50 protein-coding genes and 3 pseudogenes (1 of these 53 only partly in view) are annotated in these 57324 nt (G+C 68.6%); 35 read left to right on the plus strand and 18 right to left on the minus strand.

Features of this window, described 5'->3' with window-relative positions; translation table 11 throughout:
* Together E6J58_19930 and E6J58_19935 are read right to left on the minus strand one after the other, a co-directional pair.
* Positions 1-991 (minus strand): hypothetical protein (locus tag E6J58_19930; protein TMB33703.1); only part of this gene is annotated, 991 nt, incomplete at its 3' end.
* Positions 885-1322: an OsmC family peroxiredoxin gene (locus tag E6J58_19935; GenBank protein ID TMB33704.1), complete on the minus strand. Its 438-nt coding sequence runs from the start codon at positions 1320-1322 to the stop codon at positions 885-887. The genes E6J58_19935 and E6J58_19930, both read right to left, overlap by 107 nt.
* Positions 1323-1427: 105 nt before the next feature.
* On the opposite strand from E6J58_19935, the gene E6J58_19940 reads away from it, so the two are divergent.
* The 5 genes from E6J58_19940 to E6J58_19960 all read left to right on the plus strand — a co-directional run bounded on the left by E6J58_19940 (position 1428) and on the right by E6J58_19960 (position 7683).
* The gene (locus E6J58_19940; protein TMB33754.1) at positions 1428-2447 is read left to right on the plus strand and encodes a PA0069 family radical SAM protein; all 1020 of its coding nucleotides are present in this window, start codon (positions 1428-1430) and stop codon (positions 2445-2447) included.
* Between the two features lie 191 nt (positions 2448-2638).
* A complete protein-coding gene (locus E6J58_19945) occupies positions 2639-3400 on the plus strand; it encodes a hypothetical protein (protein ID TMB33705.1) in 762 nt (253 codons plus the stop codon).
* Positions 3391-4713: a hypothetical protein gene (locus tag E6J58_19950; GenBank protein TMB33706.1), complete on the plus strand. Its 1323-nt coding sequence runs from the start codon at positions 3391-3393 to the stop codon at positions 4711-4713. Before E6J58_19945 ends, E6J58_19950 begins: the two co-directional genes overlap by 10 nt.
* 24 nt (positions 4714-4737) lie before the next feature.
* A complete protein-coding gene (locus E6J58_19955) occupies positions 4738-7206 on the plus strand; it encodes a glycogen/starch/alpha-glucan phosphorylase (GenBank protein TMB33707.1) in 2469 nt (822 codons plus the stop codon).
* Positions 7207-7209: 3 nt separating this feature from the next.
* Entirely contained in the window at positions 7210-7683 is a 474-nt protein-coding gene (locus E6J58_19960) for a hypothetical protein (protein ID TMB33708.1), read from the plus strand.
* A gap of 22 nt (positions 7684-7705) precedes the next feature.
* Here the strand turns inward: E6J58_19960 and E6J58_19965 are convergent, their stop codons facing one another.
* The 3 genes from E6J58_19965 to E6J58_19975 all read right to left on the minus strand — a co-directional run bounded on the left by E6J58_19965 (position 7706) and on the right by E6J58_19975 (position 8942).
* The gene (locus E6J58_19965) at positions 7706-8059 is read right to left on the minus strand and encodes a hypothetical protein (protein TMB33709.1); all 354 of its coding nucleotides are present in this window, start codon (positions 8057-8059) and stop codon (positions 7706-7708) included.
* 90 nt (positions 8060-8149) lie between these two features.
* The gene (cyaY, locus tag E6J58_19970) at positions 8150-8470 is read right to left on the minus strand and encodes an iron donor protein CyaY (GenBank protein TMB33710.1); all 321 of its coding nucleotides are present in this window, start codon (positions 8468-8470) and stop codon (positions 8150-8152) included.
* Positions 8463-8942, minus strand: coding sequence for a GNAT family N-acetyltransferase (locus E6J58_19975; GenBank protein TMB33711.1), 480 nt, complete (start codon positions 8940-8942; stop codon positions 8463-8465). Before E6J58_19975 ends, cyaY begins: the two co-directional genes overlap by 8 nt.
* On the opposite strand from E6J58_19975, the gene E6J58_19980 reads away from it, so the two are divergent.
* From E6J58_19980 to E6J58_19990, 3 genes are all read left to right on the plus strand, one after another.
* On the plus strand, positions 8941-9897 hold the full coding sequence (locus tag E6J58_19980) for an endonuclease (protein ID TMB33712.1): 957 nt from the start codon (positions 8941-8943) through the stop codon (positions 9895-9897). The two genes, E6J58_19975 and E6J58_19980, sit on opposite strands and share 2 nt — an antisense overlap.
* Before the next feature lie 78 nt (positions 9898-9975).
* Positions 9976-11238, plus strand: coding sequence for an MATE family efflux transporter (locus tag E6J58_19985; GenBank protein TMB33755.1), 1263 nt, complete (start codon positions 9976-9978; stop codon positions 11236-11238).
* Positions 11235-12122, plus strand: coding sequence for a hypothetical protein (locus E6J58_19990; protein TMB33713.1), 888 nt, complete (start codon positions 11235-11237; stop codon positions 12120-12122). Before E6J58_19985 ends, E6J58_19990 begins: the two co-directional genes overlap by 4 nt.
* Position 12123: 1 nt before the next feature.
* Here the strand turns inward: E6J58_19990 and argE are convergent.
* Positions 12124-13196 (minus strand): annotated as a pseudogene (argE, locus tag E6J58_19995) (acetylornithine deacetylase).
* The gene (locus tag E6J58_20000; protein TMB33714.1) at positions 13196-14536 is read right to left on the minus strand and encodes a formimidoylglutamate deiminase; all 1341 of its coding nucleotides are present in this window, start codon (positions 14534-14536) and stop codon (positions 13196-13198) included. The pseudogene argE and the gene E6J58_20000 overlap by 1 nt, the downstream one beginning before the upstream one ends.
* 105 nt (positions 14537-14641) lie before the next feature.
* Between E6J58_20000 and E6J58_20005 the strand changes: the two genes are divergently transcribed.
* The 9 genes from E6J58_20005 (at position 14642) to E6J58_20045 (ending at position 26578) form a co-directional block, all read left to right on the plus strand.
* Positions 14642-15736 (plus strand): hypothetical protein, encoded by a 1095-nt coding sequence (locus tag E6J58_20005; protein ID TMB33715.1) that lies wholly within the window; start codon positions 14642-14644, stop codon positions 15734-15736.
* A gap of 6 nt (positions 15737-15742) precedes the next feature.
* Positions 15743-18178, plus strand: a complete 2436-nt coding sequence (locus E6J58_20010) for a hypothetical protein (protein ID TMB33716.1) — start codon at positions 15743-15745, stop codon at positions 18176-18178.
* Positions 18179-18214: 36 nt separating this feature from the next.
* The gene (locus tag E6J58_20015) at positions 18215-18796 is read left to right on the plus strand and encodes a phospholipase (GenBank protein TMB33717.1); all 582 of its coding nucleotides are present in this window, start codon (positions 18215-18217) and stop codon (positions 18794-18796) included.
* Positions 18797-18814: 18 nt separating this feature from the next.
* Positions 18815-20014 (plus strand): DUF763 domain-containing protein, encoded by a 1200-nt coding sequence (locus E6J58_20020; GenBank protein TMB33718.1) that lies wholly within the window; start codon positions 18815-18817, stop codon positions 20012-20014.
* Positions 20011-21171: an alanyl-tRNA editing protein gene (locus E6J58_20025; GenBank protein TMB33719.1), complete on the plus strand. Its 1161-nt coding sequence runs from the start codon at positions 20011-20013 to the stop codon at positions 21169-21171. Before E6J58_20020 ends, E6J58_20025 begins: the two co-directional genes overlap by 4 nt.
* A 78-nt stretch (positions 21172-21249) precedes the next feature.
* Positions 21250-23223, plus strand: a complete 1974-nt coding sequence (locus E6J58_20030; GenBank protein ID TMB33720.1) for a diguanylate cyclase — start codon at positions 21250-21252, stop codon at positions 23221-23223.
* A gap of 12 nt (positions 23224-23235) precedes the next feature.
* The gene (gene bioB, locus E6J58_20035; GenBank protein ID TMB33721.1) at positions 23236-24189 is read left to right on the plus strand and encodes a biotin synthase BioB; all 954 of its coding nucleotides are present in this window, start codon (positions 23236-23238) and stop codon (positions 24187-24189) included.
* 151 nt (positions 24190-24340) lie between these two features.
* Positions 24341-25534 (plus strand): aminotransferase class I/II-fold pyridoxal phosphate-dependent enzyme, encoded by a 1194-nt coding sequence (locus E6J58_20040; protein ID TMB33722.1) that lies wholly within the window; start codon positions 24341-24343, stop codon positions 25532-25534.
* A gap of 9 nt (positions 25535-25543) precedes the next feature.
* Complete coding sequence (locus E6J58_20045) at positions 25544-26578, plus strand: DMT family transporter (protein ID TMB33723.1); 1035 nt, start codon at positions 25544-25546, stop codon at positions 26576-26578.
* On the opposite strand, the gene E6J58_20050 is transcribed toward E6J58_20045, so the two are convergent.
* Positions 26563-27378, minus strand: a complete 816-nt coding sequence (locus tag E6J58_20050; protein TMB33724.1) for a hypothetical protein — start codon at positions 27376-27378, stop codon at positions 26563-26565. The two genes, E6J58_20045 and E6J58_20050, sit on opposite strands and share 16 nt — an antisense overlap.
* Between E6J58_20050 and E6J58_20055 the strand changes: the two genes are divergently transcribed.
* Positions 27138-28115, plus strand: a complete 978-nt coding sequence (locus E6J58_20055) for a carbohydrate kinase (protein TMB33725.1) — start codon at positions 27138-27140, stop codon at positions 28113-28115. The genes E6J58_20050 and E6J58_20055 overlap by 241 nt on opposite strands.
* On the opposite strand, the gene E6J58_20060 is transcribed toward E6J58_20055, so the two are convergent.
* Entirely contained in the window at positions 28112-28654 is a 543-nt protein-coding gene (locus E6J58_20060) for a hypothetical protein (GenBank protein ID TMB33726.1), read from the minus strand. The genes E6J58_20055 and E6J58_20060 overlap by 4 nt on opposite strands.
* 140 nt (positions 28655-28794) lie before the next feature.
* Between E6J58_20060 and E6J58_20065 the strand changes: the two genes are divergently transcribed.
* Positions 28795-29091: a hypothetical protein gene (locus E6J58_20065; protein ID TMB33727.1), complete on the plus strand. Its 297-nt coding sequence runs from the start codon at positions 28795-28797 to the stop codon at positions 29089-29091.
* A gap of 2 nt (positions 29092-29093) precedes the next feature.
* On the opposite strand, the gene E6J58_20070 is transcribed toward E6J58_20065, so the two are convergent.
* Complete coding sequence (locus E6J58_20070; protein ID TMB33728.1) at positions 29094-30548, minus strand: PLP-dependent aminotransferase family protein; 1455 nt, start codon at positions 30546-30548, stop codon at positions 29094-29096.
* A 115-nt stretch (positions 30549-30663) separates the two neighbouring features.
* Here E6J58_20070 and E6J58_20075 point away from each other — a divergent pair, with 115 nt between their 5' ends.
* On the plus strand, positions 30664-31809 hold the full coding sequence (locus E6J58_20075; protein TMB33729.1) for an aminotransferase class I/II-fold pyridoxal phosphate-dependent enzyme: 1146 nt from the start codon (positions 30664-30666) through the stop codon (positions 31807-31809).
* Between the two features lie 4 nt (positions 31810-31813).
* Here E6J58_20075 and E6J58_20080 read toward each other — a convergent pair whose 3' ends face one another.
* Positions 31814-32473 (minus strand): response regulator, encoded by a 660-nt coding sequence (locus E6J58_20080; GenBank protein TMB33730.1) that lies wholly within the window; start codon positions 32471-32473, stop codon positions 31814-31816.
* A 72-nt stretch (positions 32474-32545) separates the two neighbouring features.
* On the opposite strand from E6J58_20080, the gene E6J58_20085 reads away from it, so the two are divergent.
* The 7 genes from E6J58_20085 (at position 32546) to E6J58_20115 (ending at position 40707) form a co-directional block, all read left to right on the plus strand.
* Positions 32546-34297 carry an ATP-binding cassette domain-containing protein gene (locus E6J58_20085; protein TMB33756.1) on the plus strand — a complete coding sequence of 584 codons (1752 nt, stop codon included), beginning with the start codon at positions 32546-32548 and terminating at the stop codon, positions 34295-34297.
* An 11-nt stretch (positions 34298-34308) separates the two neighbouring features.
* The gene (locus E6J58_20090) at positions 34309-35256 is read left to right on the plus strand and encodes an aldo/keto reductase (protein TMB33731.1); all 948 of its coding nucleotides are present in this window, start codon (positions 34309-34311) and stop codon (positions 35254-35256) included.
* A 40-nt stretch (positions 35257-35296) separates the two neighbouring features.
* Entirely contained in the window at positions 35297-35584 is a 288-nt protein-coding gene (locus tag E6J58_20095; GenBank protein TMB33732.1) for a hypothetical protein, read from the plus strand.
* Positions 35574-36386: a lipase gene (locus E6J58_20100; protein TMB33733.1), complete on the plus strand. Its 813-nt coding sequence runs from the start codon at positions 35574-35576 to the stop codon at positions 36384-36386. The genes E6J58_20095 and E6J58_20100 overlap by 11 nt, the downstream gene beginning before the upstream one ends.
* Before the next feature lie 13 nt (positions 36387-36399).
* Entirely contained in the window at positions 36400-36729 is a 330-nt protein-coding gene (locus E6J58_20105) for a hypothetical protein (GenBank protein TMB33734.1), read from the plus strand.
* A 72-nt stretch (positions 36730-36801) separates the two neighbouring features.
* A complete protein-coding gene (locus E6J58_20110) occupies positions 36802-38865 on the plus strand; it encodes an OPT family oligopeptide transporter (protein TMB33735.1) in 2064 nt (687 codons plus the stop codon).
* A 447-nt stretch (positions 38866-39312) separates the two neighbouring features.
* Entirely contained in the window at positions 39313-40707 is a 1395-nt protein-coding gene (locus E6J58_20115) for a hypothetical protein (GenBank protein ID TMB33736.1), read from the plus strand.
* Positions 40708-40713: 6 nt separating this feature from the next.
* On the opposite strand, the gene E6J58_20120 is transcribed toward E6J58_20115, so the two are convergent.
* The gene (locus E6J58_20120) at positions 40714-40914 is read right to left on the minus strand and encodes a hypothetical protein (protein ID TMB33737.1); all 201 of its coding nucleotides are present in this window, start codon (positions 40912-40914) and stop codon (positions 40714-40716) included.
* A gap of 67 nt (positions 40915-40981) precedes the next feature.
* Here E6J58_20120 and gcvP point away from each other — a divergent pair, with 67 nt between their 5' ends.
* From gcvP to E6J58_20155, 7 genes and pseudogenes are all read left to right on the plus strand, one after another.
* Positions 40982-43834: an aminomethyl-transferring glycine dehydrogenase gene (gene gcvP / locus E6J58_20125; protein ID TMB33738.1), complete on the plus strand. Its 2853-nt coding sequence runs from the start codon at positions 40982-40984 to the stop codon at positions 43832-43834.
* A 14-nt stretch (positions 43835-43848) separates the two neighbouring features.
* Positions 43849-44337, plus strand: coding sequence for a Crp/Fnr family transcriptional regulator (locus E6J58_20130; GenBank protein ID TMB33739.1), 489 nt, complete (start codon positions 43849-43851; stop codon positions 44335-44337).
* Between the two features lie 80 nt (positions 44338-44417).
* Positions 44418-46175: a C4-dicarboxylic acid transporter DauA gene (gene dauA / locus E6J58_20135; protein TMB33740.1), complete on the plus strand. Its 1758-nt coding sequence runs from the start codon at positions 44418-44420 to the stop codon at positions 46173-46175.
* Positions 46176-46270: 95 nt separating this feature from the next.
* Positions 46271-47473, plus strand: a complete 1203-nt coding sequence (locus tag E6J58_20140) for a response regulator (protein TMB33741.1) — start codon at positions 46271-46273, stop codon at positions 47471-47473.
* Positions 47470-48945 carry a class I SAM-dependent methyltransferase gene (locus tag E6J58_20145; GenBank protein TMB33742.1) on the plus strand — a complete coding sequence of 492 codons (1476 nt, stop codon included), beginning with the start codon at positions 47470-47472 and terminating at the stop codon, positions 48943-48945. Before E6J58_20140 ends, E6J58_20145 begins: the two co-directional genes overlap by 4 nt.
* A gap of 731 nt (positions 48946-49676) precedes the next feature.
* A pseudogene (locus tag E6J58_20150) lies at positions 49677-50246 on the plus strand (HAMP domain-containing histidine kinase).
* Positions 50247-50342: 96 nt separating this feature from the next.
* Positions 50343-50789, plus strand: a pseudogene (locus E6J58_20155) (response regulator).
* A 284-nt stretch (positions 50790-51073) separates the two neighbouring features.
* Here E6J58_20155 and E6J58_20160 read toward each other — a convergent pair.
* From E6J58_20160 to E6J58_20185, 6 genes are all read right to left on the minus strand, one after another.
* Positions 51074-51436 carry a hypothetical protein gene (locus tag E6J58_20160; protein ID TMB33743.1) on the minus strand — a complete coding sequence of 121 codons (363 nt, stop codon included), beginning with the start codon at positions 51434-51436 and terminating at the stop codon, positions 51074-51076.
* Positions 51437-51614: 178 nt separating this feature from the next.
* Positions 51615-52130, minus strand: a complete 516-nt coding sequence (locus E6J58_20165; protein ID TMB33744.1) for a hypothetical protein — start codon at positions 52128-52130, stop codon at positions 51615-51617.
* Positions 52131-52721 carry a hypothetical protein gene (locus E6J58_20170; GenBank protein TMB33745.1) on the minus strand — a complete coding sequence of 197 codons (591 nt, stop codon included), beginning with the start codon at positions 52719-52721 and terminating at the stop codon, positions 52131-52133.
* A gap of 6 nt (positions 52722-52727) precedes the next feature.
* Positions 52728-53690 (minus strand): glutathione synthase, encoded by a 963-nt coding sequence (gene gshB / locus E6J58_20175; protein TMB33746.1) that lies wholly within the window; start codon positions 53688-53690, stop codon positions 52728-52730.
* A gap of 157 nt (positions 53691-53847) precedes the next feature.
* Complete coding sequence (locus E6J58_20180) at positions 53848-54912, minus strand: hypothetical protein (protein ID TMB33747.1); 1065 nt, start codon at positions 54910-54912, stop codon at positions 53848-53850.
* 161 nt (positions 54913-55073) lie between these two features.
* Positions 55074-55910, minus strand: coding sequence for a rhomboid family intramembrane serine protease (locus tag E6J58_20185; protein TMB33748.1), 837 nt, complete (start codon positions 55908-55910; stop codon positions 55074-55076).
* 45 nt (positions 55911-55955) lie between these two features.
* Between E6J58_20185 and E6J58_20190 the strand changes: the two genes are divergently transcribed.
* Positions 55956-57324, plus strand: partial view of a M20/M25/M40 family metallo-hydrolase gene (locus tag E6J58_20190; protein TMB33749.1) — the 5' portion only. It continues 41 nt past the right edge of the window; 1369 of the gene's 1410 nt are visible here — the first part of the coding sequence; it begins with the start codon at positions 55956-55958; its stop codon lies off the right edge, out of view.

Raw genomic sequence — 57324 nt, forward strand, 5'->3', positions numbered from 1 at the left:
GGCGCCTCACCGGCCGGATGAAGGTGAGGCCGTGCAATGCGCGCAGCCGCACTGGCGCTCCGTCGAGGTAGGCGCGGGCGGAGAGATTGGCCGTGGTCTCGATCCAGCGCATCAAGGTGCCGCCGTAAAGCGTGCCCTGGAAGTTCAGCTTGCTGGCGCGCACCGGCTCGATCTTGTGCACGTACGAGACATGCGGGCGCCGAGGCTCGAGCGTGACGCCGCGGCCGACCGGCAATGGCAACGAGCGCGGGAGCAGCTTGAGCAGCTCGCGTGTAAAGAGAGCCTGCTCGCGGCCGGCGGGGGGAGGCGGCGCGGGCAGCTGCCCGGATCGCAACTTGGTGCGGAACTCGCGCCGCAAGTTGCCTTCCCGGAACCGCGAAACCTCGCCAGGAGTCTGCGGACGCAGCTGCGGGACGACCGCGGGCCTTCCGTGCGGATCCAGCGCGACGAAGGTCATGTATCCCTTGAGTGAGCGCTGCTCGGCGGCGGGTGTCCCGTGCCGCATCGAGACCGACACGCCCAGCGAGCGCGTCGAGGTGTACCCGACGGCGGCGGTCATCGTGACCCGTTCGCCGACCCGGATCGGGTGGAGCAGCTCCATTCCGTCCACCGAAGCGGTCGCGACCGGACGGCGGCAGTGGCGGCTCGCCGCCAGCACGCCGACCACGTCCATCCACTCGAGAATCTTCCCGGCGCGGAGGAAGCCCTGCTCGTCCGCGATGTCGGGAGCGACCCACTCGTCGAGGTGTGCCTCGGGCCCGGGGCGGGCCTCCTCCGGCTGCGCTCCCGCCCCGCTGCGTGCGTTCGTATCCTCGGCTGGCATGGGCAATGACGCTAAGCGCCATGACCCCGCCGTGCACGGACAATCTCGTAACTCTCCGCGGTCAGCCGAGCTGGGCCTTGACCGACAGCTTGACGTTGTTCTTGAGCGCCTGCGAGATGGGGCAACCGTCCTTCGCCGCCTCGGCCGCCTTCTGGAAAGCGGCCGCATCCACGCCCTGGACCGAACCGCGCACTTCGAGCGCACTTTCCTCGACCGAGAAACCGCCGCCCTGTTTGGGGCCGAAGGTGACGGTCGCGGTCACATCCAGCTTCTGCGGCGGCTTCCCGGACTGCGCGAGTCCGTGCGACAGCGCCATCGCGAAGCAGCTCGCGTGCGCCGCGGCCAGCAGCTCCTCGGGCGTGGTGTTCGCGCCCGCCGACTCCGTGCGCGATTTCCAGGACAGCCCGGCGTCGCGGAGCACGCCGCTCGTCCGCGAGCTGACCCGCCCCTTCCCGGACATCAGTTCGCCTTCCCAGACCGCTTGCGCTCTGCTCTGCATGGCTCGCCTCCAGTGGGGGCGCTACGAATGAATCGCTGCGCACGACATTGCAAGCGCGAAGCCGTTTGACCTGAACGCCTGTTCCGTGCAGTAGATCCGGCCGTGCTGAAGCCGATCTCGAACCCTCCCAACCCGTGGTCCACCACCGAGGTCGAGTACCTCGAGCAGGCCCCGCCCGCGCGCCTCGAGGTCTACGAAGATCACACGCGCGAGATCCTCGCGCACAACGACAGTCCCGATGTCGGCTTCAGCTGGAGCGTCAACCCGTACCGGGGGTGCTTCCACGCCTGTGCTTATTGCTACGCCAGGCCGACGCACGAGTATCTCGGGCTCGGTGCTGGCACCGACTTCGAGCGGAAGATCACGGTCAAACCGGACGCGCCGCGCCTGTTGCGCGAGGCGTTCGACCGACGATCGTGGCAGGGAGAGCTGGTCGTCTTCTCCGGCGTCACAGATTGCTACCAACCGCTCGAGGCGAGCTATCGCCTCACCCGCGGCTGCCTGGAAGTCTGCGCCGAGTATCGCAATCCGGTGGGCATCATCACCAAGTCGCCGCTGATCGAGCGCGACCTCGACGTGCTGCAGGAGCTCCACCGGAACGCGCGCGTCTCGGTGAGCGTGAGCGTCCCGATCTGGGATCGCGAGCACGCCCATGCTATCGAGCCGTACGTCGCGACGCCGCGGCGGCGGATGAAGACCATCGAGCGTCTCGCGGCGGCGGGACTGAAGGTCGGCGTGAACGTCGCACCGGTGATCCCGGGACTCTCCGATGCGGACATCCCCCGGATCCTCGAAGCGGCGCACGCCGCGGGAGCGCGACGGGCCGGATTCGTCTTCCTTCGGCTGCCAGGATCGGTGAAGCAGGTGTTCGAGCTGAGGCTGCGGGAATCGCTCCCGTTGCGCGCCGATCGCGTGCTCAACCGTGTGCGCGATGCGCGCGGCGGCAAGCTGTACGACTCGCGCTGGGGCGTCCGGGGCCGAGGAGAAGGAACGTATGCCGAGGCGGCGCGCGCGCTGTTCGACGCGACAGTGAAGCGGCTCGGGATGAACGAAGGCTTTCACTGCGACGAAGACGCGCCGACGTTCCGCCGGCCGGGGCGCGGAAATCAGCTGCCGCTTCTGTAAGGCAAACGCACACCCGGGTCTCCAAACGAAATTTGCATAGTTGCCAGCGCGCTTCGTACAGTCTCGCGATGCGGCGCGCCGTGGCGCTCCTGGCTGTCTTTCTGGCCGTCCCGGCGTGCAGGCGGGACCGGTCTGGCTCGGGCGTGGCAGCATCGTCTGCTGGCGGAACCGCAGGGGAAAATGCCGAGGCGGTGGTCACGGGGAAAACCGGCAAGGTGCAGGTACTCCGCGCCGTCGACGGCTCGGTAGAAGAAGCGAAGGTCGGCGATCGGCTTTCCGTGCGCGACGCCTTGCGCACCGAAGTGGGCGAGGCGGACGTTGCCGTCGACGGCGTCCGGGTCCGGCTGCACGAGGGAAGCCGGCTGGAGCTGAAGCAGGTGGGCAAGCAGAACCTGCGCGCGCGGGTGCGCGGCAGCGTCGAGTCGGAGGTCGTGCAGAAGGGCAAGCTCGACGTCGAGATCGAGAACAGCGACGCGATCGCGCACAGCGAAGGCGGCCACTTCTTCGTCACCGCCGACGGCCGCGGCGTGGTCGCCGTCGCCTCGGTGACCGGCACCGTCAACGTGTCGGGGGGCGGCAAGTCGATCGAGGTGAACAAGGGACAGGTGACCCGTCTGACCAAGACCGATCCTCATCCCACCGTTCCGGTGGAAGCGCTGCGCCGGGTCCTGCTCAACGTGCAGTGGCCGAACCAGAGAGAAACCAACAAGGCCACCCTGCCGATCGCCGGCCGCGTCGAACCGGGAAGCCGGGTCTTCGTCCAGGGCGAGCCCGTTGCCGTCGGCGAAGGCGGAATGTTCCGAACGGAAGTGCCGCTGCGGCAGGGCAGGCAGAAGATCGCCGTGGTCACCGTGGACGCGCTGGGGCGGCGCAAGCAGGTGGAGAGCATCGTCCTGCGCGACGACTCCCTCCCCGACGTGAAGGTGAAAAAGAGGCTCTGGCAATGGCGCTAGTGGTGCTGATTGCTGCATCCCTGACGGCGCAACCTTCCCAACTCGTGCTCGGCAAGGACGCGGGAGCGGATCTGGAAGTGCGTGCCTCCTCCGGCGCGAAAGTGACGTTCTCCACCACCGTCGGCACTGTCAGCGGCGCCCAGCGACAGGGCAGCGTCGTGCGCGCGCGCTTCAATGCGCCGCCGCTCCGCGTGCCGTCGGTCGCGCTGGTGCTGGCGCAGATCGACGATGGCGACGATCGCGAGCTGCAGTGGCTGTCGATCCCGCTCTCCGGCTCGGACTCGATGGTGATCCAGACGAAACCGGGCTCGAAGGTGGAGGCGAACGTCGCCGGGCGCATGGTCGGTCCGATCACCGCCGGCGACGATGGCAACGTGCGGTTGCCGATGGTGGTTCCGCCGGGCGTCCGCGAGACGACGCTTCGGATCACGGACAAGCTCGGCAACACCAGCGAAAAGCCGCTCGACCTCGAACCGCCGCCCTACTCGCGCCTGCGGCTCGCTGCGCGCGCCGACGCCGCGAGCCCTTCGTCGCCGCTCGAGGTGGAGATCTTCGTGGTGAAGCCGGACGGCACTCCGGATGACGAGGCGAAGGTGGCGCTGAGCGCCAGCGAAGGTGAGACGAGGATGCACCGCCGCATTGGGCCCGGCATCTACCTGGCCGAGTTCACGCCTTCGGAAGGCCAGAGCGGCTCGACGAAATTGGAGGCGAAGGCGAACGCCCAGCTGTCGACCTTGGACGTTACAGTGCGACCCGAGGCGCCCGGCACGCGGCGCTCGTTCTGGCGAATGTCGGGGTCGCAGGGACCCTGGAGCGTCTCGACCGGACTTCTCGGCGCCATCGGACGCAGCTTCGACGGCGCCACCGCCGGCGGTTTCCTGGCCGAGGTCGCGGTCCGCCTGCCGTTGCCGCTGGAAGCGCTGCTCGACGCAGGCGGCGACTTCCTGTCGGAGCTCGGCCAGTACACGGCAGTGCCGGCGCTCGCGGAGAGGGCGAGGACGCACGCGTGGCTCGCGCAGATCGGTGTCCGGGGCAGCCTCCAGGTCCTGCGCAAGTTGGACGTCCACGCCACCCTGGCGGCAGGACTTCAGTCGCAGACCGTCCGCGTCATCTTTCCTCTGAACCTCGGCAGGAACACCGATTCGTCCATCACATCCCGGCTCGCGCCGGCGGTCGGCGCCACCTGGCAGATTGGACCCGGACGGGCTTTGGGACAGGTCCAGTTCGCCTGGTCGCCGTCGCACGTCGCGCAGTACGCGGGCAGCACCAGCAGCGTCGAGTTCATGCTCGGCTATCTGCTCAACCTTCGCTAGCGGCCGGCAGTGTACACTCGCGCCATGAATCGCCCGGTCCGCGCCACCGCTCCGAACGAAGCGGCGGCCCTGCTGCACTCGTTCACCAACCACCTGCTCTACTCGCTGGCGAAGGATCAGTACTCGGCGACGGAGCTGGATCGATACATGTCGCTGGCGCTGACCATCCGCGACCGCCTGATCGAGCGCTGGATCAGCACGCAGCAGCGCTACTACCGCAAGGACGCAAAGCGCATTTACTACCTCTCGGCCGAGTTCCTGATGGGCCGGGCGCTCGCGAACAACCTGATCAACCTCGGGCTCTACGACACCACGCGCGACGCGATGAAGATGCTGAACCTCGACCTCGGCGACGTGCTCGAGCAGGAGGTCGACGCGGGGCTCGGCAACGGCGGCCTGGGACGGCTCGCTGCATGCTTCCTCGACTCGATGGCCACCCTCGACATTCCCGGGTACGGATACGGCATCCGCTACGAGTTCGGGATGTTCGACCAGGAGATCAAGGACGGCTGGCAGGTGGAGAAGCCGGACGAGTGGCTCCGGCTCGGCAACCCCTGGGAGATCGCGCGACCGGAGTACGGCGTCCCGGTGCGCTTCGGTGGGCACACCGAGGAGCACGCCGAGGACCACGGGCGGCTCCGGGTGCACTGGACCGGGGGCGAGCAGGTGGTGGGGATGCCGTACGACACGCCCATCGCGGGTTACGGGTGCAATACCGTCAATACGATGCGGCTGTGGCGCGCGCGCGCCAGCTCGGATTTCGATCTCCGCTACTTCAACGAGGGCGACTACGAGAAGGCGGTACTGGACAAGAACCGCTCCGAGACCATCTCCAAGGTCCTCTATCCCAGCGACGTGAAGGTGTTCGGCAAGGAGCTGCGCCTCAAGCAGCAGTACTTCTTCGTCGCCTGCTCGCTGCACGACATCGTCCGCCGTCACCTCGTCGCCTTTCCCACCCTGGAGAACTTCCCCGAGAAGGTGGCAATCCAGCTCAACGATACGCACCCCGCCATCGCCATCCCCGAGCTGATGCGCATCCTGGTGGACGAGCACTCCATCGCCTGGGAGAAGGCGTGGGAAATGACGCAGGCGAGCATCGGGTACACCAACCACACCCTGCTCACCGAGGCGTTGGAGACGTGGCCGGTGGAGCTCTTCCAACGGCTTCTGCCGCGGCACCTCGCCATCATCTACGAGATCAACCGTCGCTTCCTGCGACAGGTGATGAGCCGGTACCCGTACGACGAAGCCCGGCTTGCGCGGATGTCGGTGGTCGACGACGGCAACGGCACGCTGGAGAGCAAGCGCATCCGGATGGCGTATCTGGCGGTGGTCGGCTCGCACAGCGTGAACGGCGTGGCGGCGCTGCATACGGAGCTCTTGAAGGCGAACCTGCTGCACGACTTCCACGAGATGTGGCCGGAGCGCTTCCACAACGTCACCAACGGCGTGACGCCGCGCCGCTGGCTGCTCGCCGCCAATCCGCTCCTGGCCGACGCGATCACCACGCGGATCGGCGACGGCTGGATCACGCAGCTCGACCAGCTCGGCAAGCTGGCCGAGCATGCCGACGACCCGGCGTTTCGCAGCGAAGTGCGGGGGATCAAGCAGCGGAACAAGGAGCATCTCGCGCGTTACATCGAGGCCGAGTACCGGGTGTCGATCGATCGCGCTTCGATGTTCGACGTCCAGGTGAAGCGGCTGCACGAGTACAAGCGGCAGCTCCTCAACCTGCTGCACGTCGTCGCGCTCTATCTGCGGTTGAAGAAGAATCCGGATCTGCAGATGGTGCCCCGGACCTTCATCTTCGGCGGCAAGTCGGCGCCCGCGTATGCAACGGCGAAGCTGATCATCAAGCTGATCAACTCCGTCGCTTCGGTGGTGAACGCGGATCCGCAGATGAACGGAAAACTGCGCGTGGTTTTCCTCGCCAACTACCGGGTCTCGCTGGCGGAGCGCATCTTCCCCGCATCCGACCTCTCGGAGCAGATCTCCACCGCCGGCAAGGAGGCCAGCGGCACCGGCAACATGAAGTTCGCCCTGAACGGAGCGCTCACCATCGGGACGCTGGACGGGGCGAACATCGAGATCCGCGACGAGGTCGGCGCGGACAACTTCTTCCTCTTCGGGTTGACCGCGCAGCAGGTGTCCGACCTGCAGCGGCGCGGCTACCGGCCGCGCGAGTACTACGACAAGAACGCGGAGCTGAAGGCCGTGCTCGACCTGATCGCCTCCGGCTTCTTCGAGCCCGAGCATCCCGACGTGTTCAAGCCCCTCGTGCAGTCCTTGCTCGAGCAGGATACGTACATGCTGCTGGCGGACTTCCAGTCCTATGCGGACTGCCAGGAGCGCGTCGACAAGGCGTTCCTCGATCCGGACCAGTGGACGCGCATGGCGATCCTCAACATCGCCAAGATGGGGAAGTTCTCCTCGGACCGGAGCATCAGCGAGTACGCGGAGAACATCTGGAAGATCCGGGGCGTGCCGGGGTAGAGGATGCTCCGCAGGATCCTCCGCGCACTCTTCCGTCCTCGTCCGCCGCCTCCCCCGCCGCGTCCTCCGGATCCGCGGCTGGAAGCAGATCCTTGGCTGGGGCGGCTGTTCGCGCTGCTGCCTGACCGTTACCAGCTCGGCCCTGACGCAGCGGATGGCGCGCAGGTGCTGCGCCGGACCGGGCGGGCGCGATTCAATCCGATGCCCGTGTGGTTGCGCGCGCAGGAGCGGATGGTGCGCGGAGACTATGAGGTGCGCGGTGACTCCGCAGCGGCGAAAGCGTTGCTCGATGCGCGCGTCTCGCAGCGGCTTTCCGCGATCGGAATCGTGCAAGCGTCCGAGTCGGTCGAGGATTGGGGCGGAACGGTGCTGACTCGTCGATATGAGGGGCGCTGCGAGACGTCTGAGCAGGCGGCAGCGGCCATCCGGTTCTTCTGCGAGGAGTCGGAGCAGCAGGTGAACCTGGCCGCGGAGTGACTCCGAGCCGTTCGCATCGTCGCTACTGCGCCTTCGTCGAGGCCGGATCCCGCGATTTCCCGCGCGGAGCATCTGGCGCGGCGCCGGGCCCCTCCAGGAGCTCCGGGTGGGACTGCAGGGGCGTTGCCGGCTGCTCGATCCCCAGCCGCACGCGCACGTCGTGATCGAGGCTGGTCAGCACATCTTCGAGGCGCTGCACCCGGTCCTCGATGGCGAGGTTCTGCTGCTGCGACTTCTGGCGGTGCTCCATCTCGAGCGTCAGCTCGCGCTCCTTCAACTTGAAATACTTGACGGCGATGATTGCGAGAGCAGGAAACCCGAACACCATCAGGACGCTGACGATCAAGGCCACCGCCGCGATCAGGTAAGGGATCATGTCCGACGACATGAGAGCTATACGGAGCAGACCCGCCGGGATTTCGCCGGCCTGGGCCCGATTCGAGAGACCTCACGACATGAGCAGACCTCAGGACCGCAGCGTCACCGCCTGGGCCAACTTCTCGCTGACCAGCTTCCCGAGCTCGCTGAACAGCTCCACCCGCGACCGGGAGTCACGCCAGCACTTCGCCGCATCGTCCCACCCAAAGTGCCAGGCCTGCATGTTCGCCGACATCCAGATCTGCTGCGCCGCCGAGTGCGAGTTCACGACGAACTTCGCCCCGTCCTCGAACTCCAGCGTCAGGATGTCTGCGGCCAGATCCGACTCTACTCCGTCCACGTCCCGCAGCGCGTCGTCGAGCTTTCGCAACGTTTCCGCCGCGCGGCGGCCGAACTCCTTTTCATCCATCGCGCGCCAGCCTTTCCAGGGCGTCGCCGGCCAGCCGGAACGTCTCCCAGTCGGACAGCATCTTCGCACCGAGGCCGCGGTAGAAGTTGATCGCCGGCGTGTTCCAGTCCAGCACTTGCCAGTTCACCCGGCCGCACTTCTCCCGCACCGCGATCCGCGCCAGCTCGACCAGCAACGCCTTCCCGATACCCTTCCCGCGGAGGTGGGGCGTGACGAAGAGATCCTCGAGGTAGATTCCCCAGCGCCCGACCCAGGTCGAGTAGGTGTGGAAATAGAAGGCGAAGCCCGCCGGCGCTCCGTTCCATTCCGCCACCAGGCAGAAGTAACGAGGTTGCTCGCCGAAGCCGTCCCGGAGGAGGTCCTCCTGCGTCGCCACCACCTCCTGTGGTAACCGCTCGTACTTTGCCAGCTCGTGGATGAATGCGAGCATCTGCGGGACGTCGCGAGGCTCAGCCTTCCGGATGACGATCATGGAGCAGGAACATACACTCGCGGGCGTGCCCCTGCGCATCGTGAGCTACAACGTCCGCTACTTCGGACATGCGCTCCGTGGCCTCGCCAGCACGCGAGGAAGCAAGCGCGCCATCGCGGATGCGTTGGCCACGCTCGACCCCGCCGCCGACATCATCTGCCTGCAGGAAGTGGAGACGTTCTCGCTGCGCAGCAGCCTGGTCTTCCGCCGATCACATCGGACGGAGACGCAGCTCGAGTCGTTCATGGCCGAGCTGGAACGCGCTTTCGAGCGACGGCCGCCGCCCTTTCCCTATGACGCATTCTACTTCCGGGCCCACGTGAACCGTATCGGCAACACGCCGCTGCAGAGCATGGGGCTCGCCATCCTCGTGCACCGCTACCGCATCCGGATCGACACCCACAACTGCGAAAGCCCGCACGACATCACCTATCACCACGTGCTCCGCTGGAAGGACCGCAAGCAGACGCGGATCTGCGCCCACATGAAACTGGTCGGACCGCGCGGGAAGCCGTTCCACATCTTCAATACGCACCTGTCGCTGCCCACGCCGTTCTCACGCGAGTTCTGGACGACCTCGCAAAGGATGGGATTCGGCGTGAATCAGCTGCACGAGGCCAAGACGCTGGCCGCTTTCATCCACCGGCACGCCGGAGACGAGCCGTTCATCGTCTGCGGCGACTTCAATTCGCTGCCCGACTCGCCGGTATACCGCTTTCTCACCGACGATTGCGGCCTGGTAGGCGTGCAGAAGCACCTGCGGCAGATTGACCGCGACCCCCGCGATTTCCCCACCGCCGGCTTCATGAGGCTGCGCATGCACCTCGATCATCTCTTCTCGAGCCCCCTCGTGAACTGGCTCGATCTGGAAGGTACGTGCCGTTTCGGCGATCGCTCGAGCCCCTTCTGGGGAAAGAGCGACCACGTGCCGCTGATCGGGCGCTTCGACCTTTGATACGACGGCTCCGTGAACGAGCTGCGAAAGCTGCTGCGCCTGGCGGCGCCCATCGCCTTCACCCAGGCGGGCTACGCCATGATGGGGCTGGTCGACACCGCCGTCGTCGGCCGCCTCGGGGCGGCCCCGCTCGGCGCCGTCGGCCTCGCCAACGGCCTCTTCCTCGCCGTCGCCATCGTGGGGCTCGGAGCGATGTTGGGCCTCGATCCGCTCTTTGCGCAGGCGCTCGGAGCGCGCGACGAGGCGCGGGCCCGCGAGCTGATCTGGCAGGGGCTGTGGCTTTCGGCCGTCGTCACGCTGGCGCTGGCGCTGCCCATCGCTGCGCTGCCGTTCGCGCTCGAGCCCTGGGGCATCCCCGCCGAAGTCGTGGGCGACGCGCGGCTCTTCCTCTGGCTGCGCTTGCCCGGGCTCTGGCCCATGCTCGCGTTCGCGGCATTGCGCTCGTACCTGCAGGCGCGCGAGCAGCTCCGCGCGCTCGTGGTTGCGACGGTGGTGGCAAACGTCGCGAACTTCGCGCTGGACGTGGTCTTCGTCTTCGGGCATCTGGGCATGCCGGCGCTTGGCGCGCCCGGATCGGGGCTCGTGACCAGCATCTGCTCGCTGTTCCAGTTCGCCATTCTCGCCAAGGCGGTGCGACCTGGACGGCGCCAGCCGCCGCGGTCCGCGGACCTGCGCAAGGCTCTCTCGGTGGGAATCCCGGTCGGCTTGCAGATGGGAGCGGAGGTCGGGGTCTTTGCCCTCGTCGGCGTGCTGGCCGGCCGCCTCGGCGCGTCCAGTCTGGCGGCGCACCAGGTAGCAATCTCGCTCGCGAGCTTCACCTTCTGCGCCGCGGTCGGTGTAGGAATGGCCGGGACGGTGCGAGTCGGATGGGCGATCGGCGCGCGCGACACGCCGGCAGCACGACGCGCAGGGCTGACGGCGTTCGCCGGCGGCGCGGGCATCATGTCCATCGCTGCGCTCTGCTTCTGGCTCCTGCCCGGCGCCCTCGCGCGCATGCTCTCCGATCAACCCGACGTCATCGCCGCCTCGCTGCCGCTGCTCGCGGTCTGCGCCGTCTTCCAGCTCTCCGATGGAATCCAGGGCGTCGGCGCCGGTGTGCTCCGCGGGGCCGGCGATACCCGGTTCGCGTTTCTCGCGAACCTCGTCGGCCACTACGCCATCGGGCTGCCGGTGGCCATCGTGCTCGGCCTGCGTCTTGGCCACGGCGTGATCGGGCTGTGGTGGGGCCTGTGCGCCGGCCTCACCGCCGTGGCGATGGCGCTCTTGACGCGTTTTCTGCGCTTGTCGGCGAGAGAGATCGCACCTCTGGAGGCGCACCCCGCCGTGGCGCCGCCCCGATGAAGTTCCTCTACGACGCGCAGATCGAATCGCAGCCGGACGCCGTGGTAGCAGTATTGCGCCGGCCGGCGCCGCGCCTGGATCCGTCGCGTCCGCTGTTGTTCTGCGGCCAGGGGACATCGCTCCACGCGGCGCGCATCGCCGCGGCATGGGCCGGATATCCGGCGCAGGCTCTCGATTCGCACGACGTCGCCCTGCGGAGCGGAATTCCCTCCGGTGCGCAGGTGGTCGCCATCTCGCACTCCGGTCGCGGCTTCACCGCCGCGGTGCTACGCAAGGCGCGCGCTGCCGGAGCGAGCACGTTCGCTGTGTGCGGCGACGCGGCAACCGCCGACGCCGATCACGTGGTCCGCACCTGTGCTCCCGAGCGGGCGCAGACGCACAGCGTTTCGTACGTCACCGCGCTGGCCGCCCTCGGGCAGATGCTCGGCCTCGATCTTTCCAGCGCGCCGCGTCTGCTCCGCGATGCGCTCGCCGAGCCCGCGCCCGTCGACGACGCGCGCCGCCTCGCCGGCAAGGATCCGCTGCTCGTCACGGGGTTCGGGCTCGACGCGATCACGGCCGAGGAGGCCGCGCTGAAGCTGAAGGAAGCGACGTTCCAGTGGGCAGAGGCGCTCAGCGTGGAACAGGCGTTGCACGGACCGCAGGCAGCTCTGCGTCAGGGGATGGGCGCAATCCTCTTCATTCCGGACCACGACGATGGCGGCCGCACCGTCCGGCTCCGCGACCTCTGCGCGCAGCTCGGCGTGGAAGTCGTCGACATCCGGGTTCCGGCTTCCAGCGAAGCGCTCCGCCCGATCGTCTCCATCGTCCCCGCCCAGCGCCTCGCGGCGGAGATTTCCCGCCTGACCGGCGGCGATCCCGACCACTCACGACATCCGGTGTAGCTCACGGTTTCGCGAACCGCTCCACCGCCGCAGCGAGGATCTCGGTCGCGCGCGCCAGCTCGGCGACCGGCACGAACTCACCGCTCCGGTGCGCGACGCGGATGTCTCCGGGCCCGAATACGCAGGCACTGGCGCCGAGCCGGACGAGATAAGGCAGCTCGGTCCCGAATGGAATCGTCTCCGGCGCGTTCTTCGACTCCGCGCGCAGGAAAGCGACGATCTGCGAATCCTCCGGGACCAGCACTCCCGCATCGAGCCGCTGCGCGGCCACTTCGATGCGGATGCGCTCGTCCTGGATCCGCGCGCAAGCCTGCTCGAGAAGCCTGAGCGTCGAGCCCGGATCCTGCGACGGCAGCGGCCGCCACTCCACGGCCATCGTGCAGACGCCGGGGATGACGTTCTTCGCCTTGCCTCCGGAGATCACTCCGACGTTCAACGTCGTATGCGGTGGGGCAAACGCCGGGTCGGCTTCCGCCCGGAGCTCGCCCGCGATTCGCTCCACGTCCCGCAGCACGCGCCCGGCGGCGAGAATCGCGGAGGCGCCGGTCTCCGGATATGCGCTGTGACCCTCAATCCCCCGGACCGTCACTTCCGCCAGGCAGTAACCCTTGTGCCCGAGCACCGGGATCATCCGCGTCGGCTCTCCGACGATGGCGACCCGCGGCCTGACCGCGCCCTCCTCGGCGAGGCGTCGGGCGCCGAGACACCCGACCTCCTCGTCGGCGGTGAAGACGAGTTGCAACGGCTTCGCCTGCGTAGAAACGCCTTCGTGTCCGCAGCGCCTCGCCCCAACACCTTTCCGTCCTCGCGTGCCGGCCGCAGCGCCGCGGTCCACCCTGCGTCGAAGGGGACGCAGTCGGTGTGCCCGACCAGCGAGATGCCGCCCTTCTCGCCGCCCCGATGCGCGACCAGGTTTCCCTTCTCCATCCCCGCCGCGTCCTTCCAGAGCTGTCGCCGGGTCGTCAGCCCCAGCGCGCGGGCGTGTCGCTCGAGCACGCCGAGGATCGGCAGGTTGCTGCGCGCGGACGTGGAGTCGACCGCCACCAGCTCCTCGAGAAGGGCGACGGGGTCGATCATTCCCACAGCCTCCGCATCGCGGTGCGAAAGACCGGCAGCGCACCCTCGAAGTCGAGCCCGAGCGGCTCGCCGCGCACCCAGGTCTGGTGGATCGCGGTTCGCTCCATCGAGAAGACCACGTTCGCCATCAGGTCGTCCCGATTCGCCCCCGCGATCGAGGGGTCGTCGAGATCGACGGAAATGAAATCCGCCGGCTCGCCGGGACGCAGTGCCCCGCCGCCGAGGGCGAGCGACCGCATGCCGCCCTCGCTCGCGATCCGATACAGCTTTGCGCCGAGACCGCCCACCCCGCCCTGCTCCGGGTCGAGGATCGCGCGCTGCTCCTGCACGAGCCTCAGGTGGTACTCGAGCTGGCGGCTATCCTCGAGCGGCGAGAGCTGCACCTCCGAGTCCGTGCCCACGCAGAGCCGTACGCCAGCGGCGAGCAGGAGATCCGCACGGAGCACGCCGTCGCCGAGATTCCGCTCGGTGGTCGGGCACGCGCACACCGTTGCGCGCGCACGTCCGATCGCCGCGATGTCGTCCGTGGTCAGGTGCACGCCGTGAATCGCGGTGGTTCCTTCGCGGAGCGCGCCCAATCGCTCCAGCAGCAACGCCGGCGTCGTCCCGTGCTCCGCGCGGCACTGCTCGACTTCCAGGCGCTGCTCGGAAACGTGCAGGTGCAAGGGCCAGCCGCGGCGGAAAGCTTCGCCGGCGATCTCGCGGATCCACTCCGCGGGACAGGCGCGCACGCTGTGCGGTGCCGCGCCGACCGCGACTTGCCGGGAGAGCGCCTCGAGGTTCTTCAGGTACTCGTCGGCGGAGCCTTCGATGAACCGCTTCTGCCGCGGGTTTTCGGGCATCCGGAACCCGCTTCGCGCGTACGCGACGCGCAGCAGCACCATCCGCAGGCCCGCTTCCTTCGCCGCGCGCGCGACGGCGAGGTCCAGCTCGTTCGGATCGGCATAGGGCTTTCCCGACGGATCGCGGTGCAGGTAATGGAATTCGCCCACCGCGGTGATCCCAGCCCGCGCCATTTCCAGGAAACAGAATCTGGAGACGGCGTAGAGATCCTCCGGAGACAGCCGCTCCGCCGCTGCGTACATCGCCTCGCGCCAGCTCCAGAAGTCGTCCCGCGGATGGTTCCGGTGCTCCGTCCGCCCGCGGATGGCGCGCTGGAAAGCATGGCTGTGGGCAGCCACGAGTCCGGGAAGCAAAGCGCGCCCCGGCATGGGAACGACTTCGGCACCCTGGGGCGCATCCCCCACGGATTCCACGAGCCCGTCGCGCACGACCAGCGATGCGCCCGCGTGGACATGGCCGCCGGAAAAGAGGAAATCGGGCTTCAGGGCGCGCATGGCCGGCGCGATGTAGCCTCATCTGCGGAAAAAAGCCACATCGGCGCCACGACGCGACCCTCGCGCATTGTGTAGCATGGGCGGACCCTCGCAGGAGCTTTTCTGATGAATCCTCGGTCCCTGTGCGCGATCGTGCTCGCGCTCGCGCTTCCGGCGCTCGGACAGACGGAGCCGCAGATCGAGCCGCTGGTCCCTCCCGGATCGGCCCCGGCCAAGACGAAGAAGAAGTCCAGGAAGCCACCGTCTTCCGGCGCGGCGCAGGCGGAAGGCCAGCTCTCGCTGCCGCCCCTCGCGCCGCTCACCGCGCCGCGACCCTTGAAGGCCGTCGGGGTCCTGGTGCAGGGAGCGCTTCCGGACGATGCCGCCGCGCGCGTTCGCGAAGGGTTGCGCACCGCCGCGAGCTTCGCGCCCGGCGTCAAGGAGACGCTCGCGCTGGAAGCGCCGCAGCCGTGCGCGGACGAAGCGTGTTGGGTCACGGCGGGAATTGCAGGCAATGCCGATCACGTCGCCGTTGCCTCGTGGGACACGGGCACGTTGCGCGTGAGACTCGTCGACGTCGGCTTGCGGAAGGTGGTGCAGGAGGCGCAGCGGACTGGCGTCTCCCCCGATCCCGTGGAAGCCACTGCGTGGACCGAAGCGCTGGGTTGCAAAGTGATGGTGCCCGCCGGATGCAGCGGCCAGGTGATGGTCGAGGCGGACTTCGGCATCAGCCTGGAGCTGGACGGCGAACCGTTGCGGCCCGGTGAGAAGAGGCTCGTGCCGGTCGGGGTGCACGCGCTGCGGATCAAGGAAGGCACGAGCGAGTCGCTGCGCGAGCTGCCCGTCCTTCTCGAAGGAACACCGGCGGTCTCGATCGCGTCGTCGCGACCGACTGCCCCCGCACCGACCGCGGCACCCGTAGCGGCGGTGACCGCATCGCCCTCGCCTCCTCCGGCAAAGCGCACCTGGACGCGGACGGCGGGATACGCCGCCGCAGGAGCGGCGGTGCTCGCCGCCGGTGCCGGCGCCTATTTCGGGGCGAAGAGCAAGTCCGATCTGGACAAGGCCGAATCGGGCTATCGCGCGAACGGCGGCGCGTACCAGCCCGCGGATCTGCAGGCGCTGCAGTCGGGCAACTCCGCAGCGCACACCGCGAACGCGCTCTACATCGTTTCCGGCGTCCTGCTCGCGGCAGGCGCCGTCCTCACCTTCGCCTTCTGACCCGCCATGCGCGCAACCTTCGTCGTGCTTCTCTCCGCGTCGCTCTTGGCCTGCCGGACATCTGACCTCGGCGGGTGCTCGAAAGAGGGCAATTGCTCTGCAGGCGCCGTCTGCGACCTCGCGGCGCGCGTTTGCGTCGCGACCGACGCACCGTCCTTCTCCAACATCGCCGTTTCCCCTCCAGCCGCCTTCACCGATTCGAACGGGCGCGCGTTCTTCGACACGACGGGCGGACCTCTGTCCGTGTCCGCGTCGATTGCGGGCCGCGCCGGCGTGGACCCGGCGACCGTTTGTCTCACGGCGAGCGGCGAGACGGGCGCGTGCGCGCATCCCGGGATCGCGGGCGCCGGCACCACGTTCACGTTCCCGTTGCCCCGGCCGTCAGGCACGTACGACGGGACGACGCCGCTGGATTTCACGATCAGCGCATCGAGCCCGTCGGGGCGCCAGTCGACGACTGCCGTGCAGCACGTGTACTTCGACAACCAGCCGCCGGCGATCGCCGTCGCCACGGACTCCACGCCGTATGCGCGCACCTTGCCGGACGGAGGTGCGGCACCGATCACGGTGTCCGCCACCATCGCCGACGGAGCGGGCGTCGCCTCCGCACAGCTCATCTCGGGCACCACGCGGGTACCACCCGCCAGCTCCGCCGGCAGCGAGTACACGTTCCAGTTGAATCCTGCCTCTGCTCTTCCCAACACGGAGGGCGCTTACGCGTTCCACGTCCGCGCAGTCGACGGGCTCGGGCACGAATCCACGGTCACCGCAAGCCGAACCATCGACGACGCGCCACCCGCGATCGGAACGATCAAGATCTACAAGGACACGGAGCCCGGGAGCGCGGGAGTCACATACCCGGCCCTGGTGGCGAACACCGGGTGGACCGGCAACAGCTTCATCTTCAACGACACGGTGCACGTGAAGGGCAGCATCAGCGACATGAGCGGCATCGGCCTCGCGACATTGCGCGTCGATGGGATCGACCTGTCCGGCGGAACGAGCACAGGGACGGCGCAGTCTCTCGGTTGCACTAGCGGCAGCACGACCTGCTCGTTCGACGTCAGCGTACAGCTCAACGCCCCGCAGAACGGGGCCTTCCATACCGGCACCGCCACGGCTGCGCTGCCGGGGAGCGCAGCGCTGATTCCGAGCGGCTTCCTCCACGTCGTGATCGCAGCAGAGGACAATGCGTCGGCATACACTGGCGCAGCGGCGCGCCATGCAGCCTCGCCCAGGGACACACCGGTTCGGGCGACGCGGCTGCTCTGGAGCACAGTGCTCAACACGACCGCGGCAGCGGTGACGGGCCTCGCCGTTCATCCGGACCTTGATCTCATCGCGACCACGGATGGCGGCGTCACGACCCTGTTCAGTCTTGGCGCCGATCAAGGAGCGATCCATTGGAGCACCGATGCGGGCACCGTGTTCGGACCGCCAGCCATCGGCGCTGGAAGCGCGGGAACTCCGATCTACACGGCGAATCTGGCGGGCGTGATCAGCGCGTTCGCTCCGGACGGAGGGGTCCTCTGGACGACGGCGACCGGCCACGCCATATCGGTAGGGCCAGCGGTTGCCGCGGGCACCGTTGCCGGAGTTCCGGTCGACCAAATCATCGTCGCAGACAACGTCAATGCCGCGACCGGACAGACCCTCTGGAGTGTTGCGGCGCCGGCGAATAAGCCCGCATTGCGCTCGCAGCCAGCGGATGATCGCGACCGGCATGCGTCACCCATGGTGTTCGACGGCGGCGTGTGGTTCGGCACTTCGTCCAGCATCGACTGGCACGCCTTGACGGACGACGGCGGTATCGGCCCTTCGGTCGTCGTGGCGGACTCGATCGGAAATCCCTATTACGGCACGATCACGGACGGTGCCCGCGTCTTCGCCGCGTCACGCATTTCCACGACCGGTTCGACCTTGCTCGCATTCACACCGCTTCTGGGCACCGCGTGGTCGAAGAACCTGACGGATGGGGGGCTGTCCGCAGAGCCGACACTCGGTATCGACGGCAAGCTTTACGCCTCGGAAGCGGACGGTGGCACCGAAGGCCGCGTCACGGCATATGAGCCCGCGACGGGCGCCATCGCGAGCATCGTCGTTCCAGCCCTCGGCTCTCCTGGACAGGTGCCACTCCACGGGTCCGACGACCATTGGTACCTCCCGCGCGCACCAGGCTTCCTTCTCGCGTTCCATCACGGCCAGACATCGTGGACCTTCGACCCGCCGGGCACGGTTCTTCGGGGAGCGATGATGGACTGCAACGGCAGGCTCTTCGTCGGCACCGGGGCCTCGTCGCCGACCATCTGGGCGTTCATCACCGACGATCACGGTCTCGCCGACACTCCTTGGCCCTCGTGGCGTCGCGACGGACGCAACAGCGGCAATGCCGGCGCGCCGAAGTACGGCATCCGTATCGCGCCGAACAGCTGCGATCAGTAAAGTTGCCCCCCGTGCGCGCCGTGGCATTGGTGCGCCATGCGCGCCATCGAGGCGGTGCTGCTGCAAGGCAGCGAGCTCTACCGCGAGGTGATCCTCGACAAGCTCGCGCACGCGCGCGAGTCGGTGCTGATCGCCACCGCCAACCTGAAGGACATGCAGGTCGAGCGCGACGGGAAGTTCGTTTCCGTTCTCGCTCTCTTCTCCGACCTCGCGGCACGCGGCGTCGACCTTCGCATCCTCCACGCCGAATTGCCCTCGCGCCCCTTCCGCGCCTCGTTCGAGAAGCGGCGCCGCCTCACCGCCGGCGGCCTGTCGCTGAAGATCTGTCCCCGCGTCCACTTCAAGGCGGTGGTGATCGACGGCGCCTGGGTCTACGCCGGCAGCGCCAACCTCACCGGCGCCGGCCTCGGCGCCAAAGGCGAAGGCCGGCGCAACTTCGAGGTCGGCTTCTGCAGCGAGGATTTCGAGATCGTCGACCGCGTCAAGGCGCTGTTCGAGGCGATCTGGACGGGCGCCGAATGCGCCTCGTGCAAGCTGCGCAGCGTCTGTCCGGATCCGATCGGCGCCGAACCGCCGCGCGCGTTCCGCCTCGGCCGCGCGCGCCGGCTCCGCCGCTGAGTTATACTGAACGCCCGTATGGGTCGCACCGGCAGCGCACTCCTTCCCCTGCACGGCGGACGCGTGCCCGACTGGCTCGCGTCGCGCATGGCGCGCCTCGGCGGAGTGATGGTGGAGGCGCTGGTGCTCGAGGAAGGCCCGCACGGCGTCCTGCGTCGCCTCGCGCACCCGTTCTGGTTCCAGGCGCTCGGGTGCGTGATGGGAATGGACTGGCACTCGAGCGGAATCACCACCAGCGTGCTGGGCGCGCTCAAGCGGGGCCTCGCCGGGCGCGAGCGTGAGATCGGCCTGACCGTCTGCGGCGGCCGCGGCCGTCACTCGCGTCGCACGCCGATGGAGCTGGTGCAGTTCGGAGAACGGACCGGCATCGATGGAGAGGCGCTGGCGCGCACCAGCCGGCTCGTCGCCAAGGTGGACAGCGCGCTCGTCCAGGACGGCTTCGATCTCTACCTGCACGGGTTCGTCGTCGCGAACGACGGCGCCTGGACGGTCGTCCAGCAGGGCATGAACACCGACCGTCGCCAGGCGCGCCGATATCACTGGCTCTCCGAGGGCGTACGCAGCTTCGTGGAGGAGCCGCATGCCGCAATCGAAGGCCGTCCCGGAGGATCGATTCTCAACCTGACCGACCGGCGCGCCGCCGCTTCACGAGAGGCGGCGCTCGAGTTGTCGCGCGCGCCCGAGCGCGTGCTCCACGAGCTGCCCCGCCTGCAGATGCCGGCCCATCACGAGGTCCGCCGATCCGACGTCTTCCTCCGGCGCCTGCACGGCACCCTCGCCGCCGCCCGGGAATCCGGGCCGCGCGATTTCCCCGACTTGCTGCTGCAGCGCGGTGTGGGTGCCCGGACGGTCGAGGCGCTGGCGGCGGTCGCCGAGGTGCTCCATGGAGCGCCCTGCCGCTTCAGCGATCCGGCGCGCTTCTCCCTCGCGCACGGCGGCAAGGACGGCCATCCCTTCCCCGTCCCCCTGCGCGTGTACGACCGGACCATCTCGGTCCTCAAACAGGCGGTCGCAGCCGCGCGCCTCGGGCGCACCGAGAAGCTCGATGGCATCCGACGCCTCGACGAACAGGCGCGCCGTCTCGAATCATCGGCGTCTGGGCCCGACTTCGAGCAATACGTCGCCGGTGAGCAGGCGGATTCTCACGAGTACGGCGGCCGCGACGTTTCCGGCCCCGCCCAAAAGCCGCCGCAACGTCAGCTCGCCCTCTTCTCATGACCGAACGCCTCTACCTGCAGGATCCTTATCTGAAGTCGTTTCGCGCCCGCGTGCTCGAGGTCCGCGATTTGAACGGACGTCCGGCCGCCGTTCTCGACCGGACCGCGTTCTATCCGGAAGGCGGAGGACAGCCTGGCGATCGCGGAACGATCGGCAGTGTGAAGGTCGTCGACACGCAGGAACGCGCCGGCGACGTCCTGCACGTGCTGGACGCGCCGGTCGAATCCGGCGAGGTCGCCGCGGAGATCGACTGGCGCCGCCGTTTCGATCACATGCAGCAGCACCACGGCCAGCACCTGCTCTCGGCGGCGTTCGACAAGCTCGGAGCGCCGACGGTCTCCTTCCATCTCGGAGAGCGGATCTGCACCATCGATCTCGATGCAGGACTGGGAACCCTGGATTTGGCGCGCGCGGAATCGATGGCCAACGAGAGCATCTGGCGCGATCTGCCGGTCGTCGCGCGAGACTTCACCGGCGAGGAACGCGCCAGGTTGCCACTGCGCAAGGAGCCCATGAAAGGCGACCGGGTGGTGGTGGTGGAGGGAGTCGACGCCTCGCCGTGCGGAGGAACGCACCCGGCGCGCACCGGCGAAGTCGGATGCATCGCCGTCCTTCGGGCGCAGAAGTGGGGCGAAGGGAAATCGCGGATCGAGTTCGCCTGCGGCGCGCGCGTGGTTCGCTTGCTCCACGAAACCAGCGACCTGGTCAGCGGAGCCGCCGAGGCCCTCAAATGCGCGCCCGCCGACGTCGCGCAGGCGGCGGCGCGCATCGCCGCCGAATCGCAAACGCGGAGGAAGGCTGCGGAAGGATTGCTCGAAGAGCTCGCCGGGCTGGAGGCGCTGCGGCTGAAGGCGCAGCCCTCGCCCATCGTCGCGAAGCTTGACCGTGGAGCCGCCTTCGCCCGGGCCGTCGCACAGCGGCTTTCGCAGGAAGGCGGAACCGCGCTGCTCGCGGCCATCGAAGACGGACGGGCTCATCTCGTGTTCGCGCGTCCGAAGGGGGCCGAGGGACCTGCGATGGGCGTGCTGCTCAAGGAAGCGCTGGCGGTCCTGGGTGGAAAGGGGGGCGGCGGACCCGACTTCGCGCAGGGCAGCGGCGCGCCGGAGAAGCTCGACGACGCGCTTGCGCTCGCCGCCCACAGGCTCGTACATCCGTGAATTTCGGGCAGAAAGCGGCCGTGGTACCATCGCCTTGCTCCCGGCCCCACAGGCCGCCAACCGCTTCACAAGGGCCCGATGCGACTTCCGGTCAAGCTGTCGCTCCTGCTCTCGGCGGCTACCTGCTTCCCGCTCCTGCTCGCCACCGCGTTCACGCTGCCGCGCGGTCGAGAGGCGCTGCGGAGCCAGCTCGACGAAATCTACGCCCAGGACGCCCGGACGCTCGCGGGTGAGGTCCACCGGACGCTCGTCGACAAGCTCGACTCGCTCACGCTTGCTGCTTCCACGCTGAGGCTCCACGAGCTCGATCCCGAGGCCCGCGAGCAGGCGCTGCTCTTGATCTACAAGGAGACGCGGGGCGCGGACATCGTCGGCCTCTTCGACTCCAGAGCAGACGCGGTCGGCAACATCATCCGGTTCGCGAGGCTCCAGGGCGTTCTCGCCTCGGAGCATGAGCCCATCGACGATGCTGCCCTGTCCATGTACGCCGGCAAGGTGCCGCTGCAGGGCGCGCTCCAGGCGGGTCTCGCCATCGGGCCCGTCTACATCCTGCCGGACGCCGAAGGACGTCCCATTCCCCGCCTCGTGCTCGCCGTTGCCGTGCCCGGCACGCGCGGAACGCGGTGGGTGGTCGCGGTGGAGGTGTCGCTGCGCAGGCTCGCCGACAGCTTCGAGCGCTTCCGTCCCGGCGAGTCTGGTGCGGCCTTCCTCGTCGACGGCGAAGGCAAGGTGATCTTCCACCCGAACCGGGAGCTGATGCTCAAACGGGTGACGCTCCGCGACCATCCGCTGCTCAAGGGCACGCAAAGCGACGACTGGCTGGGCGCGAACGCCCCCGTACCGCTCCTGGGGTGGAAGGCGGTGGTGCAGGAGTCCGCCGCCGAGGCGTTGGGCCCGCTGCGCCATCTCGCCCGCGACGCCTATCTCTGGCTCGCTCTCGGCCTCCTGGTCGCGGTGCTCCTCGGATTCAGCTCGGTTCGCACGGTCACGGCGCCGGTGCAGAAGCTGCGCGAGGCGGCCCTCGCAGTCACCGGCGGCGCGCTGGAAACCATCGTGGACGTGAAACGCCGCGACGAGCTGGGCGAGCTCGCCGACGCCTTCAACACCATGACCCGCGGATTGCGCGAGCGGGAAGGCATGAAGGTCACGCTCGCCCTCTCCGAAACGCTGGAGCTGAAGGAGGTGCTGGAACGCCTCCTCGACAGCCTGGGCCGCGCCGTCCGATTCGACGAGGCGTCCGTCCTGGTGGAGACCCGCGACGGCATGGACGTGATCGTCAGCCGCGGACCGCGAGGCAAGGACAAGTCGCAGCGCATCGTGCCGACCGCCGCGCACGTGGAGCGCGCCGTCACCACGCACCTGCCCGCGCTCAACGACGGCCGCCAGATGATGGCGCTGCCGCTGATCCAGCGTGGCGTGGCGATCGGCGTGGTCTGCCTGGAGAGCCACCATGCTTACACCGACGCCGAGGTCCGCCTGACGCAGTCGCTCACGCAGCCGGCGGCGATGGCCGTGGAGAACGCGCGGCTCTTCGACGAGGTCCAGCGCCTGGCCACCCTCGACGGCCTGACCGGCACGTACAACCGGCGCCACTTCATGGAACTGGCGCAGCGCGAGTACGACAACGCGCGCCGCTTCGGGCATCCGCTGACGGCGATGATGCTCGACGTCGACCACTTCAAACGGATCAACGACCGCCACGGACATCACGTCGGCGACCAGGTGTTGCGCATCCTCGCCGATCGCTGCCGCACGGCACTGCGCTCGGTGGACGTCCTCGGCCGCTACGGCGGCGAGGAGTTCGCCATCCTGCTGCCCGGGAGCACGCAGCACCACGCCGCGACCGTGCTGGCGGAGCGCATCCGGCGCCGCGTCGCCGACGAACCCATCCGCACCGACGACGGCGCGGTGAAAGTCACGGTCAGCGTCGGCGTCGCCGAGCTGGACGAGGAGATGCGGAATCCCGGCGACTTGTTCAAGCGCGCCGACGCCGCGCTCTACGAGGCGAAGCAGGCGGGCCGCAACCGCGTGGTCGAAGACGCCGTCGCGTGATACTGAGCGGACATGTTCCGCCACGACTGGACGCTCGCCGAGGTCCGCGCGATCCACGATCTGCCGCTGCTCGACCTCGTCCACCGCGCGCAGACCGTGCACCGCGAGCACTTCGGTGACAACCGGGTGCAGCTTTGCTCGCTGCTCTCGGTGAAGACCGGAGGTTGCCCCGAGGACTGCGCGTATTGCCCGCAGGCGGCGCGGTATCACACCGACGTGCAGGCCGAGCCGCTGATGGAGGTCGACGACGTGCTCGCCGCCGCCCGCAAGGCGCGGGAGGCCGGCGCGACGCGTTTCTGCATGGGCGCGGCCTGGCGCGAGGTGAAGGACGGGCAGCAGTTCGACCGGGTGCTGGAGATGGTCCGGGGAGTGAAGCGGCTGGGCATGGAAGCCTGCTGCACGCTGGGGATGCTCACCGCGGCGCAGGCGGGCCGGCTGAAGGAGGCGGGCCTCGATGCGTACAACCACAACCTGGACACCAGCCGCGCGAAATACGGCGACATCATCACGACCCGCACGTACGACGAGCGGCTGCGGACGCTGGACAACGTGCGCCGGGCCGGGATCTCGGTGTGCTGCGGCGGGATCCTCGGGATGGGCGAGTCGGTCGACGATCGGTGCGAGATGCTGCGGATGCTGGCGGCGCAGGAGCCGCATCCGGAGTCGGTGCCGATCAACATGCTGGTCGCGATCGCGGGGACGCCGCTGGCAGCCAGACCTCCGGTCAGCACGGTGGAGATGGTCCGCGCCATCGCCACGGCGCGCATCCTCATGCCTCGCGCCATGGTGCGGCTCTCCGCCGGGCGGCAGCAGATGAGCGAGGAGGCGCAGCTCCTCTGTATGATGGCGGGAGCGAACAGCGTCTTCTTCGGAGACAAGCTGCTCACCACCGGCAACCCGGAGTACGCGCAGGACATGGCGCTCTTCGAAGCGGCCGGAATCGCGGCCCTCGAACCACGTCTTTGACATCCAGTTAGCGCTTGGCTAGGTTGCGCAGTGCCCGGAGGCCCCGGGCGGCGCGGACTTTCGCCCACCTTGAGTGACGCGCCTAACAAATCTCACTCTAAGCGGCTGGGCTTTTTTTCAGCCATCGTGGTGGGCGGGAAGGTTGCCCGCCGTGGCCGACAATCGCTCCACCGAACCGAAGCCGGGGACGCTCGCCGTCCACGGCGGAGAAACGCGCAAGAAGGCGCACGACTCCGTCACCACCCCCATCGTCTGGTCCGCGACGTATGCGTTCGCGAACACCGCCGAGATCGAGAGCTATTTCAAGGGCGACATCGAGCGCGAGGAGTACGGCCGCTACGGCAATCCGACGGTCCGCGCCGCGGAGAAGAAGCTTGCGGCATTGGAGGGAGCCGAGGACACCGCTCTCTTCTCCAGCGGGATGGCGGCGGCGACCACCGCGCTCTTCGAGCTCCTCAAGGCCGGTGATCACGTCGTCCTCACGAACGACTGCTACCGGCGGACGCGGCAGTTCGTCACCAAATTCCTCTCGAGGCTCGGCGTCGAGTCCACGTTGGTCGCGCCGGGCGACGAGGAGGCGCTTCGCGCGGCGTTGCGGCCCGGACGCACGAAGGTGATCCTCGCCGAATCGCCGACGAACCCGTATCTGCGCGTCGCGGACCTCTCCGCCTTCGTCCGCGTGCGCAACTCCTGCCCCGGCACCAACCTGATCATCGACGGGACCTTCGCGACGCCGGTGAACCAACGCCCGCTTGCGGAAGGCGTGGATCTGGTCATTCACTCCTGCACGAAATACCTCGGCGGCCACAACGATCTGCTGGCAGGGGCGGTCTGCGGGCGGGCCGGGCTGGTGCAGGCGATCAAGGACTTGCGCGGCGTCCTCGGAGGCGTCCTCGATCCGCAGAGCGCGTTCCTGCTCATCCGCGGTCTGAAGACGCTGCCGCTCCGGGTGCAGCGGCAGAACCAGACCGCGTTGGAAGTCGCGGCCTGGCTCGAGAGACACCCGCGCGTGCGCCAGGTCTTCTATCCGGGGCTGGAGAGCCATCCCGATCACGCGATCGCGCGCAGGCAGATGCGCGGATTCGGGGGCGTGGTGAGCTTCCGGATCCGCGGAGATGCGCGCGAGACGTCGCGGGTGATCGACGCGTGCAAGCTCGCCACCATCGCGCCCTCGCTCGGCGCGGCGGAAACCCTGATCGAGCAGCCGGCCTACATGTCCTACTTCGAGTTGACCACCGCGGAGCGCGAGGCGATCGGCATCTACGACGACCTCGTGCGCCTCTCGCTGGGTCTCGAGGACGCAGAAGACGTCATCGCCGATCTGGAGCAGGCGTTGTCGGCGTAGACTCCCGCCATGGACGCGGACGAGCGGCTGCGCGGCTCCGGGCTCGGGCTCGCCGCCGCCTTGCTCTTCGGTCTCGGCGCGCCGCTGTCGAAGCTGCTCCTTCCCAGCGCCAGGCCGCTCACCCTCGCCGCGCTCCTGTATCTCGGCGCGGGCGCGGCCTTCCTGGTGGCGCGCCGCCGCGCAGCCGAAGCCCGGCTGACGCGGGCGGATGCGCCCATCCTCGCGGGGGCCGTGATCGCCGGGGCCGCCCTCGGTCCGGTGCTGATGCTGTGGGGCCTCTCCCGCGTCAGCGGCCTCGCGGGGTCGCTGCTGCTCAATCTCGAGGCGCCGTTCACCATCGCGCTCGCCGTCTTCGCGTTCGGCGAGCACCTGTCCGTGCGCGAGGGCCTTTCCGCGGCGGTGATCGTCCTTGGGGCTGCGCTCCTCGGTGCCCGCGGCGAGTGGTCGGGCTCGGTCGCGGGCGCCGCGGCCATTGCGGTCGCTTGCGCTTGCTGGGCGCTGGACAACAACCTCGCGGCGATCCTCTCGCTCAAGGACCCGGTCCAGGTCTTGCGCATCAAGGCGCTCTGCGCGGGAGCGGCAAATCTGTTTCTCGCGCTCGCCCTTGGACAGCCGCTGCCGCCCCTGACCGTCTGCGCCGGGGCCCTGGCGGTCGGCGCGGTGAGCTACGGCGCCAGCCTTCTCCTTTACCTCCGCGCCCAGCGCGCTCTGGGCGCGGCCCGGCAAAGCGCGCTCTTCGCCGTCGCTCCCTTCGCGGGGGCGGCTGCGTCCATCCCGCTGCTCGGCGATCGGCCTGCGCCAGCGGACTACGCGGGTGCAGCCCTGATGATGCTCGGCGTCGCTGCCCTCTTGCGCGCGAAGCACGCCCACGTGCACACGCACGAACCGATGGAACATGACCATCTGCACGTCCATGACGTCCATCACCAGCATCCGCATGAGGGTCCGCGCACGGAACCGCACGCCCACCCCCACCGGCACGATGCGCTCACGCACGCGCATGCCCACGTCTCGGACGCGCACCACCGTCATCGGCATCGGTAGCGAAGGAACAGGTGCGAGCCGTGTCTCCGCAGCGAGAGCAGCTCCAGCGGAGCACCCGCGAGATCGCGCTTTTCCGTGAGGGCCTTGCGTGCGTCGCCCGGCCAGCGGCCGAAGAGCCGCGGTGAGAGAGTCAAGAACATCTCGTCGACGAGCCGCGCCGCGGCGAGCTCGGCGAAAAGCCCGGGACCGCCTTCGCAGAGGATTCGCCGGCGGCCGTCCCGGCGGAGGGTGGCGACGATCTCGTGCGGTTCCAGCTTGCCGCGCAGGACCACTGCGCCTTCTCGCAGGGCGGGGTGGTCCGGATCGATCCTTCCCGAGCCTGTGACGACATAGAGCGTCGGACGCTCGCGGAGCCCGAGCGCCCGGCGCGTCTCTGCGAACGACGGTGCGGCCCCGGGAAAGATCGACTCCGGAAACCAGAGATCGTTCCTGGCGGCGCGCAGAGTTCCAGCGCCGATCAGCACCGCGTCCGCGCAGGCGCGCAACAGACCCATCAGGAAGCGATCCGCCTCCGACCCGCCGCTGACGATTCCACCGGATTCGCCGCCTGCATCCGGGAATGCAACCACGCCGTCGACGGACTCTACGAAGTTCGTCACCAGGCAATCGGCGGGCAGCGAGAGGACGCCTCCATATGCAGCGGCGAGGGCCGGCGGAAGCGGCAGCCCCGCCGCGGCGGATTCGAACATCACCTCGAGCTGGGGAAACGATTGCAAGCCACGCTCCGCGGTGCGACAAGCGCGCCGTGCCGATCCTCGTCGTCGGACACTATTGCCACGACACGCTGGTGCGCAACGCATCCGTCGAGCAGGTCCTCGGCGGATCGTCGGCGTACGCTTCCGCCATCCTCGCTGCCCTCGGCGAGGCGCACGAGGTCGTCGCGAAGGTCGGCGACGACTTCCGGTATGCGCACGAGGTCTCGCGCAAACCGGCGGTCGTCCCCGGTCGCACGACGGCCTTCGTCGACGCTTATCGCGGCGCGGTTCGAACGGAGCGCGTGGATGCGGTCGCTCCCGCCATCGAGCCGGAGGAGCTTCGCGGTACGTGGGACGTCGGCCTCGCCTGCGCCATCGCCGGGGAGATCCCGCTCCGGACACTGCAGCGCCTCCGCCAGATCAGCAGGATCGTGCTCGCGGACGCGCAATCCATCCTGCGGGACGTGACCGGGCGCGGCGAAGTGGTCCTGCGGCCGCCGGAGCCTGGGGCCACGGAGGCCATCGACGTGTTGAAGGCGAGCCGGGACGAGGCCCAGGTCCTGGACGTGGCCGCGCTGCGCAAGAGGCTGACGTTGATCGTCACGGACGGAGCGCGCGGGTGCACCGTGCTGAACCGCCAGGGCCAGCTGTCCATCGCGGCGTACCCGGCGGAGGAGAAGGACGCCACCGGCGCCGGCGACTGTTTTCTCGCGGGCGTTGCAGCGGGGCTCGCACGCGGTCTTCCTGTCGAGGAGGCCGCGCGGCTCGGATCATGGTGCGGCGCGCGCGCCGTGGAACACGTCGGCGTTCCGCGGCTCAGCCCGGGCGACCGCCTGGGTTAGAACCGACCCGCCGCTGCGGTGAGCGCGAGGCCGTTCGTGTTGGATACCGCCGGATTGGCGTCAGCGACTGCCCGCCGCGGAGGCGCCTGCGTCGCAGCCTCGTACACTCCATACCCCGCGCCTGCCAGGATGCCGATGCCGGCGCCGAGCATGAGATTCCGGGCCCAGTTGTTTCCGTTGTCGATGAGCGTGATGCCGGCGCCGACCACGGCACCGGCGACTCCTCCGTACAGAGCGTCAGTAGCGATGATCGCGACCGCGGAGCGGCCGGAAGGCGCCGTCGTCACGCCACCGACGTCCTCGTCGCTGCGCACGGTAGTTCGCGGCGGCGGTGGCGCATAGCCCGGATCGCCGGGATTCACGACTACCTGGGTCGAGGAAGAGGGCGGCGGTGGTTGTTGCTGCGTCGTGGTGGTGGTCGTCGTCGGTGGAGGAGGTTGCGCCGCAGGTTGCTGCGGCTGATTGGTGGTCGTCGTGGTCGTCTGCGCGAACGCGGGCAGCGCGGTGCAGACGAGCGCGAGCGCGATGAATTTCGACATGGATGTCTCCCCGGTGTTTCCGGAACGGTTGTCGCGGCGCCGCCGTCCGACAATCCCCGGCCTCGCGTGCGCTTGCCGGGCCGCACTACCGACGAGCGGGCCGATTTACTTCCGTTGGAGGCATTCGCACGTTCCCGGGCATGGGCGGACAAGGAATGATCCCCGAGGACGGCAAGGGCGGAATCGTGGAGGGCACGAAGGAGGCGCAGGAACGGCGCGAAAAAAACGCCTTCGAGCTGCCTCACGGAGCGGCGCCCCGCGCTGGAATGCAGGGGCGAAAGGAGCGTGGCGCAGCGCCGACACCGACTCTCGAGCGCCCGGGGACGACGCCGGAGGCGACGCCGGGATCCGGCGGAGGCGTCGGGAAGACGGAAAAGCCCGAGCCGCCGCGCGAAGGCGGACGCGTCCAGGACCCGAAGAACCGCAATACGCCCTGAAGTCAGGCTCCGCCGGCAAGGCGGCGCGGCGCTCGAACCGGGCCGCCCGCCAGCTCCGCGGCGATGCGCCCGAGCGTAGCGATCGCCGCCTCGACGCGCGACGACCAGGCAACGCCGCAGCTCAACCGGACACAGTTTTCATAGCCCTGACGCGCAGAAAAGATCGGTCCGGGTGCGATGGCGATGCCGGCCGCGAGCGCGCGGTCGTGCAGCTCGAGGGAAGAGATTCCCTCGGGCATCTCGACCCAGAGCACGCCGCCTCCGTCGGGACGCGTGGCCCGGGTCCCGGCGGGAAAGTGCGCCGCGACGCAGTCGCCGAGGCTTCGCATCGTCGCGGCGATGGACTTCCGCAGGGAGCGCAAGTGCCGCTCGTAGTGGCCGCCGGCGAGAAACTCGGCCATCGCCAGCTGCTGCAGCGAAGCGGTCGCGATGGTCTGCGCGAACTTCAGCAGCGACACGCGCTCGCGGAACTTGCCCGCGGCGACCCACCCGACGCGCCAGCCCGGCGCCAGCGTCTTGGAGAAGCTGCCGCAGTGGAGAACGAGCCCGCGCTGATCGAACGACTTCGCGGCCCGGGGGCGCGAGCTTCCGAAATAGACGTCGCCGTACAGATCGTCCTCGATGAGCGGTACGCCGCGACCGGCGAGCAGGGTCACGAGCCGCTCCTTGTTCTCGTCGGGCATCACGCAGCCGAGCGGATTGGAGAAGTTGGTCACCGCCAGCACGGCGGCGATCCGGCGCGTCTTCAGCACCCGCGCGAGAGCATCGAGGTCCATTCCCTCGCGCGGACAGCTGGGGATCTCCACCGCTCTCAGGCCCAGCGCCTCGATCAGTTGCAGTGAGCCAAAAAAAGCAGGCGATTCGATGGCGATGGCGTCTCCACGGCGCGCGACGGCCAGCAGCGAGAGCTGCACCGCCTCCATCGCGCCGGAGGTGACGATGAAGTCGTCCGGGGAAAGCGCGCACCCCCACTCCAGCGACCTGCGCGCGAGCTGCCGCCGGAGCGAACGCGCTCCCGGTGGAAGCTCGTACGTGAATCCCCGGCCCTCGCGCGCGATCCCCGCCGCAATGCGCCCAAGCTTTCCCCAGGGGAACAACTCGGGATCCGGCTGGTTGCAACCGAGCGGGACCAGGTCCGGGTCGCGCGCGCTCTCCACGACTTTCGCGACCAGCGCGCTGACGGTTACCGGCGTGGCGCCGGCGGACGGTCGCGTCGCCGGCGGCTCGGGTGGGAGCGCCCGCTGACGCCGGACGTAATGTCCGGACTGCGGACGGGCCTCGATCAGGCCGCGCGCCTCGAGCGTCAGATACGCCTGCAACACGGTGGAGACGCTGACCCTCTCCCGTTCGGACAGCCCGCGCACCGAGGGCAGGCGATCGCCGGGGCGCAGCGCTCCGACTCTCAAGGCTTCCTCGATCTTTCCGGAAACGCGCTCGTACAAGCGGATCTGGTGCATGTGCGCAGTCTGGCGGGAACCGGCACAGCCTGCAAGGGCGCCGCTCTGTGCTGGTCACAGTTGAGCGACACTGCATCTGTTCCGATCCGCGCGCCGCAGGGTAGATCATGCGACCATGCGTCCGGATACCCTGCTCGTCCATGCCGGTGAGCCGCGGCCGCGCGACGGCGGCGCGGTGGCGATGCCGATCTACCAGTCGAGCACGTTCGAGGAGACGGAGGCGCGGGGCTACCACGACATCCGCTACGCACGCCTCTCGAACACGCCCACGCACGAAGCGCTCCACGCCAAGCTGGCTGCGCTCGAGGAGGCAGAAGCGGCGCTGGCGACGGCCAGCGGCATGGCGGCGGTGAGCGCGGCGCTCCTCTCCGTGCTCCGGGCAGGCGATCACGTCGTTGCGCAGGACGGCCTCTACGGGGGCACGCACGACCTGCTCACGCGCGATCTGCCGCGGCTCGGAATCACGGTGACGTTCGTTTCCGGAGACGATCCCGCAGCCTGGCGCGCCGCCGCCACACCGAAGACGCGCGTGTTCTACGTCGAGGCGCTCACCAACCCACTGCTGCGCGTCGCCGATCTTCCCGCCGCCGCTGCGTTCGCCCGGGAGCGCGACCTGGTCTCGATCATCGACAACACCTTCGCGACGCCGCTCGCCTTCCGGCCGCTGCGACATCGGTTCGATCTGGTCCTGCACAGCGCGACCAAGTACCTGAATGGCCATAGCGACGTCATCGCCGGCGCGGTGATGGGATCCGCGGCGCGGGTCCGCGAAGTGAAGCGGACGCTCGACCACCTGGGTGGCTCGCTCGATCCCCACGCCTGTTTCCTCCTGCAGCGGGGGCTGAAGACGCTGGGCGTCCGCTACCGTCAGCAGTGCGCGACCTCGCTGGCGGTGGCGAAGTTCCTCGAGAAGCAGCGGGCGGTGGCGCGCGTGAACCACCCTGGGCTCGAGAGCCATCCCCAGCACTCGCGGGCGCGCGAGCTCTTCGCTCACTTCGGAGGCATGCTCAGCTTCGAGCTGAAGGGCGGAGCCGACGCGGCCGAGCGGATGTTCTCGGAGCTGAAGATCCCGCTGCATGCGCCCAGCCTGGGTGGTCCGGAGACGCTGGTCACCCGGCCGGCGGCGAGCTCGCACGTCGGGCTCACGGCGGAGGAGCGCGCGCGGATCGGAATCTCCGACGGACTGGTCCGCGTCTCCATCGGGCTCGAGGCCGCGGAGGACCTGATGGAGGACTTCGCTCAGGCACTCCGGGAGGGGTGAGGGCTCAGCCAAGCCGAAGCGCGGAGACGTGCGCCTCGATCGCCCTGACCAGCTTTTCGTTCGTCCTCAGGAAGCGCGCCATCTGCACCAGCTTCTCGGCGGCCTGGACCAGCCGCGCGTGGCGATCGCGCGACGCGAGCACCAGGGACTCCGTGCCCTCGTCGGCGCGTCCGGGGCCCACGTGCTCCGCCATGGCGAGCTGGATCTGGAGATCGCGGACGCGGCTGTCCTTGTCCTTCAGCTCCTGCTGCAGAGCGGTGAGCTTCACCAAGAGACCGTCGCGCTCGTCGCGCAGGCGTACGCCCCGGATCGCGGACTGGACCCGGTCCGCGATGGTGTCGAGCTCCGGAGAAGGCTTCTCGACGTAATCCTGGGCGCCGATCCGCAGCGCTTCCACCGCGGAACCCATCGAGGGATAGGCCGTCATCATGATGCATGCACAGCGCGGCTGCCGCCTGCGGAGGTGCCGCAACACTTCGACGCCGTCGATTCCGCGGCCCAGGTTCTTGTCCACCAGCGCCGCGTCGAACTGCTGCTCGCTCACCAGCTCGAGCGCGCGCTCTCCCGAAGGAGCGCCCACTGCCGCGAAGCCGGCGGCGCCGAGCGTCTGCCCCAGCAGCCGGACCAGCTCTGGTTCGTCGTCGACGACGAGGACCTTCTGCATTGCAGAGCAAGACAACCGCGAGGCGGACCTGGGAGCAAGGCGTGGAGATCGCACCTTTGCCCACCGTCTGGCATTCTCGGCTCCGTGGTGAACAGAACGGCTACATTACGGAGGCTGCTTTCGCTGGCGCGCCCCGAGTGGAAGCTCCTCGGCGCCGGCGTCCTGTTCCTCGGCCTCGGCAGCGCGATGGCCCTGCTCTATCCGCAGGGCATGCGCATCATCATCGACGGCGTCCTCGGAGGCGGGAGCCCGGCGCAGATCGACCGCGCGGCGCTGTTCATGGTCCTGGTCGCGTTGCTGCAAGCCGTCGCCGTGTCCGCCCGCTTCACCCTGATCTCGCTGGCCGGCGAGCGCGCGGTGACGCGCATCCGCGAGCGGCTCTTCTCCGGCATCCTCGACCAGGAGATTGGCTTCTTCGATCGGCGGCGCACCGGCGAGCTGACCAGCCGCCTCGCCTCGGACACCGCCGTGCTCCAGAGCGCGGTCAGCGCGAATATCTCCATCGGGCTGCGCAGCGTCGCGCAGATCGCCGGGGGCATCGGCTTCCTTCTCTGGACCTCGCCGGTCCTCACCGGCCTGATGCTGGCGGTCGTGCCGCCCATCGCGCTCGGCGGCGTGCTCTACGGCCGGCGGGTGCGGAAGCTCTCCCGCGACGTGCAGGACGCGCTCGCCTCCGCCAACGAAGTCGCGGAGGAGGCCATCTCGGGGATCCGCACCGTGCGCTCGTTCGCCGCGGAGGGCGCCGAGACCGCGCGTTATTCGACGAGGACGCGCCACGCCTATGCGCTGGCGAAGAAGCGCGTGCTCGCCGGCGCGAGCTTCATGGCGTCGGGATCGTTCGCTGCGTATGCGGCCGCGGCGGTGGTGTTCTGGTACGGCGGCAGGCTGGTGCTCCGCGGGGAGATGACGGTGGGCGGCTTGACCAGCTTCCTGGTCTACACGCTGATCGTCGCCTTCTCCCTGGGAGCGCTGGCGGATCTCTGGGCCGACTTCATGCGCTCGCTCGGCGCGGCCGAGCGCATCTTCGAGCTGCTCGACCGCACGCCGGAGATGGCGCCGAGCGGCGGCGTGGTGTTGCCCCAGGTCCGCGGCGAGGTCGCGCTGGAGGACGTCAGATTTGCGTATCCCTCGCGCAAGGACGTCCTGGTGATCGACCGCGTTTCGCTCCGCCTGTCTCCGGACGAGGTGGTCGCGGTGGTGGGACCCTCGGGCGCCGGCAAGAGCACGCTGGCGGCGCTGATCGCGCGACTCTACGACCCGGATGAGGGGCGCCTGCGGCTCGACGGACGGGATCTGCGCGACTTCGACGTCGGCTTCCTTCGTCGGCAGATCGGCACCGTGGCCCAGGAGCCGATCCTCTTCTCCACCAGCGTGGCCGAGAACATCCGGTACGGGCGACCGGGAGCATCGGATGCGGAGATCGAGGCCGCAGCGCGGGCCGCGAACGCGCACGCGTTCGTGGCGAGATTTCCGCAGGGATATCAGACGCTGGTGGGCGAGCGCGGCGTCCAGCTCTCGGGCGGGCAGAAGCAGCGCGTGGCCATCGCGCGCGCGGTGCTGAAGGACCCGCGCATCCTGGTGCTGGACGAGGCGACCAGCGCGCTCGACGCGGAGAGCGAGCACCTGGTGAAGGAGGCGCTGGAACGGCTGATGAAGGGCCGCACGACGTTGATCATCGCGCACCGGCTGTCCACCGTGAAGGATGCACACCGGGTGGTGGTCCTCGACGCGGGGCGCATCGTCCAGAGCGGGCCGCACGCGACGCTCCTACGGGAAGACGGATTGTACCGGCGACTGGTGGAGAAGCAGTTCGTCGCCGCGTAGACTCCGCCCCCATGGACCGCTACCTCGATCCCCGAAGCGAAGGATCCCCGCCCGCGCTGGTCGTCGGCACGATGAACTTTGGCAAGCGCACGCCGGAGCTGGAAGCACATCGCATCGTCCAGCGTGCCCTGGAGCGCGGCCTCACGTTCTTCGACACGGCCAACGTCTACGTCGACGGGGAGTCGGAGCGGGTCCTGGGGCGCGCCCTGGGCAAGAAGCGCGCGGAGGCGCAGATCGCCACCAAGATGGGAATCGGCAAGATGAGCGACCCGGAGGGGCTCGCCCCGGAGCGCATCGCCGCGGCCATCGACGAGAGCCTGCGCCGGCTGGGGACCGACCACGTCGAGCTGTACTACTTCCACAAGCCGGACCACTCCCGTCCGCTGGAGCCATCGCTGCGGGCGGTGGAGAAGCTGATCGCGTCCGGCAAGGTGGGCGCGTTCGGCGTCTCGAACTTCGCCTCCTGGCAATTGCTGGAGATGATCCAGGCCGGCTTGAAGCCGCGCGTCTCGCAGCAGATGTACAACCTGCTCGTGCGCCAGCTCGAGATCGAGTACTTCCGCTTCACGCGGAAATACGGCGTACACACCACCGTCTACAATCCGCTCGCCGGCGGGCTTCTCGCCGGCAAGGTGCCGCGCGACGTGGCTCCGGAGCCGGGCTCCCGCTTCGACCGCAACCCCATGTACCAGCGCCGCTACCTGACCGAGCGCTTCTTCGATCTGGCGGATGCCTTCGCGGGTCTGGCAGCCGAGGCAGGACGCACGCGCGTCGAGCTGGCGTACCAGTGGGTCGCGGCGCGACCAGGAGTGGATTCGATCCTGCTCGGCCCCGCCTCCGTCGAGCAGCTCGATGCCGCAATCGATGCCGTGAAGAGACCACTGCCGAAGGAGGTCATCGATCGAGCCGACGAGCTCCACCGCGCCTTCCAGGGAACCGACGCAAGCTACGCGCGGTAACATTCGCGCCGCGCGGATCGTCGCGCTCGCAGCGGACGCCGTGCAGATCGCCATCGCCCCACTCTTCGGGGAGGGATTCGCTTCCCCGTTCAACGACGCCCTCGACCTGGCGGTGGCGGCGATTCTCATCAAGCTGCTCGGCTTTCACTGGGCATTTCTTCCCACGCTGGCGGCGGAGGCGATGCCCGTGCTGGACCTCGCCCCGACCTGGACGGCAACGGTGCTGTTCGTGACCGGCTCGCAGCGGCGGACCTGGTGGCTGGTCGCTGGACTCAGCGTCCTCGCCGCCGTCGCGCTCTGGTGGTTCTTGCGATCGCATGGGTCCTGAGCGCGCCTCGGCGGGGCACGTCGGATGGATGGCGCGGGAGCTGCCGGCGCCCGTGGATGTGACGCCACGATTTCTCGAGCTGTACGAACGACCGCCGCGCGTAGCGGTGCCGGTCCTGCTCGTCGCGGGGATCTTCACCCAGTACTACCCCGGGTATCTGCGGCGCGTGCGCAGGGCGCTGCGCGCCGCGGAGTTGCCGATCGATACCGAGCAGACGCTGGCCGCGAACGCCCGCACCATCCGCGACCGGGTGCTCCTGGAACGGCGTCCGGTGGTTCTGCTCGGTCAAAGCAAGGGACCGCTCGACATCCACGCCGCGCTCTCGCTCCATCCGGAGATCGTTCCGAAGGTTCGCGCCCTGGTTTCCGTGCAGGCTCCCTTCGGCGGGACGCCCCTCGCATCGGACGCGGAAGCAGCGCCGCTGGCTCGCGGCCTGATCCGCGGAGTGGTCGGCGGTCTTCTGCGCGGGTCAGCCCGCGCTTACTTCGAGATGGGGTATGCCCAGCGGCGCGAATTCCTCGCCAGACACCAGCCGCTTGCCGACGTACCGACGGTGGCGCTCGCATCGGTGACTGCGCGCGCCGGTCTGTTCCTGGAGAAGACGCGTCGGTACATCACCGAGACGTACGGCGCGCAAAACGATGGTTTCGTCCCGCTGCAGGATGCGCACATCCCCGGAGCGCGTCTGGTGCGCCTGGAGGGGATCGATCACGCCTCCATCGCCCTGCGCTGGCTGCGCCCTCGGGGGCCCTTCGAACCGGGGCGGGTTGCGCAGGCGCTCGTCGCGCTGGCGGTGGAGTGACTACCTTCTGCGCATGAAACTCCGCCGACTGATCCAGGCAGGCGCAGTGGTCCAACTCACACGGTACGCGCTGAATCGCCGCCGGGAAGCGCGCAGGCGGCACCGGCGCCAGACGGCGGTCAACTTGATCACACTCGCCGCCGGAGGCGCCGCCGCGTGCTGGTTCATCTCGCAGCGGCGTGAAGCGACACCACCGTGGGTCCTCAAGAAGCAGCGCAAGGAGGAGCGGCGGGAGGCGGCGCGGCACGGGCGCGAACGGCCAGCAGCCCGCCCGGGTAGCGTGCACGTCGAGGAGGGCGCGGACACCGACCTCAAGGTGCCGGTCGGCGAGCAGATCGAGTAGCCGGCTGCCGGCTACATTGACCTCCGGCTCGCGTCTCGGGTACTCAACCGCCGCCCTTGCAAGGAGGCGGACATGGCCGAACGCGTCGCGCCGGTTGCGGACCACAAGCCTTACGTTGCGAACGACGCGCGCATCGCCGAGTTCACGCCGAAAGCGGTGATCGTCGGCGCGCTCTTCGGACTCATCTTCGGCGCGTCCACCGTGTACCTTGCGCTGAAGGCGGGGTTGACGGTGAGCGCCTCGATCCCCATCGCCGTCCTTTCCATCTCGCTTTTGAAGAAGCTCGGCGGATCCACGATCCTCGAGAACAACATCGTCCAGACCATCGGGTCGGCGGGCGAGAGCATCGCGGCGGGCGTCGTCTTCACCCTCCCAGGGTTCCTCTTCCTCGCCGTCGATCCCGCCAGCCGGCAGAGCGTCGGCGCCGGTTATTTCACCTACTGGACCATCTTCACGCTGGCTTTGCTCGGCGGAATGCTGGGCGTCCTGATGATGGTGCCGCTGCGGCGCGCACTGATCGTGAAGGAGCACGGAAACCTGCCGTATCCCGAGGGCGCCGCCTGCGCGCAGGTGCTGATCGCCGGCGAGCGTGGCGGCGAGATGGCGCGCACGGCGTACATGGGCCTGTTCTTTGCCATCGGCTACGCAGTGCTGCAGCAGATCCTCAAGGTGATCGCGGAAGTGCCCGGCTACGTGACGCGCGCGACGAGCCGCGTCTTTCCCGCGGCGACCGTGAATGCCTCGATCACTCCGGAGTACATGGGCGTCGGCTACATCATCGGACCGCGGATCGCCGGCGTGCTCGTCTCCGGGGGCGTGCTGGCGTGGCTCGGGATCATTCCGCTGATCGCGTCGCTGGTGCCGGCCGACGTCATCGCCTCGCAGCTGGTGAAGCTCGGATACCTCGCCGACATCGGCAAGGCGGGCGCCTACGGCTGGGATCCCGCGGCGCACTCGTTCGGGCAGCTAAACCGCGCCATCTACTTCGCCTACGTGCGCCAGATTGGCGCGGGTGCGGTGGCGGCGGGCGGGTTCATCACGTTGCTCAAGACGCTTCCGACGATCGTGGCCAGCTTCAAAGGAAGCCTCGCTTCGCTGCGCGGCGGCGCCGGCGCCGCGAGCACCGCCCGCACCGAGCGCGACCTGCCGCTCGGCGTCACCGTCCTCGGCAGCCTGGCGCTGGTCTTCATCATGGCGCTGTTGCCCTTCTTGCCGGGAAACTTCGGTGGCCGCTTGCTGCTCGGCATCCTGATCGTGGTCTTCGGATTCTTCTTCGTCACCGTGGCCTCCCGCATCGTCGGGCTGATCGGGACGAGCTCGAACCCCGTCTCCGGGATGACCATCGCCACGCTGATGGCGACCTGCCTGCTCTTTCTCGGCATCGGGTGGACGGGCGACGTCTACCAGCCGATGGCGCTCTGCGTGGGCGGCATGGTCTGCATCGCGGCGGCGAACGCCGGCGCCACCTCGCAGGATCTGAAGACGGGATTTCTGGTTGGCGCCACGCCCCGCTACCAGCAGATCGGACTGCTCATTGGCGTCGCCGTGGCAGCGCTGGTGATCGGCTTCACCGTGCAGGTGCTCGACAAGGCGACCGTGGACACCGCGACCGGATTGGTCCGGCATCAGATCGGCACGGAAGCGTTCCCCGCTCCCCAAGGCACGCTGATGGCGACGCTGATCCGCGGCCTGTTGGCGCACAATCTCGACTGGCAGTTCGTGCTGGTCGGCGTGTTCCTCGCCGTGACCATCGAGCTCTGCGGGGTGTCGCCGCTGAGCTTCGCCGTCGGCGCCTACCTCCCGCTCTCCACCACGCTGCCCATCTTCGTCGGCGGCGCGATCAAGGGCATCGTGGACCGGCAATCCAGTGCGAAGGCTGGCGGCGGCCACGGTGACGACGTCGGCCCCGGCAGCCTGTTTGCGACAGGCTTGGTGGCGGGCGGAACGCTGACCGGGACGATCGTTGCGTTCCTGCACTGGGGCGACAAGGTCGGAGCTTTCGTCGACTCGCTCGACGTCAGCGAGAAGCTCACGCACGGGTTGGGGGCGGGGGGCTACCAGATCCTCGGCGTCGCCTGCTTCGCCCTGATGGGGCTGCTGCTGTACCGCATCGCGCGCCGGCCGATGCAGCTCTAGCTCAGCGCGGATTCTCCGCGGGCTGCGGTTCCTCGCCCGCTTTCGCGGGGCACGTGTGCGGCGGGTCCGTCTGTTCGCCCGTTTCGGGTGTGCAGAACGGGACTGCCGCGTCCGGTGAGATGGCAACGGCAGCAGCGACTAACCCGGCTTGAATGAGCGTGTTCGTCGCGTCTGCACCGGGATCACCGCTGTCTGCCGTCCAGATGAAGGGGTCGTGTGCTCTCTCGCCGGGCGAACGCGAACGCACGGGCTCGTGGACACAGCCGACACTCGCGAGCACAAGCAGGAGGACGGTCGCATGGCGCATGTGTCTGAGTGTAGCCGAGCGATTGGCAGGCGGGTACGAGCGCCCGGATCCCACTGGGTTGCAGCCAGGGGACAACTCGGCCGTTGAAAATACGGTGTGTCGTTCCCAAATCGGTCTCGGGAGGCCGTGGGGGTCTGTCTATGCGCACCACCCTTTCCCTCTGCGCCGCGACGCTCATAGCGCTCGCGACCGCAGCGTGCGGCTCGATCAACGCAACGCCTGTACCTCCCGGATCAGACGGAGGAAGCGGCGGAGGCGGGCAGCCGGATGCCGGTGGCGGTGGTGGCGGGCAACCGGATGCCGGTGGCGGTGGTGGTGGGCAACCGGATGCGGGTGGCGGCGGCGGTGGCGGGCAGCCCGACGCGGGTGGCGGCGGCGGTAGCGGACAGCCGGATGCGGGTGACACCGGCGGCGGCGGTGGCGGACAGCCGGATGCGGGTGACACCGGCGGTGGCGGACAGCCGGACGCAGGTGGCGGCGGCGGTATCACGCAGGACGAATGCGCCGGGCTCGGCCCGGACGCGGTGGCCCAGCCGACGGCCTCGGCTGCGCTGTCCGCCAGCCGTTACGACCGTTGCAGCGTGGGTTCCACGGACGGGTCTGGCACTGTGGCTTTGATGCTAGACAACAGCAACAATGGGCCTCCGGATCGATTCACGGTCCATCTCTTAGCCCCGTCCGGGACGGAGCGCGGGACCTACAGCGGCTACAGCACGGTCCTCATCGAGGAACTCGCTGGATTCGAGTTGAGCTACTGGGACCTCCAGCAGGGCGAGCTGGCGGCGATCGACGAGAACGGTTCCGTGGTGGCGACGACGGGAAAGACCGTCGACGTTTCCTGGTTCGTCGTAAACGATCCCCTGGGCGGCATGGTGGTGGTCTCGGGGAAGTTCGATGAGACGTCGCCCGCCGTGGTTGTCGCGTACGACGATCACCTGAACCGGCGCTGGCGGACGCAGCTGTCGTTCAACCAACGACCGCTCGCGCTCGGCGTCGATCGCCAGGGAAACTCGCTGGTCCTCTTCAATGCCGCCAGCGGCAAGGTGGGCGGCATCTGGATCGATCATTCCGGCAACGCGGGGGCAGAGTTCCAGGCCACGGAAGGAATCACCGAGCCGAATTCGCTGCTCCTCACACCGCGCGTGGAGAGCGGCTTGTTCTTGCGAGGAGAAACCGGTTCCAGGTGGATCCGGCAATTCGACTCGATGGGTACGGGCGGCGCGCCACCCGACTGGCTCGCGGCGCGTCCGGGGACCAAGCTGCACATGGCGCGCAACGGCCGCGCCTACGCGGTCATCTATGAACAGCGTGCGGACGGTGCCTGCGAGGCGAACATCGAGGTGGTCGCGAGCTCCGGCAAGAGCTGCGGAACGGCGGTCTTTCCCTCCGACCGGGGGGCCGGGTCCATCTGCGCCGGCACATTGACCGTGGGCTACGACGGTACCGTCATCGAGATGGTCGGGGACACGTTCGTCAACGACGGCTTTGGCACTCGGAACTGCAACTTCCGCTGGTGGAAGGGGTTCCTGCAGTAACAGGCGCTAGGGCTTCTTCTCCACCCTGAAGTCCCCCGTCTTCACGTCGAAGTGCAGGCGGAACTGCGCGCCGTCCGGGCTCTTGAAATCCACCTGGTGCTCGAAAACGGTGCGGGCTTCCTGGATGAGGAACTTGAGGTAGTCCCGGTTCCCTTCCTGGAACGACTTGAGCGCGGCCAGCCCGTCGGGGTCGCCCGTCAGGTTCATGGCCGCGGACTCTAGCAGATGGGCGCAGTTCCCGTTATCTTGCGCCGCCCAAAGGGAGCCCGAACAGATGCAGCCGACCCGTCACCCTGATCGATTCGTCGACCGCCACATCGGGCCCAACACCCGGGACGTGGAGGAGATGCTCGCGGCGCTCGGAGTGCGGAACCTCGACGAGCTGATCGACCGGACCGTACCGGCCTCCATCCGGATGCAGAAGCCGCTCGATCTGCCGGCCGGTCGCTCCGAATTCGGCCTGCTGCGCGAGCTGTCCGGGATCGCCGCGAAGAACCAGGTGTTCCGCAGCTACATCGGGATGGGGTACTCGGACACGGTCACTCCGCCCGTCATCCAGCGCAACATCCTCGAGAACCCCGGCTGGTACACGCAGTACACGCCGTACCAGCCGGAGATCTCGCAGGGCCGTCTGGAAGCGCTGCTCAACTATCAGACGATGGTGGAGGACCTGACGGCGCTGCCGGTGGCCAACGCGTCGCTGCTCGACGAGGCGACGGCCGCCGCGGAAGCGATGACGATGTTCCACAACGTCGCCGCCAACGCGGGCAACGCCTTCTTCGTCGCCCAGGACTGCCATCCGCAGACCATCGAGGTGGTGCGGACGCGGGCGGCGCCGTTCGGGATCGAAGTGATCGTCGGCGATCCCGCAAGCTTCGACCCCGCCCGGCAGAAGGTGTTCGGCGCGCTGCTGCAGTACCCCGCGACGGACGGCGCCGTCCGCGATCCGCGGAAGTTCATCGAGAGGGCGCACGCCCAGGGCGCTCTCGTGGTGGTGGCCGCCGACATCCTCGCCCTGACGCTGCTCACCCCTCCGGGGGAGCTCGGCGCGGATTGCGTCGTCGGCTCGACGCAGCGCTTCGGCGTGCCGCTGGGCTACGGGGGACCGCACGCGGCGTACTTCGCGACGAAGAACGAGTACGTCCGGCACATGCCCGGCCGCATCATCGGCGTCTCGGTCGACGCGCAGGGCCACACCGCGCTGCGGATGGCGCTGCAGACGCGCGAGCAGCACATCCGCCGCGAGAAGGCGACCAGCAACATCTGCACTGCCCAGGCGCTGCTCGCCATCATCTCCGGGATGTACGCCGTCTATCATGGGCCCAACGGGCTGAAGGCGATCGCGCAGCACGTGCACGGCCTGACCGCGCAGCTCGCGCGCGGCCTGGCCCAGCTCGGGTACAAGCTGCGGCACGAGGAATTCTTCGACACCGTCGCGGTGCAGGTCGACGCCGCGCAGCTCGGCACCATCTTCACCGCCGCTGAAGCGGGGAAGATGAACTTCCGCCGCATCGACGGCCACACCATCGGCGTCGCCCTCGACGAGACCACCACTCCGGAGGACGTCCGCGACGTCCTCGCAGCGTTCGCCGGAGCGCGCCCCGTCTCCGAACCCACGGCCGACGATACCCGCCTCCCGCGCTCGTTGCTGCGCAAGAGCGGCTACCTCGGCCATCCCGTCTTCAACACCCACCACAGCGAGACCGAGATGCTGCGCTACATGCGGCTGCTCGAGTCCCGCGACCTCTCGCTCACCCGCAGCATGATCCCGCTCGGCTCCTGCACGATGAAGCTGAACGCGACGGCCGAGATGCTGCCCATCAGCTGGGCGGCGTTCTCGCGGCTGCACCCGTTCGCGCCGCGGACCCAGACCGCGGGATATACGCAGATCTTCCAGGAGCTGGAGGCGATGCTCGCCGAGATCACCGGCTTCCCCGGCGTGTCGCTCCAGCCCAACTCCGGCGCGCAGGGCGAATACGCCGGCCTCCAGGTGATCAAAGCGCATCACCAGGCCCGAGGCGACGGACACCGCAACGTCTGCCTGATCCCGCAGTCGGCGCACGGCACGAACCCGGCGTCGGCGGCGATGGTGAACTACCGCATCGTGGTGGTGAAGACCGACGAGAACGGCAACGTCGACGTCGCGGATCTGGAAGCGAAAGCGGCGCAGCATGCCAAAGAGCTCGCCGCGCTGATGATCACCTATCCCTCGACGCACGGCGTGTTCGAGGAGGAGATCCGGCGCATCTGCGACGTCGTGCACCGCCACGGCGGGCAGGTTTACATGGACGGGGCGAACATGAACGCCCAGGTCGGCCTCTGCCGGCCCGGCGACTTCGGGCCCGACGTCTGCCATCTCAACCTGCACAAGACGTTCTGCATCCCGCACGGCGGGGGCGGTCCCGGAATGGGACCCATCTGCGTGGCCAGACACCTCATCCCGTACCTGCCCGGGCACCCGGTGGTGCGAACGGGCGGAGAGAAGGCCATCGGACCGGTCTCCGCCGCGCCCTGGGGCAGCGCCAGCATCCTTCTCATCTCCTGGGCGTACATCAGGCTGATGGGCGCGCAGGGCCTGACACAGGCCACCAAGGTCGCCATCCTGAACGCGAATTACGTGGCGAAGCGTCTCGATGCGCACTTTCCCGTCCTCTACAAAGGCAAGAACGGCTTCGTGGCGCACGAGTGCATCGTCGACGTGCGCAAGGTGAAGCGCGACGCGGGCATCGAGGTGGACGACGTCGCAAAGCGTCTAATCGACTACGGCTTCCATGCGCCCACCACTTCGTTCCCGGTGATCGGCACCCTCATGGTCGAGCCCACCGAGAGCGAGCCGAAGGCGGAGCTGGACCGCTTCTGCGAGGCGATGATCGGCATTCGCAAGGAGATCCGGGAGATCGAGACCGGCAAGGCGGGCCGCGACCAGAACGTCCTCAAGGGCGCGCCGCACACCGCCGAAGTGCTCACGGCGGACGCCTGGGATCGGCCCTATTCCCGGCAGCATGCGGCCTACCCGGCGCCGTGGGTCCGCGAGCACAAGTTCTGGCCCTCAGTCGGGCGGCTCAACCACGTGTACGGCGACAAGAACCTGCTCTGCTCCTGCCCTCCTCCCGAAGCCTGGCGCTGATCTAAGCTAGAGGGATGGCGTCCGAGGAGCTGGTGTCGTTCCTCTCGAAGACCTCCTTCTTCGGCGGGCTCGTGCCCGACGTCGTGGCCATCGTCGCCGGCATGCTGAAAGAGAGGCGCGTCCCGGCCGGCGAGCTGCTCTTCGCCGAAGGCGACACCGGCAAGTCGATGTACATCGTGATGGAAGGCGCCTTGATCATGCAGCGCCACTGCAGCGACGGAACGCAGGCGCGCCTGCTGATGATGCGCCCCGGCGCGTTCTTCGGGGTTCCTTCGCTGATCGAGATGGAGCCGCGCCCGTTCTCCTGCCGCGCCGAGAAGGATTCGGTGCTGCTCGAGCTCACCAACCTCGACCTCTACAAGCTCTACAAGACGGATCTAAAAACCTACATCCTCCTCTTGCAGAACATCGCCCGCGAGCTGTGCCGGAGGCTGCGCAAGGGGGGCGAGCGCATCGCGGCCCTCGAGGACGCGCTGCACGCCGCCACCGGTCGCCACGAGTAGCCGCCCGCACCGGTAGGTGCGGCTTGGCCGCTGACGCCGGAAAGGTGCGGCTTTGCGGGTATGCTTCAGACTGTACTTTCATGGGCCGCACCCGCTACGGGCATTCGCAGTCGCCGCCGCTCCGCCGGCTGCCCGGCTCCGCGCTTCGCGCAGTCTTCGCCGAAGGCTATTCGGCGACGGACTTGCGCCGCGACGTTCTCGCGGGCGTGGTGGTCGGCATCGTGGCGCTGCCGCTCTCGATGGCGCTGGCCATCGCCGTCGGCGTGCCGCCGCAGCACGGGCTCTACACCGCCATCGTCGCCGGCATCGTAGTACCCCTGCTGGGCGGCTCGCGCTTCCAGGTCACCGGGCCGACGGCGGCGTTCATCGTCATTCTCGCGCCCATTTTGGTCCGACACGGGCTGGCCGGGCTTCTGGTCGCGGGCGGGATGGCGGGAGTCCTGCTGATAGCGATGGGCCTGTTCCGACTAGGCCGGCTGATCCAGTTCATCCCGCATCCGGTGACGACCGGGTTCACCGCCGGCATCGGCACCGTGATCGGCGTCCTGCAGATCAAGGATCTGCTCGGCCTCTCTCCTGCGCGGACACCCGACCATTTCCTCGAGCGGGTCTGGTCGTACGTGCAGGCGCGCCACACTGCGCGGGGCTCCGAGCTGTTGATCGGCTCGCTCACCCTGGCGGTGCTCGCGTTTTTGCCGCGCTGGACCAAGCGCGTGCCGGCGCCGCTGGTTGCGCTCCCGCTGGCGGCCTTTCTCGCCTGGGCACTGCACCTCGAGGTGGCGACCATCGGCTCGCGCTTCGTCACCGTCATCTCTGGCGTCGAGGTGCACGGTATCCCGCGCCTCCCGCCGCTGCCGGTACTGCCCTGGCACATGGGAGGGGACCTGCCGTTGACGCTCGCCACTTTTCGCGCGCTGTTTCCCCCGGCCATCGCCATCGCGCTTCTCGGAGCCGCCGGCACCAGGCACGACCCTGACTCGGAGTTGGTCGCGCTGGGAGTCGGCAACATCCTCTGTCCATTCTTTGGCGGCATCGCTTGCACGGGCGCGATCGCGCGCACCGCGACGGGCATCCGCTACGGCAGCCGCTCTCCGATGGCGACCGTGATCCATGCGGTGGTCGTCCTGCTGGCGGTGCTGGTGCTCGCGCCGCTGATCTCGTTCCTCCCGATGGCGGCGCTCGCCGCGCTGCTGGTGATGGTGGCGTGGAACATGTCGGAGGCGCGGCACTTCGTCCACATCGTCCGCGTGGCGCCGAAGAGCGACGTGGCGGTGCTGCTCACCTGCTACGCGCTGACGGTGGTGTTCGACATGGTGGTGGCGGTCACCGCAGGAATGATCCTGGCCGCGTTCCTCTTCATGAGGCGCATGGCCGAGGTGGCCTCGGTCGAGCTCGTCGACGAGCAGCATCCGCACCTCAAGCTGAAGCTGCCGCGCGAGGTGGTGCTCTACGAGGTGAACGGTCCGCTGTTCTTCGGCGCGGCGGAGTCGGCAATGGACGCCCTCAAGGCCATTGGCCAGCGGCCCAAGGTGCTGATTCTTTATCTTGGCGCGGTGCCGGCCATCGACGTCACCGGGCTGGTCGCGCTGGAGAGCACGCTCTCGCGACTGCGGCAGCAGGGCGTCTTCTGCATCATGGCCGGGCTGCGGGAGCAGCCCGCGTCGGTGCTGAAGAAGGCCGGCGTACACGAGGAAGTCGGCCGCCTGCACATCGTCCCGACGCTGGAAGACGCCGCCGCCGACGCGGTCGCCTACCTCGAGGTTCCGCAGCCCCTGCTCAATCCGCAGCTCGTCGATAACGCATTGACGCGGCGCGGTATCAAAGAACGCACGCCATAAGTCTGGCTCCTCGGGCTCGTTCTTTGGCCCGTAGACCCCGGAACCCAGAATCAAAAGTTGCCTTTACTACACTCAAAAGGCGATGCTGCGCCCCTATGCTGGACGAAGGACTGCGCTCGCTCATCGCCCTACACGGCGTTGGGGAGACCCGCAGTGGCGGGATTCTCATCGTAGACGATGAGAAACCCAACCTCACAGTCCTGCGAGATTTCCTCGAAGCCGGGTACCGCGTCCACGAGGCGCAGTCCGGAAACGAAGCGCTGGAGATCGCGAAAGCGTCCGCGCTGGACGTGATCATCGCCGACCAGCGCATGCCGGAGATGACCGGCGTCGAGCTGCTGGAAAGAGTGCGCGAATTCAAGCCTGACGTCGCAGGCATCATCCTCACCGGCTTCACCGATCCCCCCGCGCTGATCTCGGCGATCAACCGCGCCCGCGTCTTCCGGTTCTTGAAGAAGCCTTGGCAGCCGGACGACATCCTCGAAGCGGTCCGCCAGGCCAGCGAGCACGTGTACCAGACCCGCGCCATCCAGCGCCTCGTCGCGCTGCTGGCGAAGCGCACCGACGAGCTGGACGCGAGCCTGGTCCAGATCCGCCGCACGCAGTCGCATCTCTTGCACCTCGAGCGCCTGGGAACCATGGGCAAGCTCGCCGCGGGCGTCGTCCACGACCTGCGCAATCTCATGGTCAGCCTCGGTTACGTCGAGAGCGTCCTGCAGCAGCGCAGCGTCGCCCCCGACGTGATGGAGAGCGTGCAGGTCGGAATGCAGGGCGTGGGCAACCTGATCCATACGCTCGAGGCGATGCACCAATTCGCCCGCGGCGGCGTTCTGACCATCCAGAAATCCATGCTCCAGCCCTCGGTGGTGGTGCACGACGCTCTCGCCATCGCCCGCATGGACATGGGGTTCCGGGCGCACAAGGTGGCGGTCAACATCGAGGAGGGCCTTCCTCCCGTCCACGGTGACCGCCAGAAGTTGACGCAGGTGCTGGTGAACCTCGTGCGCAACGCCGTCCAGGCCACGGCGCAATGGCGTCAGATCGGAGTGGAGGCCTCGCGCAAGAACGGCCACGTCGTCTTCGCGGTCGAGGACGAGGGTCCCGGCGTGCCGCCCGACCTCAAGGAAAGCCTCTTCAAGCCGTTCGTCACCAGCAAGGGCGAAGGGGGCATGGGCATGGGCTTGTACATGGCCAAGCTGATCATCGATTCGCACCAGGGGGAGATCGCGGTTCTCGACCGGCCAGAAGGCGGCGCGCGGTTCGAGGTGCGGCTGCTGCCGGCGGAGGAAACCCGGTGACGGTCACCCTCCACCGCGTCCACACCTACGAAGAGCTGGAAGGCGCGCAAGGCCGGGAGGTGTTCTTCCGTCCTCACCGCTACCGCGCAACCGACCTCCTGCCCCTGCATTGCGAGGTGGTGCTGGCGTTCTCCGACGGCGACCGTCCGGGGGCCCTGGTCGACGTCTCGCAGAACGGCGCCGCCTTCGAATGGCCGGACGACCTGCCGGTATCGGTTGGCGATCATCTGGAGACGCTCGCGGTCCGCTTCGACGAGCACGAGCCCTACCGCGGAGAGGCCCGCGTCGGCTCCGTCCGCGATCTGAACGGGATCCGCGTCGTCGGTGTTTCCTTCGAAGGGCCGCTCCTGCCGATCGACGGCATCCTGGAGCTGCGCACCATCAAGTCGTTCGCCCAGACCGGGGTGCCGCCGGCGCTCTGGCGCGTTCCAGGGCACGAGCGCTTCAAGGTGCTGATCTCCGAGCTGCGCCTCTATCTGGAGGACGTCGAGCCGCAGCTCAAGCGCCTCGAGAGCGACCTGCCCTGGCACGTGCTGCACGGCGACGGGTCGCCGGCGCGCGCGGCGCTGATCGAGCGGATGCGGACCACGGTGGTGGCGGACATCCTGCGTGCGAGCGAGGAGATCGACGCCGCCTCGCGCAACGCGCCACCCGAGCACGCGCAGGCCATGCTGCAGTGGTCGCGCCGTCACCTGCACTCGCTGCTCATGCAAGCGCCCTCCATGAACCGCGCCGCCGCCAAGCCGTTCGGGTATCCCGGCGACTACGAGGTGATGCGGTTCATCTACGAAAAGCCCTTCGAGGGACCGACGCTGTTCGCCAAGGCGATCAGCTTCGCGTTCGATCAGACCCGCGCTTCCTGCGCCGTCCGCCACCGCAAGGACCTGATCAAGCGCGAGGTCCGCGCCCTGATCCAGTCGCGGAGGCGTCCCGTCCGGATCCTCGCCGTCGCCTGCGGTCCAGCGCAGGATCTCCTCGAGCTGTTCGCCGAAATCCAGGACCTGCGCGGGCCCATCGAGATCGTTCTCTTCGACCAGGACAAGGGCGCGCTTGCCTACGCCTACCGGCGCCTCAAGCCGGTGATCGACCCGCTGCAGGGACAGGTGAAGGTCATCTACCTGCACGAGTCGATCAAGCGACTGCTCCGCGACGCGAATCTCTTCGTGCCGTTCGGCGGCTTCGACCTGATCTACTCCGTGGGACTGTTCGACTACCTGCGTACGCCCACCGCCACCGGTCTGGCGCGCAACCTGGTGGCGCGCCTGCATCCAGGCGGCCGCGCGCTGATCGCCAACATGGTCCCGGAGAGCCCCAGCCGCTGGTACCTCGAGTACCACCTCGACTGGTTCCTCAACTACCGGACCCGCCAGCAGCTCCTCGACCTGGCCAGCAGGGCCGCTCCCGGAGCGCGCTTCAACATCCTCGAGGAGGAGAGCGGCGTGAATCCGTTCGTGGAGATCTTCCGCGATTGATGGACGCACTGCCGGCAGCGTTCGAGGAGCGTTGGGCGCGCTGGCTGCTGGAGAGCAATCGGCGACGGACGCGCACGGGCCTGTACATCGCCTGCGCGCTGTTGCCGTTCTTCGGCGTTCTCGACTACATGCTCGCGCCCCCGGGCACCCTCCGGATCCTCTGGGGCGTGCGCCTCGCGGTGCTGATGGTCACCTACGCCGCGTTTCCCATCGTTCGGACCCGTTTCTTCGAGCGGCATCCGAGCGCGCTCACCAGCGCGTACGTGGCGCTGATCGCCTTCAGCATCAGCGCCATGACCGTCTTCCTGGGCGGGCTCGCCTCGCCCTACTACGCGGGCCTGTCGCTCGTGATCATCGGCGCCGGACTGCTCTTCATCTGGCCGGCCAAGGTAGTGGTCACGACCCACTCGCTGATCGTGCTCTCCTTCGTCCTCCCCAACCTGCTGGTCGGCGAATGGGAGCCGCTCTCGCAGGCGCTCTCCAACCTCGCCTTCCTTCTCGGCATCGCCGTGGTGGGCGGCACCGGCCAGATCGTCCTCTACCGCTCGCTCCGCGAGCAGGTGCTCAACCAGGTGCGACTGGAAGAGACCAAGGCCTCCCTGGAGGCTGCCCACGAGCAGCTCAAGGCGCTCGACAGCTTCAAGTCGCAGTTCTTCGCCAACATCACCCACGAGTTCAAGACGCCGCTGGCGATGGTGCTCGCGCCGCTGGAGCTGATCCTGCAGGGCGAGATGGGGGAACTGTCCGCCGCGCACCGGGGGACGTTCGAGTCGATGTTCCGCAGCGGCCTCAAGCTGCTGAAGATGATCGGCGATCTGCTCGACCTCTCGCGGATGGAGGAGTCGAAGCTGCGCCTGAAGGTCGCCGAGCACGACCTCGCCGAGTATCTGCGCGCCCTGGTCTCGCAGGTGCAGCCCTTGGCGCAGCGCAAGGGCATCGAGCTTTCGCTGCGGGTCGAGGCCAGGTCCACGGTGGTCTGGTGCGACCTGGAGCGGATCGAGCGCGTGTTCCTGAACCTGCTCTCCAACGCGACCAAGTTCACGCAGCCGGGCGGCCACGTCCAGGTCATCGTGCGCGAGGCCAGCGCGCGGATCGAAGTGGTGGTACAGGACGACGGTCCGGGATTTCCGCCGGAAAAAGCCGACAGGATCTTCGAGCGCTTCTACCAGGTGGACATGGGTGGGACGCGAAGGTACGGCGGCACCGGCATCGGGCTCGCCCTGGCGAAGGAGATCGTCGAGCTGCACGGAGGGCAGATCCGCGCGGAGTCCTCCGGCGGCGCGAAGTTCACGGTCGGGCTGCTGCGCGACCGGGATCACTTCCCTGCGGAGGTGCTCGACCGGCGCGGTCCCGCCCGGGACGTGCCGGAAGGACATCGCGCGAACGATCGCGGCCTGATGGACTTTGCCGTGCAGATGTCGGCGCGCGACGAGTACCGGCTCCTCGACATCGCCGAGGCGACCGAGCGCCGCGTCTCGGTCCGCGACAGCGACGAAGACCAGAAGGCCCACCTCGCCCTCGTCGTCGACGACACGCCGGACATCATCCGCCTGGTGCACAACTCGCTGCGCGCGCATTTCAAGGTGATCTCCGCCGACGACGGGCTCAAAGGCCTGGAGATGGCGGTGCGGGAGCGGCCTTCGCTGGTGATCGCCGACCTCATGATGCCGGGCATCGACGGCCTCGAGCTGACCCGCAGGCTGCGCAACAGCGAGGAGACGCGGCACATCCCCATCCTGATGCTCACCGCCAAGGGAGACCTCGAGGACCGCGTCGCCGGCCTGGAGACCGGGGTCTCGGCCTACCTGGCAAAGCCGTTTTCGCCGCGCGAGCTGCTCACCACGGCGCGCGCGCTGGTGCAGGCGCAGGAGACCACGGCCGACATCGTGCTCACGCAGCGCATGGATTCGCTGGAGATCGTCGCCGGCGGCCTGGCGCACGAGATCAACAATCCGCTGAACTATCTCAAGAACGCGCTGGCGCGCGTCCGCATGGACGCGGAGGCGCTGGTCGCGGGAAGGCTTTCCGCGGAAGAGCTGCCGCGCGTCGAGAAGCGGATGCGGGAAATGTTCGAGCTGGCGGAGGGCGGCATCCGTCGCATCGCCGGCACCGTCGAGCTGATGAGCAGCTACAGCAAGGCTGGATACTCGCGCCAACTGCGTCCGTACGATGTCTTCGGTGCCGTCCGCGAAGTGGTGGCGATGGTGCTGCCGGCGACGGGCCGGCCGGTGCAGGTGGACCTGGACCTTCCGGGGGAAGGAACGATCGAGTGCGTGCCCGAGGAGTTCAACCAGGTCCTCTCGAACCTGGTGCAGAACGCGATCGAGGCGTGCCCCGAAAGCGGCGGACTGGTGAGGGTGCGCGGAAGCCGCGAGGGGGAGAACGTCGTCATCTCCGTCAAGGACAACGGCCCGGGCGTGCGACCGGAGGACGCGACGCGGATCTTCACGCCGTTCTTCACCACCAAGGGGCCCGGTCGCGGAATGGGCATGGGGTTGACCATCGCCTGGCGCGTCGTGCAGAGCCTGGAAGGAACGCTGGAATTGCGCCCTGGGCCCGGAGCGGAGTTCGTGCTTCGGCTGCCGCGCAAGCAGTCGCGGCTGCGCGCGGTCTCTTGACGGACAAGCCTAAAACGTAGCGGCAAAGCCGCACCTCCGGTGCGGCAGCCGCTAGGCCCTCGCCTTCGGCGACAGCAGCGCAACCTTGTTCTTCGCCGCGAGGATCTGCTGCCGCAGCACTTCCGCCTGGCGCGCGACCTCGTCCATCTCCTTCTCCTGCGCCGTTTGCGCGATGGCCGCAGCCTCCTCGGCGATCTGCTGCATCCGCGGCTCGATGCCCTCGACGGAAGGCGTCGCTCCCCTCAGCGCTTCCTGGACCTCTTTTGCCATCTGCCCGAGGCCGGCCATGCGTTGCAGGACGTCGGCGAACTCCTTCCGCCGCGCGGCAATCTGTTGCGCGCTCTGCCGCGTAGCCGCGACCGCCGCCACCAGATCCTGGACGTGGCCGCGGATCCGATCCTGGCTCTCGGCCGCCCTCGTCAGCGCCTCCGTGGCGCGCTCGAGATTCCTCTCGGTCGAGAGCTTGAGCCGGCCGGCCTGCTCCGCCAGGTCCTCGAACTTCCGCAGCTCACGATCGAGCGCGAGCGCGGCCTCGGCCAGCTCGCTTGGCTTGTCGTCGCGACCCACTCAGCCGCCGCAGGAGTGGGTCGGAGTGGAAAGGTAGGTGGCGAGGCCGGGGCAGCTCGTGGCGTGAAAGTCGCCGCTCACCACCTCGCCGGTCTCGAATCCCACCGTATAGGTCCCGCTGTAGGCGCCCCCCGAGATGGAGGTGATCTTCACCGCGCCGGAGGTGGCGACCGCGGATTGCGCGGCGATCTGCTCGCAGGCGGCATCGTTCACGCCGAAGGTGACGACGGCCGCGTGCGGCGGGGGAATTCCCGGGGCGTTCGGGTTGACGACATCGAAGGTGCCGGGCCCCGCAGGCGCGGTGGCCGTCAATGTCTGCCGGTTGAAGTCGGCGATGAACAGGACCAGCGCTTTCCCGTTCTTCGGCTCGCTGTTCGCGGTCACCCGGCCGCAGACGCCGGGAACATCCGTCAGCACGACGCCGCCAACGTCGGCGGAGATGGGCCCGAGGGACACCCGCGCAGGCGACGAGATGGCGTCGGCCGGCTTCATCGGCTGCCCGCGGACGACGCCGTTGAAGCTGCCGCCAGCGCTGCCGCTGCCACAGCCCAGCGCGCCGAGGAGAATGGCGATGGGGACGAACCGGACCACGGCCCCTCACATACTCGCCGCGGCCCGCGCATGCAATCCGGCACGCTGGAGCGCGAAGTCCACGACGCGCGCCTCGAGCGAGTCGCCGCTCAGCGCGTCGATCTCCACCAGGCCCGTCGGGCTGGTGACGTTCACCTCGGTGAGCTTGCCGCCGATGACGTCGATGCCCGCAAACCAGAGGCCAAGATCGTTGAGGGCCGGCGCCAGCCGGCGGCAGATCTCGCGATCCCGCGCCGTGAGCGATGCGGGCGCTGCGATGCCGCCGGAGGCGAAGTTCGCCCGCAGCTCTCCCTCGCGCGGCACCCGGAGCACGGCGCCGATCGCCTCGCCGCCGAGGAGGATGATGCGCTTGTCGCCCTCGCGCACGGCGGGCAGATAGGCCTGCGCCATCACCGGAACGCGTCCGCTGTCGGTGGCGATCTCCAGCAGCGCCGGGAGATTCGGGTCCCCGCGCCGCACCCGGAGGACGCCCTGTCCACCACAGCCATCGAGCGGTTTCACCACGCCATCGCCTCCCTGCGCGTCGATGAACGCGCGGAGCCGGGTGATGCTGGCGGATACCAGGCTCGGCGGCACCAGGTCGGGGAAGCGCAGCGCGAACAGCTTCTCGTTCGCCGCCCGCAGGCCGCGCGGGTCGTTGATCAGGAGCGGGCCCGGTCCCAGCTCGACCAGCTGCGTGGCGCGAACGAACCCGATGTCGACGGGAGGATCCTTTCGCAGGAACAGGATGTCCAGCTCCGAAAGCGGTGCGTCGAACTCTCCCACGACCCTGAAGTGCGCTCCGGGCTTGCGCTGGACCTCGACCGTGCGCATGTGCGCGCACGTCTGGCCATCCGCGAAGTAGAGCCAATCCTGCCGCAGCTCTCGGATTTCGAGGCCACGCCGCTGGCACTCGAGCATCAGGGCAAAGGTAGAATCGTGCTCCACCCGCACCCGTTCCAGCGGGTCCATCAGGAAGCCGATGCGCATGCCGGGGAAGCTGTGCCTTGGCTTGCGCCGCGGCACATTTCGGCCGTCGAGGTGCCGGCTGCTTGCCTGCTATGCGAGCTCGGAGCGCTGCCGAAAGGCGAAGGCCCGGAGCGTCTCCGCCCGGGCCTTCGCGCCGAAGCAGCGTTCTTTCTCGAGCTTAGACGCCGGCCGGGCCGAGCAGCGCCGAAGGATCGAATGCGTCCTCGGTGCCGTCGGTCCAGTCGACATAGAGCTGATTGTTCTTGGACACGATGTTGCCCGCCACGGCGCCGTCGTACTCGACGTCGCCGCCCGCCGACCAGGTGGCGGTGCCCGTGCCGGTACCGCTGGTCGTGGTGGTCACGTTGACGTTGAGGTTGAACGCCACCGAGTGGTCTGTGGTGACTCCATCCTGCTTGAGAACGTCGACGCCGATGCCACCGTTCCAATGGATGACGGTGGTATCCGTGGTCCCGCTGGTCGAGTCCTGCATCGACAGGCCCCAGTGCTCGTTGGCGCGGACCAGGCCGATGTGATCGGTCGCGGTCCCATTGACGTTGATGTTGACGGTGGTGCTGTTCGAGCCCAGCGACACCGACACGGCATAGGTGATGTTGAAGTCGGCGTTGACGTGCACCACGCTGCCGTTGCGCGAGAACATCATCGCGCCGCTGACGGAGACCGAAGCGCTGGAGCTACCGGTGACGTTGCCGGTGTAGTGGAGGTTGGTGCCCGTCCAGGGGCCGGCGATCACCTCGATCTTGAGGTCGAAGCTGGTGGTGTTGTCCGTCCAGGTCACCTTCGCCTTGTCACCGGTTTGGTAGTCGACCTCAAGGTACGTGTCGGCGGTGCAGCCCGCGGTTCCTGCCGCGATCAGCGTGGCGGTTCCACCCTGGCTGCGGAGACAGCCGGTGGGGATCGTCGCCGACTTCGAGCTGCCGCCGAGGCGCAATGCCTGCTGCACGCCGCCCGCGCCAGGAGCGACGGCTGCTGCCGCCATCTGATCGGGATCGGGCAATCCCGTGCTCAGATCTACGGCCGACACGTCCCCGGAGGCGGCGGCGTCGCCGACGCTGCTGCCGATGGACTGCAGGCCGATCGAAGCCTGCGTGTTGGTGGATGCCGAGCTCATCCCGAGCTGGGCTTGGGAGGCGGTCGCCTTGATCTCCGGCGTCGCCATGATCGTGGGCTTGCTGCCGCATGCAGCGGCAGCGATGGCTGCTGCAACCAGAATCCTTCGCATTTCGTTTGGCTCCCTGGTGAGGTCTGTTTGAAAGCAAAAGCAGATTGCCAGGAGGACGCCACAAAAGTGCCACTGGTCACGTGACCGGAATCACTCGCGCGGGAGGGAAACGTGCGGCACGGGAAGCGAGGGTGCGCGGGAGTGGGAAAAGGGCGCCGACTTCAGCGCAGCGCGAGGATCCACGCGGCCAAGGGCGCCGAGGCTGCGATCGCGGCGAGCACGAGCTGCGCAGCGCGGCTGCGGAGCGGCGGCACCAGCGAGATGCCCGCGCCCAGCAGCACCCCGGCGACGAAGCCGCAGAGGTGGCCGGCAAAGTCGGCGCGCTTCGAGGTGCCGAGGAACGCGAGCAGCGCAAGGCCGGCGCCGAGAGCCACCCAGGGCCGGCGGCGATGCTGGGGAAGCGCCGCCAGCGACCCCAGCGCGCCGAACACGGCCGTGGAAGCGCCCACGGAGACGAATTCGCGGCGCACCAGCTCGGCGGCGAGGAACGTTCCACTGGCGCCCGCGACGAGCAGGAGGATCGCCGCCACTCCGGGCCCGAGAGCGCGAGCGAGGAGCGCGAGGAGCAGCCCTCCCAGCACTGCGTTCCCGACGGCGTGTCCCGCGTCGGCGTGCAGCGTCAGCGCGGTCACAGTCCGCCACGCCTCGCCGGCGAGGATGGCGGCAGCGTCCGCGCTCCCCCGGGAGAACCATCGCGAGTCTGCCGACTGGGGCCCGGTCCAGACGTGGAAGGCAAGAAGAGCGAAAAAGAAGGCCAGCCCACTGGCGACCGCCGCCGCCGGAGGGCGCGGCGGTTCCTCCCGTTGCGATCGGGCGACGGGATTTTCCCGCTCGAAGGCGGCGATTGCCGCTTCGGCGCGGGCAGAATCGTCGTCGGCGATGATCAGCGCCCACCGCTCCTCGCCGGCGTTGCGCAGCTCGTGGCCGATGCCCTCCTCGTCGAGGACGAGGGAGAGATCCATCGCGCGCCGGAAATCGCTCACCAACCGCAGCAGCACGCCGTCAGCCTACACGGCGCCGTCCTGTGATAGGAGAGCGCGGCCATGCCGACTCTCGACGCGCCGCGCACGCTGCAGTCCTCGCAGCGGATCTGGGAGCAGGAGATCGTCCCTGCCCTCTACGAGTACATCCGGATTCCGAACAAGTCCCCCGCCTACGACGCGCGCTGGCAGCAGAACATGGACCGCGCCGTGTCCCTGATCGAGGGGTGGTGCCGCAGGCAGGCGGTCGAGGGACTGGCGGTGGAAGTGATCCGGCTGGAGGGCCGGACGCCGGTGATCCTGATGGAGATCCCGGGCCAGGGCAGCGAGACGGTGCTGCTCTACGGGCATCTCGACAAGCAGCCGGAGATGACCGGGTGGCGCCAGGGGTTGTCGCCCTGGAACCCGGTGCGCGAAGGCGACAAATTGTACGGGCGCGGCGGCGCGGACGACGGATACGCGAGCTTCGCCTCGCTGGCAGCGCTGCGGCTCGTGCAGGAGCAGGCGCTGCCGCACGCGCGCTGCATCGTGTTGATCGAAGCCTGCGAGGAGAGCGGATCGACCGACCTTCCCGCCTACATCGCGCACCTCGCGCCGCGCATCGGAAAGCCCTCCCTCATCGTCTGCCTCGACTCGGGGTGCGGCAACTACGACCAGCTTTGGATGACCACCTCCCTGCGGGGCCTGGTCGGCGGCAACCTGCGCGTGGAGATCCTCGGCGAAGGCGTCCACTCGGGAGACGCGAGCGGAATCGTGCCCGAGTCCTTCCGCATCCTCCGTCAGCTGCTCAGCCGGATCGACGACGAGCAGAACGGGAAGGTGAAGCTCGACGCAGTCCACGTGCAGGTGCCCGCCGAGCGCCTCAAGCAGGCCCGTCTCACCGCCGAGGTCCTCGGCGACGAGGTGTGGAACAAGTTCCCCTTCGTACCGGGGGCGCGGCCTGCGGTCACGGACAAGGTCGAGATGATCCTGAACCGCTCCTGGCGGCCGGCGCTCAGCATCACCGGCATCGAAGGGCTACCGCCGCTGGAGAGCGCGGGGAGCGTCCTGCGGCCGTTCACCGCCTGCAAGATCTCGCTGCGCATTCCTCCCCGGATAGACCCGGTGGCCGCGACGCGGGCGGTGAAGGACGCGCTCGAGAAGGACCCACCGTACGGCGCGCGGGTCAGCTTCGAGGGCGAGAAATCGGGAATCGGCTGGGACTCGCCGCCGCTGGCGCAGTGGCTCTCGTCTTCGGTGGATCGGGCCTCCCGCAACTATTTCGGAAAGCCGCCGATGGCGCTGGGCGAGGGCGGAAGCATTCCCTTCATGGGGATGCTGGGCGAGAAGTTTCCCGACGCGCAGTTCCTCATCACGGGCGTGCTCGGTCCGGGATCGAACGCCCACGGCCCGAACGAGTTCCTGCACATTCCCACCGGGATCCGCCTCACGG

The sequence above is a fragment of the Deltaproteobacteria bacterium genome (genome assembly GCA_005879535.1).
Lineage (GTDB): Bacteria > Myxococcota > Myxococcia > Myxococcales > 40CM-4-68-19 > 40CM-4-68-19.

Bases quoted from the DNA above. Each gene is read 5' to 3' on its own strand.
- E6J58_19950 (TMB33706.1), top strand. From the start codon at position 3,391: ATGGCGCTAGTGGTGCTGATTGCTGCATCCCTGACGGCGCAACCTTCC.
- E6J58_20140 (TMB33741.1), top strand. From the start codon at position 46,271: ATGCTGGACGAAGGACTGCGCTCGCTCATCGCCCTACACGGCGTTGGG.
- E6J58_20050 (TMB33724.1), bottom strand. From the start codon at position 27,378: ATGCGTTGCGCACCAGCGTGTCGTGGCAATAGTGTCCGACGACGAGGA.
- E6J58_20070 (TMB33728.1), bottom strand. From the start codon at position 30,548: ATGCACCAGATCCGCTTGTACGAGCGCGTTTCCGGAAAGATCGAGGAA.
- E6J58_20010 (TMB33716.1), top strand. From the start codon at position 15,743: ATGCGCGCAACCTTCGTCGTGCTTCTCTCCGCGTCGCTCTTGGCCTGC.
- E6J58_20025 (TMB33719.1), top strand. From the start codon at position 20,011: ATGACCGAACGCCTCTACCTGCAGGATCCTTATCTGAAGTCGTTTCGC.
- E6J58_20015 (TMB33717.1), top strand. From the start codon at position 18,215: ATGCGCGCCATCGAGGCGGTGCTGCTGCAAGGCAGCGAGCTCTACCGC.
- E6J58_19980 (TMB33712.1), top strand. From the start codon at position 8,941: ATGGAGCAGGAACATACACTCGCGGGCGTGCCCCTGCGCATCGTGAGC.
- E6J58_20160 (TMB33743.1), bottom strand. From the start codon at position 51,436: ATGCCCATTCCGCGACCGGGCCCCTTGGTGGTGAAGAACGGCGTGAAG.
- E6J58_20105 (TMB33734.1), top strand. From the start codon at position 36,400: ATGAAACTCCGCCGACTGATCCAGGCAGGCGCAGTGGTCCAACTCACA.
- E6J58_20065 (TMB33727.1), top strand. From the start codon at position 28,795: ATGGGCGGACAAGGAATGATCCCCGAGGACGGCAAGGGCGGAATCGTG.
- E6J58_20000 (TMB33714.1), bottom strand. From the start codon at position 14,536: ATGCGCGCCCTGAAGCCCGATTTCCTCTTTTCCGGCGGCCATGTCCAC.
- E6J58_19965 (TMB33709.1), bottom strand. From the start codon at position 8,059: ATGATCCCTTACCTGATCGCGGCGGTGGCCTTGATCGTCAGCGTCCTG.
- gshB (TMB33746.1), bottom strand. From the start codon at position 53,690: ATGCGCATCGGCTTCCTGATGGACCCGCTGGAACGGGTGCGGGTGGAG.
- E6J58_20030 (TMB33720.1), top strand. From the start codon at position 21,250: ATGCGACTTCCGGTCAAGCTGTCGCTCCTGCTCTCGGCGGCTACCTGC.
- E6J58_20100 (TMB33733.1), top strand. From the start codon at position 35,574: ATGGGTCCTGAGCGCGCCTCGGCGGGGCACGTCGGATGGATGGCGCGG.
- E6J58_19935 (TMB33704.1), bottom strand. From the start codon at position 1,322: ATGCAGAGCAGAGCGCAAGCGGTCTGGGAAGGCGAACTGATGTCCGGG.
- E6J58_20045 (TMB33723.1), top strand. From the start codon at position 25,544: ATGGACGCGGACGAGCGGCTGCGCGGCTCCGGGCTCGGGCTCGCCGCC.
- E6J58_20005 (TMB33715.1), top strand. From the start codon at position 14,642: ATGAATCCTCGGTCCCTGTGCGCGATCGTGCTCGCGCTCGCGCTTCCG.
- bioB (TMB33721.1), top strand. From the start codon at position 23,236: ATGTTCCGCCACGACTGGACGCTCGCCGAGGTCCGCGCGATCCACGAT.
- E6J58_20120 (TMB33737.1), bottom strand. From the start codon at position 40,914: ATGAACCTGACGGGCGACCCCGACGGGCTGGCCGCGCTCAAGTCGTTC.
- E6J58_20060 (TMB33726.1), bottom strand. From the start codon at position 28,654: ATGTCGAAATTCATCGCGCTCGCGCTCGTCTGCACCGCGCTGCCCGCG.
- E6J58_19985 (TMB33755.1), top strand. From the start codon at position 9,976: ATGATGGGGCTGGTCGACACCGCCGTCGTCGGCCGCCTCGGGGCGGCC.
- E6J58_20110 (TMB33735.1), top strand. From the start codon at position 36,802: ATGGCCGAACGCGTCGCGCCGGTTGCGGACCACAAGCCTTACGTTGCG.
- E6J58_20090 (TMB33731.1), top strand. From the start codon at position 34,309: ATGGACCGCTACCTCGATCCCCGAAGCGAAGGATCCCCGCCCGCGCTG.
- cyaY (TMB33710.1), bottom strand. From the start codon at position 8,470: ATGGATGAAAAGGAGTTCGGCCGCCGCGCGGCGGAAACGTTGCGAAAG.
- E6J58_20080 (TMB33730.1), bottom strand. From the start codon at position 32,473: ATGCAGAAGGTCCTCGTCGTCGACGACGAACCAGAGCTGGTCCGGCTG.
- E6J58_20130 (TMB33739.1), top strand. From the start codon at position 43,849: ATGGCGTCCGAGGAGCTGGTGTCGTTCCTCTCGAAGACCTCCTTCTTC.
- E6J58_20020 (TMB33718.1), top strand. From the start codon at position 18,815: ATGGGTCGCACCGGCAGCGCACTCCTTCCCCTGCACGGCGGACGCGTG.
- E6J58_20075 (TMB33729.1), top strand. From the start codon at position 30,664: ATGCGTCCGGATACCCTGCTCGTCCATGCCGGTGAGCCGCGGCCGCGC.
- E6J58_19955 (TMB33707.1), top strand. From the start codon at position 4,738: ATGAATCGCCCGGTCCGCGCCACCGCTCCGAACGAAGCGGCGGCCCTG.
- E6J58_19960 (TMB33708.1), top strand. From the start codon at position 7,210: ATGCTCCGCAGGATCCTCCGCGCACTCTTCCGTCCTCGTCCGCCGCCT.
- dauA (TMB33740.1), top strand. From the start codon at position 44,418: ATGGGCCGCACCCGCTACGGGCATTCGCAGTCGCCGCCGCTCCGCCGG.
- E6J58_19975 (TMB33711.1), bottom strand. From the start codon at position 8,942: ATGATCGTCATCCGGAAGGCTGAGCCTCGCGACGTCCCGCAGATGCTC.
- E6J58_20115 (TMB33736.1), top strand. From the start codon at position 39,313: ATGCGCACCACCCTTTCCCTCTGCGCCGCGACGCTCATAGCGCTCGCG.
- E6J58_20055 (TMB33725.1), top strand. From the start codon at position 27,138: ATGCAACCACGCCGTCGACGGACTCTACGAAGTTCGTCACCAGGCAAT.
- E6J58_19990 (TMB33713.1), top strand. From the start codon at position 11,235: ATGAAGTTCCTCTACGACGCGCAGATCGAATCGCAGCCGGACGCCGTG.
- E6J58_20180 (TMB33747.1), bottom strand. From the start codon at position 54,912: ATGCGAAGGATTCTGGTTGCAGCAGCCATCGCTGCCGCTGCATGCGGC.
- gcvP (TMB33738.1), top strand. From the start codon at position 40,982: ATGCAGCCGACCCGTCACCCTGATCGATTCGTCGACCGCCACATCGGG.